This is a genomic window from Modicisalibacter sp. (genome assembly GCF_055145905.1).
Genome location: NZ_JBSREH010000037.1, coordinates 1 through 48,130, shown reverse-complemented (window position 1 = coordinate 48,130; position 48,130 = coordinate 1). Strand labels below are relative to the sequence as shown.

Here is a 48,130-nt window from a genome sequence, read left to right as displayed (position 1 = left end):
AGGTGCTTGATGTCGATATGCACGTACCCGGGCTCGTAGTCCTTGAAGGGCTTGTGCCGGGGCTTCCCATCATCACCAGCGTCCTGCCGAGCCAGTTCTGCCAGTGTCGGCACCTCGCGGCGCTGGAGCATGCGATGCAGGCCTGAGCGAGACAGTCGAGGGTTCAGGAACTCACGTGCCACGACGAGCAGGTCATCCAGACCGAGCCGCAGGAATTCGCGAGCGGCGATCAGCACCGCCTCCTGCTCGGACGTGAGGGTGGCCAGCAGGTTGTGACGCGTGTGCGGTCGGTCATGGACATCGTCACGGTACCGCCAGCGCCGGATCGTCGCGGGGGAGACGCCATACTGGCGAGCCAGCTCGCTATCCGTGATGCTGGAGGGCGCCGCCTGGATCTCGGACCGGATCTTCGGTGTTGTCGTGGCCTGCTTATGCAGCTTGATGTCCATGAATCGGCTCCCGAATGAATTGCTGTAGAAGCTCTCTGGCTGCCAGCAGAGGATAACTCCTATAACTCATTTGATCATCCGGGACCCTACAATTAGAAGAAAACGCGGGAAAAAGGTTTTTGAGGTAAAAGCGAATATTGTCCTTAGAAAACAATAAGTTATTTTGATATGTTTTGATAGGTTTCACGGGGCTTTACCACTTCAGAATGAGGTTCACTTCCCGATGCAGAACTCGCCGAAGATCTTGCCCAGCAGGTCGTCGGCGCTGAATTCGCCGGTGATCTCGCCGAGTGCCTGCTGGGCGGCGCGCAGGTCCTCCGCCAGCAGCTCGCCGGCGCCCATGCCCTCGAGCTGGGCGGCGCCGTTGTCGAGCGCTTCCCCGGCCCGCTCGAGGGCATCGAGATGGCGCCGCCGTGCCGAGAAGCGTCCCTCGGTGGTGGCCGAGTAGCCCATCACCGACTTGAGGTGATCCTTCAGGTTATCCACACCCGCACCGGTCTTTGCCGACAGGCGAATGACCGGCGGGGTTGTGGACAAGTCGATCCCGGCGGCCTCGCCGAGGGTGTCGATCTTGTTGCGCACCAGCGTTAGCCGTCCGGGATCGGCCAGCCGCGAGACGAACTCCGGCCAGATGGCCATGGGGTCGGTGGCCTGCGTGGTGGCGGCGTCGACCAGCAGCAGCACGCGGTCGGCCTTCTCGATCTCCTCCCAGGCGCGCTGGACACCGATGCGCTCCACGGCGTCGGGGGTGTCGCGCAGCCCGGCGGTGTCGATCACGTGCAGCGGCATGCCGTCGAGGTGGATGTGCTCGCGCAGCACGTCGCGGGTGGTGCCGGCGATGTCGGTGACGATCGCCGTGTCCTGCTCGGTCAGGGCGTTGAGCAGGCTGGACTTGCCGGCGTTGGGACGCCCGGCGATCACCACGTTCATGCCCTCGCGCAGCAGCGCGCCCTGGCTCGCCGAGCGGCGCACGGTCTCCAGCGCGTCGCGGATGGCGGCGAGCTTGCCGGCGACGTGGCCGTCGGCGAGGAAGTCGATCTCCTCCTCGGGGAAGTCGATGGCCGCCTCGACGTACATGCGCAGCTCGATGAGCGAGTCGACCAGGGCGGCGACCCGCTCGGAGAAGGCGCCCTGCAGCGAGCGCAGGGCGTTCTCGGCGGCGGCGCGGGAGCTGGCGTCGATCAGGTCGGCGATGGCCTCGGCCTGGGCCAGGTCGAGCTTGTCGTTGAGGAAGGCGCGCTCGGAAAACTCGCCGGGACGCGCCAGGCGGGCGCCCAGCGTCACGCAGCGCTCGAGCAGCATGTCCATGAGTACCGGGCCGCCGTGGCCCTGCAGCTCGAGCACGTCCTCGCCGGTGAAGGAGTACGGCCCGGGGAAGAACAGGGCGATGCCTTCGTCGATGACCTGCCCCTCGGCGCCCAGGAAGGTGCCGTAGCGGGCGTGACGCGGGGCCGGGCAGTGGCCGATCACCGCTTCGGCGATCGCCCGGCAGGCCGGCCCCGAGACCCGGATGATCCCGACGCCGCCACGCCCCGGCGGCGTGGCCAGGGCGGCGATGGTATCCGGCGTGTAGAGTGGCGTTTCGGGCATGGTGCTGGCTCTTTGAAGGGTGGAGACCATTGTCGTCATCCGGGGCTGAAACGCCAGACCCCCGCACGGAGGCGGGGGTCTGGCGTGGCGGGTGGCCGGCGACGCGCTACTTGCCCTTGGCGGGGGCGGTGTCGCCGACGATCTTGCGGGTGATCACCCACTGCTGGAGGATCGACAGGCTGTTGTTGACGATCCAGTAGATCACCAGGCCGGCCGGGAACCACATGAAGAAGAAGGTGAAGACGATCGGCAGCATCTTCATGATCTTCGCCTGGGTGGGATCGGGCGGCGCCGGGTTGAGCGACTGCTGGACCCACATGCTCAGCCCCATCAGCAGCGGCAGCACGAAGTACGGGTCCTTCATCGACAGGTCGTTGATCCACAGCATGAACGGCGCGTGGCGCAGTTCCACGGACTCCTTGAGCATCCAGTACAGCGCGATGAACACCGGCATCTGGATGACGATCGGCAGGCAGCCCCCCAGAGGATTGATCTTCTCCTTCTGGTAGAACTTCATCATCTCCTGCGACATCTTCTGGCGATCGTCGCCGAAGCGTTCCTTGATGCGCTGCATCTCGGGACCGAGCTTGCGCATCTTGGCCATCGACTTGTAGGCCTTGGCGGACAGCGGGAACAGCACGGTCTTGACGATGACCGTCAGCAGGACGATCGACCAGCCCCAGTTGCCGAGCACGCTGTGGATCTTCTCCAGCAGCCAGAACAGCGGGTTGGCCAGGAACCACAGCCAGCCGAAATCGACGGTGAGCTCCAGGTTGGGGGCCACGGCGGCCAGGCGTTCCTGGACCTTGGGACCCATGTAGAGCGTGGCGCTCAGGTCGGTCTCGCCGCCGGGGGCCACGCTCTGGGTGGGGCCGGCGAAGGCCACCACGTTGCGATCCCGGGAATCGGTGGTCGCGTAGTAGAGGTTCTGCTGGTTCTGCGCCGGGACCCAGGCGGAGGTGAAGTAGTGCTGGATGATCGCGACCCAGCCGCCCTCGACGTCACGATTGTTGAACTCGCCGTTCTTGATCGCGTCGAAGCCGACCTTCTCGTAATGATTGTCCGGCGAGGAATAGGCCGCGCCCAGGTACGAGCTCATGCCCATGCCGCCGCTGGTCGACGGGTCGGGACTGTTGTCGCGGGCCAGCTGACCGATGAAGCGGGCGGTGACGGGGGTTTCGCCCTGGTTGGCCAGATGGTAGCTGACCTTGACGGCGTAGCTGTCGCGGTCGAAGACCAGGCGCTTGATGACGTCAACACCGTTGACTGTGGCCTTGAGGTCGACGGTCAGCGACTTCTCGCCCTTGGCGAGGGTGTACTGGGTCTTCTCCGGCGTGAAGGCGATGCGTCCCTTGTGCCCCTCGAGCTGGAGCCCGGACTTGGCGACATAGCTGCGGGTACGGCCGTCGGAGAGCAGCACGAAGGGATGCTCGGCGTTGCGGCTCATCTTGTGCTGCGGAAGCGCCGCGTAGACGATGTCGCCGCCCCGCGGGTCGATGCGCACGTCGAGCACGTCGGTCTTCACGTCGATCAGGCTGCGCCGAGTGTCGGTGGCGGCGTTGTCCGCCATCGTCGGGCTGGCGCTGCCCCCTGACTTGCCGGAGGGTGCAGCCAGGCTCTGCTCGTCGGCGGGCTGGCCGCCGCCATCGCCGGCGGCCGGCTGACCGCTGCTGCTGAACGAGGGCGAGGAGGTTTCGGCAGGGGTCTGCCCGTAGTCCTGATTCCACTGGATGACCAGCAGGTAGGCAAGAACCGCGAGCGGAATCACGAGTAACAGTCGTTTTACGTCCATTAGGGATCTGCCCGATGGGAAGTTGGATCACTCTGGCGACTCGGCCAGCACGCTGTTCCGGTCAGGAGGGCGAGGCGACCGCCGCCTGCTTGCGAACCTCCTTTTCCAGGCGTCGCCACAGGCCGTGCAGCTGGCGGTGCAGCGTGGGGTTATCCAGGTCGCTGACGCCGCGACGGGCGAGGACCACGATATCCACGGCGGGCAGGCGATGCTGCCGGAGTCGGATGGATTCGCGCACGAGGCGCTTGAGACGATTGCGATCAACGGCACGACGGACATTCTTCTTGCTCACCACCAGGCCGACACGGGGATGCCCCAGTGCATTGGCTCTGGCGAGAACCAGGATGCCCCTGGCATGAACCTTGTACGTGGCGCGATCGAAGACGTATCGATAGTCCCCGGCAGTCAGCAGGCGCAGTTGCCGGGGAAAGCCCTGACAGGACATTCGCGGCCGATCAAGCGCTCAGACGCTTGCGACCCTTGGCACGACGACGTGCCAGAACCTGACGGCCATTCTTGGTGGCCATGCGAGCACGGAAGCCGTGCGCACGCTTGCGCTTGAGAACGCTGGGTTGAAAGGTGCGTTTCATGACGTTGAATTCCCACGTGGTGGATTGGAAGTGACAGTTGTCCCCCCTCCCCAGACGGGGCAGCGGGACGGATTTGGCTCAAGGCGGGAAATTCTAGTGAATTCGCCAGCCACGTGCAATTTCTGCGCGCGATTATCCACAACGGGTTCTTTCAACGCCCGGCGGTTCGGCCCGCCATGGCCTGTCTCCGGTGAAGTCCACCAGGCGCCATCCGAGCGAAGACCGTCGACGGATCATCGCTTCCGCCGTGACGGCCGGCCTTACTATAATCATTGGGTTTCTTGATTGATGTTGTTATTACTATTGGGGATAGTTTTTGTGGATAAAGCATTTATTGCTTGAAAAATCAGTCAAGTGGGTATTTGACGAATCTGTGCACAGCCGCTTGGGAAGCGGTGAGTCTCGTGTCACGAGCCTGTGGATGAAATAGCGGATTATCCACGACCCCTCGCTTGTACCCGAAAGGTACCCGTTGCATCCACTCGTTCGTACCCGAGTTTTCCACAGCGCGTTCGCCGCTGCCCGGCGTGTGGATAACTCGTCTCGAGAACGCTACAATGCTCGGTCATTCGCAAATCGGGATGGGTCTCACGCGTGTCGGTCGCTCTTTGGCAACAATGTCTGGACTACCTGCAGGACGAGCTGAACTCGCAGCAGTTCAACACCTGGATTCGCCCCTTGCAGGCGGAAGATACGGCGCCCAACGAGCTCACGTTGCTGGCGCCCAATCGCTTCGTGCGCGATTGGGTCAGCGACAAGTACCTGAAGCGCATCAACGAGCTGCTGCGTGAACTGGCGCCGGCCAAGCCACCCAAGGTGGCGCTGGCGGTGGGCAGCCGGCGTGCCGCGCCCAGCCCCCAGCCCCGGGATCTCGGTAACCCGGTCTCGGCCAGCCGCTTCCGCCAGCCTGCGGCGCCGGCGGTGCAGACGCCGCCGCGGGGCGATTACGCCGACGAGCAGGAGATCGAGACGCTGCGCGAGGAGTCCGCGCGGCGCGGCGGTGCGAACGGCGAGCGCCAGGTCCAGGTGGAGGGCAGCCTCAAGCACCAGAGCGGTCTCAATCCCAACTTCACCTTCGACACCTTCGTCGAGGGCAAGTCCAACCAGCTGGCCCGGGCGGCCTCGCGGCAGGTCTCGGAAAACCCCGGCGGCGCCTACAATCCGCTGTTCCTGTACGGCGGGGTGGGGCTCGGCAAGACGCACCTGATGCACGCGGTGGGCAACCAGCTGGCCATGCAGCGTGACAACGCCCGGGTGGTCTACCTGCACTCCGAGCGCTTCGTCGCCGACATGGTCAAGGCGCTGCAGCTCAACGCCATCAATGACTTCAAGCGCTTCTATCGCAGCGTTGACGCCCTGCTGATCGACGACATCCAGTTCTTCGCCGGCAAGGAGCGCTCCCAGGAGGAGTTCTTCCACACCTTTAATGCGCTGCTCGAGGGCGGTCAGCAGATGATCCTCACCTCGGATCGCTACCCCAAGGAGATCAGCGGGGTCGAGGAGCGTCTCAAGTCGCGCTTCGGCTGGGGGCTGACGGTGGCGATCGAGCCGCCGGAGCTGGAGACCCGGGTGGCGATCCTGATGAAGAAGGCCGACCAGGCCAAGGTCGACCTGCCGCACGACGCCGCCTTCTTCATTGCCCAGAAGATCCGCTCCAACGTCCGCGAGCTCGAGGGCGCGCTGAAGAAGGTGATCGCCGACTCGCACTTCATGGGCAAGCCCATCACCCAGGATTTCATTCGCGAGTCGCTCAAGGACCTGCTGGCGCTGCAGGACAAGCAGGTCGGGGTGGACAATATCCAGCGCACCGTGGCCGAGTACTACAAGATCAAGGTGGCGGACCTGCTCTCCAAGCGGCGCTCGCGCTCCGTGGCCCGGCCGCGCCAGGTGGCGATGGCGCTGGCCAAGGAGCTGACCAATCACAGCCTGCCGGAAATCGGCGATGCCTTCGGCGGCCGCGACCACACCACCGTGCTGCACGCCTGCCGCAAGGTGCAGGCCCTGCAGGACGAGAGCGCCGACATCCGCGAGGATTACAAGAACCTGCTGCGCTTGCTGACCAGCTGAGACGACGCACATCCCGCCGCACCGGCGGCACGAACATCGCCTTGATATTCAGGACAAGAGTGGAGCCCTCATGAAATTTTCCATCGCCCGCGAAGCCCTGCTGCGCCCGCTGTCGCTGGTAGCCGGCGTCGTCGAGCGCCGCCAGACGCTGCCGGTGCTTTCCAACGTGCTGATCGAGGTGCAGGACGCCCGGCTGGCCCTGACCGGCACCGACCTCGAGGTGGAGCTGATCGGCCGCGCCGAGCCCACCCAGGTCGACGAGCCGGGCTCGGCGACGGTGCCCGCGCGCAAGCTGATGGATATCTGCAAGTCGCTGCCCGAGCAGTCCGAGATCACCTTTTCGCTGGAGGACGGCCGCGCGATCCTGCGTGCCGGGCGTTCGCGCTTCACGCTCTCCACCCTGCCGGTGGCCGAGTTTCCCAACATCGAGGACGGCCAGGCCAGCCAGGAGCTGACCCTGTCGCGGGGCACGCTCAAGCACCTGATCGACGCCACCGGCTTCGCCATGGCCCAGCAGGACGTGCGCTATTATCTCAACGGCATGCTGCTGGAGTTCGGTCACCACCTGGTGCGCACGGTCGCCACCGACGGCCATCGCCTGGCCATGTGCACCCGCAGCGCCGAGATCGACGTCGAACCGGCCCAGAAGCTGATCGTGCCGCGCAAGGGCGTGCTCGAACTGTCGCGGTTGCTCGATGGCAGCGACGAGCCGGTCAACCTGACGCTGGGCGCCAACCATGTGCGCGCCCACACCGGCGAGTTCACCTTCACCTCCAAGCTGGTGGACGGCAAGTTCCCCGACTACGAGCGGGTGATCCCGCGCGGCGGCGACAAGACCTTCATCGCCGACCGCGCCGAGCTGCGTCAGGTGCTGTCGCGGACCTCGATCCTCTCCAACGAGAAGTATCGTGGCGTGCGGCTCAACCTCGAGGAGGGCAACCTCCGCGTGCTGGCCAACAATCCCGAGCAGGAGGAAGCCGAGGAGAACGTGGCCATCGACTACGACGGCAATGCCATGGAAATCGGCTTCAACGTCGGTTATCTGATCGACGTGCTCAACGCGCTGGATAACGAGCGCATGCAGATGACCCTGTCCGATCCCAACAGCAGCGCCATCATGGAAGAGCCCGGCGGCGGCGACGCCCTCTACGTCGTCATGCCCATGCGCCTGTAATCCGCCCACCGCGACGGAGCGCCTCCGGGCGCTCCTGGAATCCTCGATGCCTCTCGATCGCCTCTCGTTTCAGGGCCTGCGCAATCTGGCGTCGCTGGAGATGCGACCCTCGGCCACCGTCAACCTGATCAGCGGCGACAACGGCAGCGGCAAGACCAGCCTGCTCGAGGGTATTCACATCCTCGGCATGGGCCGTTCGTTTCGCACTCAGCAGCTCAAGCACGCCATCCATCACGACCATGACAGCGTCACCCTGCACGGGCGGCTGGCGGGCGATCCGCCCGTGCCCCTGGGGGTGCGGCGTCACCGCCAGCAGGCGGAACTGGAGATGCGCATGGCCGGTGAGCGGGTGGGACGGGTCGCCCAGCTCGTCGAAGCGCTGCCCCTGCAGCTGATCAACCCCGATGCCTTCCGTCTTCTGGAAGGTTCGCCGGCGGCGCGTCGCGAGTTTCTCGACTGGGGCGTGTTTCACGTGAAACATGACTTTCTCGAGGCCTGGCGGCGCATGCGCCGGGCACTGAAACATCGGAACGCCCTGCTCAGGCATGATAGAATGGACGCCCAGTCGCTGGCCGTCTGGGAACGGGAGCTGGTGCACTGGAGCGAGCGGCTGGATGCGCTGCGCAGTGCCTACATGGCGGACTTCCTGCCGGTCTTCGAGGCCACGCTGGCCGAGCTGCTGCCCCTGCCGGGCCTGTTGCTGCGCTACCACCGCGGCTGGGATCGCCAGCGCGATCTCGCCGAGCTGCTCGCGCAGGGCCGGACGACGGATCGGCAGATGGGCTTCACCCAGCAGGGACCGCAGCGCGCCGACCTGCGCATCCGGGTCGACCGCCGCCCGGCGGTCGAAGTGCTCTCCCGAGGGCAGCAGAAGCTCGTGGTCAGCGCGCTGAAGCTGGCTCAGGGGCGGCTGCTCGAGCAGTGCACGGGACGGACCTGCGTCTACCTGATCGACGACCTGCCGGCCGAGCTGGACGCCGCCCATCGCCGCCTCTTCTGCCACTGGCTGGCACGCATGCAGTGCCAGGTCTTCATCACCAGCGTCGATCCCGATGCGCTGGTGGAGGCGTGGCAACCGGGCACGGCCATGGCGATGTTTCACGTGAAACAGGGCCGACTGACAGCACACGGAACATGACTTCACGACGGAGTAGTCAATGAGCGAACAGGCTTACGACTCATCGAGCATCAAGGTCCTCAAGGGGCTGGATGCCGTGCGCAAGCGGCCCGGCATGTACATCGGCGACACCGATGACGGCACCGGCCTGCATCATATGGTGTTCGAGTTGGTGGACAACTCCATCGACGAAGCGCTGGCGGGCTACTGCAGCGAGATCCGCGTGATCATCCATCCCGATGAGTCGGTCACGGTCAGCGACAACGGCCGCGGGATTCCCACCGACATCCACAGCGAGGAGGGGGTTTCCGCCGCGGAAGTCATCATGACCGTGCTGCATGCCGGCGGCAAGTTCGACGACAACTCCTACAAGGTCTCCGGTGGGCTCCACGGGGTCGGGGTATCGGTGGTCAACGCCCTGTCCGAGGAGCTCAAGCTGACCATCTGGCGTGCCGGCAAGGTGCACGAGCAGCTCTACCATCACGGCGTGCCGGATGCGCCACTGGCGGTGGTGGGCGAGACACAGCAGAGCGGCTCGCGGGTGCACTTCCGGCCGTCCGGCGAGACCTTCGCCAACATCGAGTTTCACTACGACATCCTCGCCCGGCGCCTGCGCGAGCTGTCGTTCCTGAATTCCGGCGTGGCGATCCGCCTGACCGACGAGCGCAGCGGCAAGGAGGAGCTGTTCCACTACGAGGGCGGCCTGCGGGCCTTCGTCGACCACCTGAACACCAACAAGAGCACGCTCAACCCGGTGTTCCACTTCGAGGCCCAGCGGCCCGACGGCATCGTCGTCGAGGTGGCGATGCAGTGGAACGACACCTTCGCCGAGAACATCTTCTGCTACACCAACAACATCCCCCAGCGCGACGGCGGCACCCACCTGGCCGGCTTCCGCGCGGCCCTGACCCGGACCCTCAACCACTACATCGAGGCGGAAGGGCTGAGCAAGAAGGCCAAGGTCAGCACCTCTGGCGATGACGCCCGCGAGGGGCTGACGGCGATCATCTCGGTCAAGGTGCCGGATCCCAAGTTCTCCTCGCAGACCAAGGACAAGCTGGTTTCCTCCGAGGTGAAGACGGCGGTGGAGCAGGAGCTGGGCCGCGAGTTTTCCGACTACCTGGTCGAGCGTCCCAACGAGGCCAAGTCGATCGTCAACAAGATGATCGACGCCGCCCGTGCCCGCGAGGCGGCGCGCAAGGCCCGCGAGATGACGCGCCGCAAGGGAGCGCTGGACATCGCCGGGCTGCCCGGCAAGCTGGCCGACTGCCAGGAGAAGGACCCGAGCCTGTCCGAGCTGTATCTCGTGGAGGGCGACTCGGCGGGCGGCAGCGCCAAGCAGGGCCGCGATCGCCGGACCCAGGCGATCCTGCCGCTCAAGGGCAAGATCCTCAACGTCGAGAAGGCGCGCTTCGACAAGATGCTCTCCTCGGCGGAGGTCGGCACCCTGATCACCGCCCTGGGCTGCGGCATCGGGCGCGAGGAGTTCAACCCGGACAAGCTGCGCTACCACTCGATCATCATCATGACCGACGCCGACGTCGACGGCTCGCACATCCGCACGCTGTTGCTGACGTTCTTCTTCCGGCAGATGCCCGAGCTGATCGAGCGTGGCCACGTGTTCATCGCCCAGCCGCCGCTGTACAAGATCAAGCGCGGCAAGCAGGAGATGTACCTCAAGGACGAGCAGGCGCTGCTCGACTACCTGACCACCACCGCGCTGGACGGGGCCAGTCTGCACGTCAATGCCGACGCCCCGGGCATCAGCGGCGAACGCCTCGAGGCGCTGGTCACCCAGTACCGCGACGTGATGAAGCGCATCGATCGCCTGTCCCGGGTGTATCCCAGCGAGGTGCTGCGCAAGATCGTCCACGCCGCGACGCTCGACGGCGAGGACAGCCTGCGCGATCGCGTCACCATGGAGAACTGGATCGCCTTCCTGCAGGCGGAGATGGATGCCCTGGTTGACTACGAAGGTGGCCCGCGCTACGTCTTCCAGCTGCACGAGGACAGCGAGCGGGGCCTGCTGCTGCCCGGCGTGGCGCTGACCGCGCACGGCGTCACCACCGAGTATCTGTGGGGAGCCGACTTCTTCCGCAGTGCCGACTACCGCCGGATGGCGGCGCTGGGCGAGACCCTCAACGGCCTGCTGGGCGAGGGCGCCCATGTGGCCCGCGGCGAGCGCCGCCGCACCGTGACCACCTTCTACGAGGCCCTCGAGTGGCTGATGGGCGAGGCGCAGCGCGGCTTCTCGATCCAGCGCTACAAGGGGCTGGGCGAGATGAACCCCGAGCAGCTGTGGGAAACCACCATGGACCCCGAGACCCGGCGCATGCTGCGCGTTTCCATCGAGGACGCGGTGGCCGCGGACATGATGTTCAACACCCTGATGGGGGATGAGGTGGAGCCGCGTCGCGACTTCATCGAGAAGAACGCGCTGGTCGCCAACCTCGACGTCTGACCCCGAGAGTCCACCGCCCGTCGGCATGTTTCACGTGAAACATGCCGTCCGGAAAACGCCCCGGTCGAAAGCTTCGGCCGGGGCGTTTTCGTAAGTACGGTTGGCGATGTCGTCAGGCGAGGCGGCGGCTGGGCTCGAGTCGGATCGCCACCGCCTTGGAGGTCGGCGTGTCGGAGCCGATGCCGACGCTTTCCAGCGGCACCAGCGGGTTGGTCTCGGGGTAGTAGGCCGCACAGCAGCCGGCCGGGATGGCGTAGCTGACCAGGCGGAAGGCGTCCGCCCGGCGTTCGCGATCTCCATGCGATTCGCCGACCAGATCCACCCAGTCGCCATCACGCAGCCCCAGGCGCTCGAGGTCCTCGGCGTTGATGAACAGCACCCGGCGCTGGCCGTGAACGCCCCGATAGCGATCGTCGTAACCGTAGACCGTGGTGTTGTACTGGTCGTGACTGCGCAGGGTCTGCAGCGTCAGCCAGCCCGCATCGCGACGCTCATGAAGCCGCTGGTGCATCACCGCGTCGGGCAGCTCGGCGTTCGAGAAGACCGCCTTGCCCGAGGGCGTGACGAAGCGCCGCTGCCGGGCCGGGTTGTCGAGGGCGAACCCCCGATGCCGACGCAGACGAGCGTTGAACGCCTCGAAGCCGGGAATCACCGCTTCGATTTCCGCGCGGATACGATCGTAGTCGTCGACCCAGCCCCGCCAGTCGAGGGCTTGGCCGGTCGCCTCACGCAGGGTATGCGTGAGGGCGAGGGTCGCTTCGGCGATGCCGGCGACGATCGCCGGCTCCGAGCGCAGCGCCGCCGAGGCCGGCTCCATGCGCCCCCGGCTGGCGTGCACCATCGACATGGAATCCTCGACGCTGACCGCCTGCACGTCGCCGTCTGGACCCTGACGATCGAACTCGCTGCGTCCCAGGCAGGGCAGGATCAGTGCCTCCTCGCCGATCATCAGGTGGCTGCGATTGAGCTTGGTGCTGATCTGCACGTTGAGCCGGGTCCGGCCCAGTGCCGCCTCGGTGCGCGGAGTGTCCGGCGTTGCGCGGGCGAAGTTGCCACCCAGAGCGATGAATACGTTCGCCTTGCCCCTTTCCAGGGCGCCGATCGCCGACACCGTGTTGTGCCCCGGGCGGCGCGGCAGGGTCAGGCCGTAGCGGGCCTCGAGGGCGTCGATCAGCCAGCCCGGGGCCTTCTCGTCGATGCCCACGGTGCGGTTGCCCTGGACGTTGGAATGGCCGCGAACCGGGCACAGTCCGGCGCCTTCGCGGCCCACGTGGCCGCCCAGCAGCAGCAGATTGACGATCTCGCGCACGGTGTCGACCGAATGCACGTGCTGGGTGATGCCCATCGCCCAGGTGGCGATGACGCGCCGGGATTGCGCATAGACCGACGCGGCGCGGGTGAGGTCGTCGCGGCTCAGGCCGGACTGGGCCTCGATGCGCGACCAGTCGGTGGCTTTCACCCGGGCTCGCCAGGCGTCCAGGCCCTCGGTCAGGCTGTCGAGGAAGGCATGGTCGGGCGTGTAATCGCCGTCGTCGATCATCGCGAACAGCGCCTTGGCGATGCCGCGCACCGCGGCCATGTCACCGCCCAGCTTGGGCTGGAAATAGTGCGAGCTGATCCGGTGGCTGCCGCCGAACAGCATTTCGCGCTTGTTCTGCGGATCGGCGAAGCGCTCCAGCCCCCGCTCGCGCAGCGGGTTGAAGGTGACGATCGCCGCGCCGCGTTCGGCGGCGCGGCGCAGGTCGCCGAGCATGCGGGGGTGGTTGGTACCGGGGTTCTGGCCGAAGACGAAGATGGCGTCGGCGTGTTCGAAGTCCGCCAGCGACACCGTGCCCTTGCCGACGCCGAGGCCGGCCGTCATGCCCAGCCCGCTGGCCTCGTGGCACATGTTGGAGCAGTCCGGCAGGTTGTTGGTGCCGTAGACCCGGGCGAACAGCTGGTAGAGGTAGGCCGCCTCGTTGCTGGCCCGACCGGAGGTGTAGAACAGCGCGCGGTCGGGATCGATGGCGGCTAACTGTTCGGCGATCAGGGCGAAGGCGTCATCCCAGTCGATGGGCTGATAACGGTCGCTGCCCGCATCGTAGCGCATCGGTTCGGTGAGCCGGCCCTGGTCCTCGAGGCGGAAGTCGTCCCAATCTCGCAGCTCGCTGACCGTGTGCTGCGCGAAGAAGCGCCGGGTGACTCGTTTGGCGGTGGTCTCCCAGGCCACGGCCTTGACGCCGTTCTCGCAGAACTCGAAGGAGGATTCGTGATTGGGGTCGCCCCAGGCGCAGCCCGGGCAGTCGAATCCTTCGGGCTGATTGGTGGCCAACAGGGAGCGGCTGCCCTTGAGCGGCGACTGGTTGTGCAACAGGTGGCGGCCGACGCTCTTCAGCGCGCCCCAGCCGCCGGCGGGGCCGGGATAGGAAGCGATGCGCGGATGGCGGGTCTTTCGCGGGTCGGCCTGGGGAAGGGTGTCGTCGGTCGGCAGGGACGAGTCGCTCATGGGCAAGCTCCGGCAGTCGGTTCAGCCTTTCAGCTTACGGCGATCCCGCGTCGGCGACCAATTGTTCTGACGGATGAGACGATAGACGCCGCCGATCATGCCGTCTCGGCGTCGGCCTGCCACAGCGACAGGGCAGCCTGAAGACGCCGGCTGGGCGCACGGCTGGCGTGCCACAGCAGGCCGATGCGATCCCCGTCGCCGGGCAGGCGGCGGGCGATCAATGGCGCCGGGCTGGTGGCGCGTTCGGCGAAGTGCGCCGGCAGCACGCTGGCACCGACGCCGGCCTGCAGCATGGCTTCCAGGGTGGCGATCGAATTGGCCTCGACGACCGGGGCCACCGCGATGCCGTGTTCGGCCAGCCGTGTCTCGAGCCGCTTGCGATGCTCCATCTCCGGCGTCAGCAGGCACAGCGGCCACTGGCCGAGCGCCTGCCAGTGGGGGGCCTCGGGCAGGGTGAAATGGGCCTGAGAGGCAATCAGGGCGGGCTGCTCGCGGTAGAGTTCGTGGTGCGCGTAGCCGGCCATGGCCGGGGCGTCGGTGTAGCCCAGCACCAGATCCAGCGAGCCGTCCTCGAGCCCCTGGGCGAGGGCCGGCGTGGCCAGTTCGCGAACGTGAAGGCGCAGCCGGGGAAAGGCGCGGCGCAGCGCCGGCAGCCGTGCGTCGAGGGCATACAGTGCCGTGGGGATCACGCCCAGGCTCAGGCAGCCGCTAGGCGCGGTGTCGGGGCCGACGTCGGCACGCAGGGCATCGAATTCGTCGAGGATGCGGTGGGCATGGGCGAGCACCCGCTGGCCCTCGGGTGTCAGTCCCTCGAAGCGGCGGCTGCGTCGAATCAGCGGCGTGCCCAGCTCCTCCTCGAGCTGCTGCAGGCGGGCCGAGAGCGTCGGCTGCGTGACGTGACAGGCCTCGGCGGCGCGGCCGAAATGTCGCTCCCGGGCGAGGGCGACCAGGAAGGTCAGCTGACGATGGTCCATGCGTGCTCCGGATCAGCTCGCCCGGGTGGTGCGGCCGGTCAGCAGGGCCTCGACGAAGGCCGCGAGATCATCGTGCACGGACACGTCGGCGAGCGCCTCGGCATGGTGCTCGAGAGTCCGTCGGCCCTTGCCGGTGCGTACCAGCGCCACGCGACATCCCGCGGCACGGCCGGCCTCGATGTCGCGCAGGCTGTCGCCGACCATCCAGGCGCCCTTCAGCGAGCGCAGGCCGAGCGAGTGGCGAATGTCTTCCAGCAGGCCGGGGCGGGGCTTGCGGCAGTCGCAGCCGTCGTCCGGGCCATGCGGGCAGACGGCGATGTGGGCGAGCCTGGCGCCGCGCTCGGCGAGGCGCTGCTGCAGCCGGCAGTGCATGGCCTCCAGCGTGGCCCGGTCGAAGTAGCCGCGGGCGAGCCCCGACTGGTTGGTGGCCATGGCGACCTGAAAGCCGGCGTGGCAGAGCCGGACGATGGCGTCGACGGCCTGCGGATAGGGCCGGAATTCGTCGGCCGACTTGATGTAGGCGTCGGAGTCGTGGTTGATGACGCCGTCGCGATCGAGGATGACGAGCTTGTCGGTCATGGGGCGCACCTGACGCAAAAGGCCAGTGTAGGCGGGTGTTTCACGTGAAACAACGGGCGACGGGTCTCGAGAGGCGGGATGATGTTTCACGTGAAACATCGCGGAACCCGCGCCAACGAAAAACGCCGGTGCATCGGCACCGGCGTTTCGGGTGGCAGATGAGCCGCAGGCTTACTGCGGCAGCTCGGCGATATCGGCGACTTCGAGGAACAGCCCCTGCAGGTCGGCCAGCAGCGCCAGGCGATTGCGGCGCACCGCCTGATCGTCGGCCATGACCATAACCTCGTCGAAGAAGGTGTCCACCGGCTCGCGCAGCGCCGCCAATGCATCGAGAGCCTCGCTGTAGCGGGCCTCGGCGATCAGCGGCGCGACCTCGCGGCGACGGGCGGCCAGGGCGTCGGCCAGGGCGCGCTCGGCATCGGATTCGAGCAGGGTGGCATCGACCTCTTCGGCGACATCGTCGGCCTGCTTGGCGAGGATGTTGGACACGCGCTTGTTGGCGGCGGCCAGGGCGGCGGCTTCCTCGCGGTGGCTGAAGGCGCTGACGGCATGGATGCGGCGGGCGAAATCCAGCGGCCGGGTGACCGGGCGCGAGCGCACGGCGAGGTAGACCTCGACGGGGATGCCTTCGTCCTGGGTCCAGGCCCGGAAGCGGTCGAGCATGTACTCGAGCACCGTGTCGACCAGTCCCTCGGCCTTGGGCAGGTGGCGGTGCTGGGCGGCGGCCTCCTCGAGCAGCTCGCGCAGATCCAGGTCGAGCTCGGCCTTGATCAGGATATTGAGCACGCCGATCGCGGCCCGGCGCAGGGCGAACGGGTCCTTGGCCCCGGTGGGGCGCGCCCCGATGCCGAAGATGCCGGTCAGGGTATCGAGGCGGTCGGCCAGGGCCAGGGCCAGTCCGGTTTTGGTGGCCGGCACGGCGTCGCTGGCGAAGCGCGGCAGGTACTGCTCGTGCAGCGCCTGGGCGACCTCCTCGGGCTCGCCGTCGTGGCGCGCATAGTAGCAGCCCATGATGCCCTGCAGCTCGGGGAACTCGAGGACCATCTCGCTGACCAGGTCGCACTTGGCCAGCTGGGCGGCGCGGCCGGCGTGCTCGGCGTCGCCGGCGATGCGTTCGGCGATGAAGCGGGCCGTCGCCTCGCTGCGGTCAGCCTTGTCGGCCAGCGTGCCCAGCTGCTGCTGGAAGACCACGCTGCCCAGCCCCTCGCGGCGCGAGACCAGGCTGTGGCGAAGGTCGGTCTCGTAGAAGAAGGCGGCGTCGGCCAGGCGTGGGCGAATCACCTTCTCGTTGCCTTCGATGACCTGCTGCGGGTCACGGCTGTCGATGTTCGAAATGGTGATGAACAGCGGCTTGAGCTTGCCGTCGGCGTCCAGCAGGTGGAAGTACTTCTGGTTGGCCTTCATCGACGAGATCAGGCATTCCGCCGGCACCTCGAGGAAGCGGTCGTCGAAGCTGCCGGTCAGTGCCACCGGCCATTCCACCAGGCCGCTGACCTCGTCGAGCAGCGCCGGGTCGATGACCGCGGTGGCGTCCTGGACCTCGGCCTCGGCCAGCACCTGCTCGCGGATGCGCTCGCGGCGGACCCGGCGGTCGGCCAGCACATAGGCGTCCTCGAGGGTCGGAAGGTAGTCGTCGGCGTGTTCCAGGACGATTGGCTCCGGCGCATGAAAGCGATGGCCACGCGTCTCGCGGCCGGCCTCGAGCCCCAGCACCTCGGCCGCGACCACGTCGCTGCCGTAGAGCGTGACCAGCCAGTGCACGGGCCGCGAGAACTCGATGCGCGAGGCGCCCCAGCGCATGTTCTTGGGTACCGGCAGGCCGGCGACGGCACGCTCGAGGATCGCCGGCAGCAGGGCGCTGACCGCCTCGCCCGGCTGCTCGTAACGATGGCCCAGCCAGGTGCCCTTGTCGGTTTCCAGGTGGATCAGCTCATCCACCGTGACGCCGCAGGAGCGCGCGAAGCCCTCGGCGGCCCTGGTCGGCTGGCCGTCCTTGAAGGCCGCGGCCAGCGCCGGGCCGCGACGCTCGATCTCACGGTCGGGCTGCTTGTCGGCCAGCTCGCGAATCTGCACGGCCAGGCGACGCGGCGTGGCGTAGGCCCGGACGTCGCCGAAGGAAACTTCCGCCTCGCGCAGCCCGGCGACGAGGCCGTCGGCCAGGCCGTCGGCCAGGGCATCGATGGCACCCGGCGGCAGTTCCTCGACGCCCAGTTCGACCAGTAGGGTATTGGAAGCCATGCTCAAGCGTCTCCCTGTTCGGCTAGCAGTTCGCGGCGAAGGGCCTCCGGCGCCATGGGGAAGCCGGCAGCCTTGCGTGATTCGTAATAGGCGTGGGCGACGTCACGGGCCATGGTGCGCACGCGCAGGATGTAGCGCTGGCGCTCGGTGACCGAGATGGCGTGACGGGCGTCCAGCAGGTTGAAGGTGTGCGAGGCCTTGAGAACCATCTCGTAGGCCGGCAGCGGCAGGTTGGCCGCGATCAGCTTGCTGCACTCGCTCTCGAGGTGGTCGAAGCTGGCGAACAGCGCCGGCACGTCGGCATGCTCGAAGTTGTAGGTCGACTGTTCCTTCTCGTTCTGCAGGTAGACGTCGCCGTAGGTGACCCGGGTGCCGTCGGGGGCGAGCGTCCACACCAGGTCGTAGACGCTGTCGACGTCCTGCAGGTACATGGCGATGCGTTCCAGGCCGTAGGTCAGTTCGCCGGTGACCGGGTAGCATTCGATGCCGCCGGCCTGCTGGAAGTAGGTGAACTGGGTCACCTCCATGCCGTTGAGCCAGACTTCCCAGCCCAGTCCCCAGGCGCCGAGGGTGGGGGACTCCCAGTTATCCTCGACGAAGCGGATGTCGTGGACCAGCGGGTCGAGGCCCAGGCGCTCGAGCGAGCCGAGATACAGCGCCTGCAGGTCGGCCGGGGAGGGCTTCATCACCACCTGGAACTGGTAGTAGTGCTGCAGGCGGTTGGGGTTCTCGCCGTAGCGGCCGTCGGTGGGGCGGCGCGAGGGCTGCACGTAGGCGGCGTTCCAGGTCTCGGGGCCGATCGAGCGCAGGAAGGTGGCCGGATGGAAGGTGCCGGCCCCGACTTCCATGTCCAGCGGCTGCATGATCACGCAGCCCTGTTCGGCCCAGTACTGCTGCAGGGCCAGGATCAGGCCCTGAAAGGTTGTCACGTCTGGCGTCGACTGTGTCATTTGAGGGTCACCGTTGGCCCATGAATTCACGAACCGCCAAGTATACAATTAGCGGTTAATCGGTTATAGGCACCGTGCCGAATTGCCAGAGCCATCCCCGTGGTTCATGGCGAGGGGCGCCGGGGGCAGACCGAAGAGGAGGTTCGACGCCATGGATGGCGTCGGTAGCGCCCAAGGACGGGTTCATAGCGCCTCCTCGCAGGTCTGCCGACGGATCAGCCCTGAGGGACAAGGATACCGCTTTCCGCGATAGCCCTGACCGAGCTGGACGGTTCGCGCGGGACGCTCATGCCACAGAGGATTGCTGAAATGATCGTAGTGACGGGCGGCGCCGGCTTCATCGGCGCCAATCTGGTGAAGGCGCTCAACGCGCGCGGCCACGACGACGTGCTGGTGGTCGACGACCTGACGGACGGCACCCAGTTCGTCAATCTGGCCGACTGCACCCTGGGGGACTACCTCGACAAGGACGATTTCCTGGCGCGGGTGAAGGCCGAGCTGCGCGGCGAGCCCGCCAGCCTGCCGCCGATCGAGGCGATCTTTCACGAGGGCGCCTGCTCGGACACCACCGAGTGGGACGGCAAGTTCATGCTCGACAACAACTTCGAGTATTCCAAGGTGCTGCTGAACTACTGCCAGCACAAGCGCATCCCTTTCCTGTATGCGTCGTCGGCGGCCACCTACGGCGGCAGCGAAGTGTTCGTCGAGGCGCCGGAGCACGAGAAGCCGCTCAACGTCTACGGTTACTCCAAGCTGCTCTTCGACCAGTACGTGCGGGCCCGCTGGGACGACTTCACCAGCCAGGTGGTGGGTTTCCGCTACTTCAACGTCTACGGCCCCCGCGAGCAGCACAAGGGCAAGATGGCCAGCGTGGCCTTCCATCATCACACTCAGGTACAGGCGGGCGAGAATCCGAAGCTGTTCGGGGCCTGGGACGGCTACGAGGCCGGCATGCAGAGCCGTGACTTCGTCTACGTGGGCGATGTGGTCGACGTCAATCTGTGGTTCCTCGAGCATCCCGAGGTCTCCGGCGTCTTCAACCTGGGGACCGGCCGTGCCGAGCCCTTCAAGGCGATCGCCGAGACGGTGATCGACTACTACGGCAAGGGCGAAATCGAGTACATCGACTTCCCCGAGGGGCTCAAGGGCCGCTACCAGAGCTACACGCGCGCCGACATCACGCGCTTGCGCGAGGCCGGCTACACGGCCGAGTTCAGGACCGTGCGCGAAGGCGTTCGGGCCTATCTGGACCAGCTGAATGGCTGATCCCCGCGTGCCGCCACGCCTGCTGGTCGTCGGCCCGTCCTGGGTCGGCGACATGGTCATGGCGCAGAGCCTGTTCATCACGCTCAAGCAGCGTCACCCCGGCGCCCGGCTCGGCGTGCTGGCGCCGGGCTGGTCGCTGCCGATTCTCGAGCGCATGCCCGAGGTCGACGAGGCGATCGCCCTCGACGTCGGGCACGGCGAGTTCGGCTGGGCGACACGCCGTGACGTTGCCCGCTCGCTGAAGGGGCGCTTCGACCGGGCGATCGTCCTGCCGCGCTCGTGGAAGTCGGCGCTGGTGCCGTTTCTGGCGCGGATCCCCGCGCGTGTCGGCTTCACCGGAGAACAGCGCGTGGTGCTGCTCACCGAGCGTCGCAAGCTCGACAAGCGTGTGCTCGACCAGACCGTCAAGCGCTTCGTTTCGCTGGGGCGCGAGGCCAGCGAGGCGGGAGAGGGTGACTTCCCGATCCCCGCCCCCCGCCTGCGGGTCGACCCCGACAACCAGCAGCGGCTGTGCGAGACACTGGCACTGGGCGAGGGTCGGCCGACGATCGGCCTGATGCCGGGCGCCGAGTATGGGCCCGCCAAGCAGTGGCCGCTCGCGTATTTCCGCGAACTTGCCGAGTCGCTGACTGCGGCGGGCTATGCCGTGTGGGTGCTGGGCGGCCCCAAGGACGCCGAGGACGGCGATGCCATCGCTCAGGGGCTCGATCACGTCGTCAACCTCTGTGGTCGCACCCGGCTGGTCGACGCCGTGGATCTGCTGGCCGCCTGCGAGCAGGTGGTGACCAACGACTCCGGCCTAATGCATGTCGCCGCCGCCGTCGGCACGCGGATCCAGGCGATCTACGGCTCGTCATCGCCCGATTACACGCCGCCGCTCACCGGCAACGCCGAGATCCACTACCTGGCGCTGGACTGCTCGCCCTGTTTTCAGCGGACCTGCCCGCTGGGCCATACCAACTGCCTGCATCATATTCGCCCGGCGCGGGTGCTGCGGGCCATCGATCCCCTGGCCCGGCCGGCAGGGGGCGCTTAATCCCCGCTTGTCCACAGGCGTTCCTGCAGGGCTCGCTCCGCGCGCAGGCGCTCGTTGAGCGGCTCGACGCCGTGGCGCTCGACCAGGGTGCGAGCCGGGGACAGCAGCGAGGCACCCAGGCCGGCCCGATGGGTCGGTACCGTGAAGCCCATCGCCTCGAGCAGGGTGGGCAGCACGTCGACCATCGAGGCTTCGCGGCGAATCGTACCCGGGCGGATGCCGTCGCCGAACAGCATCAGGGTGTTTTCCCGGGGGCCGGCGATCAGCGACTGCCAGGCGGAGTTCTTCATCGACAGGTGATCGCTGGCCACCACCACCAGGGTGTTGTCGAGCAGCCCCTCGCGGCGCAGCCGCTCGACGAAGCGTCGCGCCAGCCAGCCCGTGCATTTCACCGAGTAGAGGATGTCCTCGCCGTCGAAGGTGCCCTGACGTTCGCGGCAGGCGCGGGCAGGGTGGCCGTAGGGAGGATGGGCGGAGAGCGTGATGCTGAACAGGCCGAAGGGCTGCGGTTGCGCCTTCAGGTCACGGACCCGCTCGATGACCAGGTCGAGCAGCGAGTCGTCGTAGAGCCCCCAGCTGTTGAGGTAGTCGGGGTCGGCCAACTGGCGGCGCAGCGTGTCACGGCCGAGCACGGTATCGAAGCCGTGCTCGCGATAGTACAACCCCTTGCCGGCGAACTGGTTGCTCGCGCCGCCCATGAAGGTCAGGTGGTATCCCTGGTCGTCGAGCAGGTCGCCCAGGCAGTCGACGCCCGGCACGACATGCTCCAGTGGCTCGAACTGGCTGTCATGCATCAGTCCGGCCGGCATCAGCGGTGTACCGCACTGGCTGGCGATCATCCCCGCCATCGTCCAGCCGGTGTTGTCGAGCTGGCGGATACCGTGGAAGACCAGACCCGACTCACCGAGGGCGCGCAGGTCGGCGTAGGCGTCGCCGAAGCGTGCGCGGTCCGCATAGGTGGCTTCGGTGCTTTCCAGGTAGAGATAGATCAGGTCGGGCGGGTCGGCGGGGCTCGCGGCGATACGCGGCGGCGTGTAGCGCCGTTCCAGCCAGGCGCCGTCGTCGGCGACGATCGAGGCCCCCTGGAGGGTGAGGCCGAACAGCAAGGGATTGAAAGCCAGCAGGAAGAGCACCAGCGGCCGCTCCAGCAGGCGCCAGCGGTGATCCGCGCGGACCAGCCAGGTAACGGCTCCCAGCATCGCCAGCCCGGCCAGCGTGTAGATCACGGCGGCGATGATGCGCTCACCGCTGCCGTTCTCCCCGATGCCGGCCTGGAGGTGAAAGACCACCGCACCGACATCGACCTTGCCGAAGGTATCGGCCAGATACAGGTAGATCCACCACAATGCCAGCGGCAGCAATGACCAGGGCCAGGCTTTCGCGGCCCGGCGGGCGTGGGGCGGGTCCCCCCAGCGGAACAGCCAGGCCAGCCCCAGCCAGAGCAGGAGAGCCGCCAGCGTCCATGCATGGTGCAGGGCCAGGGCCGTGGTCGCCGTGTAACCGATGCACAGCCCCAGATAGCCCAGCGCCCACCAGCGGCGGGCCGGCAATCGAATCGACATCGCGAGAATCCTTTCAGGCAATGTCGTCAGGTTAGCAAGCGCGTCGCCCGGCTGTCATAACCGGCGCGGCAGGGTCACGGCGCATCGCCGCTGGAGGGCGCCTTCTCGTTCTCGTGGAGCTCGTTGAGCTTGGCGTACTTCATGTAGGTGCGAAAGGCGGTGGTCAGCGTCACCAGCATGCCGTCGCTGCCCTGGAGGATGCCGCCCTTGAGCAGGAACTTGCGCAGGGCGGCGATGCCGGCATGCAGTGCCGGGCGGACGGCCGAAGGCGCGACGCCGCGTTCCTTCATCGCCCAGGCGTCGCGACTCGAGAGCGCGTCGATGCGCCGGATCCAGTGGGACAGGTCGGTGTAGGTGAAGTGATGCAGATGGGCCCGGGTCGTCTCGACGCGGGGCGCCCGGACCGACGAGTGCGCCTTCTTGGGCAGGTAGCCGGCGGTGGTGCGGTTGTACAGCCGGGTCACGGCGTCCGGGTAGAAGCCGGCGGCGCGGATCCAGTGTTTCCCCACGTAGTTCTTGCGGCGGAAGGCATAGGCCGTGTTCGGGTCGTCGAGCGCCAGGCGCTCGATCAGGGCGACGGCGTCGTCATCCAGACGCTCGTCGGCATCCAGCGCCAGGATCCAGTCGTGGCGCGCGAACGGCACCCCGTGGGCCTTCTGCGGCCCGTCGCCCAGATAGGCCTGGGCGATCACCGTGGCGCCTTCCGCCTCGGCCAGGGCGACCGTGTTATCCTCGCTGAGCGAGTCGACGACGATCAGCTCGTCGCACACCCGCTTGAGCGAGCGCAGGCAGTCGACGATGTTGTCGGCCTCGTTGAGCGTGATGACGATACCGGTGATGGGTTGCATGACGACGTCTCGGGAATCGTGGGCGGTCGCTGACCGTGGACCGAATGCGGAAACGCGCCGGGCGGCGGGCCGGCCGGCGCGTTCCGATGATAGCAACTGACACGCGCTGGGTAACGTCTTGAAGATCCTGCATGTGAATCTGGCCAAGGGCTTTCGTGGCGGGGAGCGACAGACGCTGCTGCTGATCGAGGCGCTGGCGGCCCGCGACGACCTCGAGCAGATCCTGGTGTGTCGGCGGGACTCGCCGCTGCGTGACAGGCTGGCCGATGCGAGCGGCGTGAGCGTCGTCACGGCGGAACATCAGCTGGCGGGGCATGGCGCCGTCGGCCGGGTGGACGTGGTGCATGCTCATGAAGCCAAGGCTGTCCACTGGGCCTGGCTGCACTGGTGCCTGCGCCGGGTGCCCTATGTCATCACGCGACGGGTGGACACGCCGGTGGGCGACAGGCCCCTCAACCGCTGGAGCTATCGGCACGCCGCCAGTCGGGTCGCGATCTCCCGGGTCATCCAGGCGCAGCTGGTCGCCCGTGGCTGGGGGCCGGTCGAGCGGATCCCCAGCGCCCATTCCGATCCGGTGCCGGATCCGGCCAGGACGCGGGCCTTCCGCGAGTCATTCGCCGGCCGCCGGAAAGCCGGCCTCTTCCTCGTCGGCCACGCCGGGGCGCTGGTCGACCGCCACAAGGGACAGCGTGTGCTGCTGGAAGCGGCTCGCCGGCTCGAGACACGCTGTCCCGACATGGCCTTCGTGTTCCTGGGCGCCGGGGCGGACGGCGAGGCGCTGCAGGCGGAATCCCGCGATCAGGACAACGTGTTCTGGCTGGGCTTCAAGGACAACGTCGTCGACTACATCGCCGGTTTCGACGTGTTCGCCTTCCCCTCGCGCAACGAGGGGCTGGGATCGGTGCTGCTGGACGTGATGGCCTGCGAGGTGCCTGTCGTCGCCTCCCGCGTCGGCGGAATCCCCGATCTGGTCACGGACGGGGAAACCGGCCTGCTGGTCGAGGCGGCTGACGCCGAGGCCCTGGCGCAGGCCCTGGCGCGACTCCATGATGACAACGCCCTGAGGCGCGAGCTCGCGGCCGGGGGGCGACGCCGCGCGGAGGCCTTCAGCCCGCGTCAGATGGCGGCCGCTTATCTTTTCCGGTATGAGAGGGTGGCCCGATCCTGAGAGTGCCTGTTCACTTGGATGATGCTTTGACGATTTTCCACCCCTCTGATAAATCAGGTAAAGCACTGGCTCTGTTATTAAAGCATTGGGGTATTCTATGAGACTAGGTGCAGGTTTAATTATAGAGGCGTGATATCATGTTTGAGAAATGAGCTTTAACAGTTTCTACCGAAATGGATGATATAGGGGCGCTGTCGGTTGGGGGAGTGAGTATTTTTGAGTCGGCGTGTTGAAAAATCCATTCTGGCTTAAGTTTGTCGTAAATTCCTATATAAGGTTTTGATAGGCATTGGGCAATATGTGATGGGCCGCAGTCATTCGCAATGACAAGTTGTGAGAAATTCACAACTTTGCTGAGGTCAGGAAGGGATAGGTTGTGGTGAAGATTTATGTAATTAGCTTTTTGTTTTTTAAGAGTGCTTAATTCTTCCGTTTCACTTGGCCCAAGGATAATGTCAAAGATAATGTCGGATCCATGGTTTTCCCGTATGGCATTTATAAGCTCTAAGTAGTTCTTCAATCCCCATTTCTTGAAGTTTCCGGCTCCACCTCCTGGCATTATAGCGATGCGTGTACTCGAAGGAGTATAGCTTATAGGATACTTGGAGTGTTTTGCCAGTTCATGAAAAGGAGCTGAAAGATGTTGGGGTAATTCAGTTGAGTTTTTGTCTAGTTTGTTTTTGCTAACAAGGCGAAGATAGTGGGAAGCACGATATTCACTATCGTTAAAAGGTATCTCAAAGTCCCATGATGGACTAAATATTCCTTGTTTTCGCTTGAATCCAATTGCTTCTGAAGGCCTCTTTATGAATTTTACAATGGACTGGCTTTCTGAAGATGGTTGGAAAGAGACTAGCAAATGACAATTTTTTGGAAAAACTCTCAAGTCGCTGAGTATGTTTTTGGAAAAACTGAAGCTTTCGACCCATGGGCATTGCTCATAAAACCAAGATAGCTCGTATCTGCTGAATAAATTTATAGGGTTATTGTTGTAGGTTTTTTTTAGGTAGTAGAGTGCGGGTAAGGTTGTGATTTGAGAGCCAAAGAAAGGGCGGCTTCGGATAAAAATTCCAATCACATTTTTCATAAAATCGCTCATAAGTTATGTTTCTTGCAGCTTTCGCAGTTACTTTGAATCGCTTAAAAATAGGGGGGGGGATGATAGTCTACTAATAGACCGATCCGGGGTCGAGTTCATTGTCTACGATAAGTCGACCGGCTGCTCGGGATGCGGACGATCTGATCTTACCCATCGGGCCGCGAACTGTTTGCCATGGATTGCCTCGACCTTGAGGCTGTGTAAGAAGCTCTCTGATCTTGCCGACGAGGCCGACGAGCGGTACCGCGAGTGGCTCGGCCTGTCGGTCTGCCGATTTATTTAGTCTGCTACCTTTAATTTTTCTTAAGGCTGTCTTAAGATTTAGCGATCTGTCACGTCCTGACGTTGAGGGATCGCTATGCTTGAGATGTGCCGGACGCCGCAAGGAGATCGTGGCGAGCTGACCCTGCACGATGGCCTGCTCGTCGGCCGGGGAACGGAAAGGGAGTGTTATCGCCACCCGGACAGGACGGATCTGTGCATCAAGGTGACGCATCGCAGGCAGAACCTGAAGCACCAGAATGCCAAGGACTTTGCGTACTTCCGCACCCTGGCCAGGCGCCGGGTCGACTGGTCGCACCTGCCGCGCTGTCACGGCTGGGTCACCACGGACCGCGGGCCGGGGCTGGTCTTCGACCTGCTTCAGGATGACTGGCAGCGGCCGCTGCCCAGCGTGGAGGCCCTGCTGGCGCATCGGCAGGTCTCGCTGGACGAGCTGCGACCGGCCTTCCGGGAACTGCATGACTACCTGCTTCGCAACCGCATCTTCAGCAGCGATCTGCACATCAGCAACATCCTCGCGGAGGCCGACGGGGAGGGGCTGCACCTCTATGTCGTGGATGGCATCGGCGACCGGGACTTCATCAAGCTGGCGTCGCACGTCTCCTTCCTGGGGCGCCGCAAGGTGAATCGCCAGTGGCGGCGCTTCGAGCGCCGGACCCGCACCGCCCTCGCCGCCTGATGGCCGGGCCGGCCTCACGCTGGCGAGGCGGCGCGATACCCCCTGGCGACGGCGGCCATGTCGTCGGCCGCGGTCGTCGAAAACTTTCCGATCGACCGTTCCAGCCGCTTCAGATTGCGTTCTTGCCAGCCGCCGGGACGGCGCAGTCGGCAGCGGTCGAGGTCGATCAGCCAGATGCGCTCGTCGGGGGTAATCAGCAGGTTGCGGGCGTTGAGATCGACATGGTCGAGCCCGGCGTCATGGAAGCGACGGATGGTAGCGCCGACGCGCTCGAGCAGCGCCGGGTCGGCATCGGCCAGGCAGTCGGCCAGGGCACGGGCGCCGGGAAGCTTTACCGTCAGCAAGGCGGCGCGGTAGCTGATGCGGTGACGGTGGGTCCAGGCCGCTACCGGTCGGGGGACCGGCAAGCCGCGTTCGTGTAGCGTCGCGGTCAGGCGCAGTTCGCGGAAGGCACGGGAGCGCTCGGCCCCGTTCCACAGGTAGTGGTCCTCGCTGAAGCGCGCGGCCTGACCGCCACGACGGTACGGTCGCAGCACCCAGGTCTCATCGGTCACGCCCACCGCCGTGGCATCGATGAACAGGCTGGCGCCGCGGCCCGGCGCCTGGCCGACAATGGCGTCGCGCGCCTTCCAGAAGGCGCTGCTGAACCAGGCCGGGCTGATTTGTGGCGGCCGCTCGGCGTCCCATAGAATGCCGGCATCATGTAAGATGAAATCTTTTCCCATCTGAAACGTTGCCAACCGCATGAAGCATCCTCTGCCTGCCCGACCCGCGCATATCGCGATACTGCGACTCTCCGCGCTGGGCGATGTCTGCAACCTGGTGCCCACCGTGCGTGCCCTGCAGCGCCAGTGGCCCGATGTCCGGATCACCTGGATCATCGGCAAGGGGGAGCACAGTCTACTGACCGGCCTTTCCGGGGTCGAGTTCGTCGTCTACGACAAGTCGACCGGGCTGGCCGGGATGCGGGCGATCTGGCGCCAGCTCGCCGATACCCGCTTCGACGTGCTGTTGCACATGCAGCAGGCGCTGCGCGCCAGCGTGCTGTCGCTGGGGCTCAAGGCCGATGTCCGGGTGGGGTACGACAAGGCACGGGCCAAGGATGCCCAGCACTGGTTCACGCATCGTCAGATCGCGCCGCGCGACCGGGCCCATGTGCTGGAGTCGTTCATGGACTTCGCGCGGCTGCTCGGCGTCGAGGATACGCGCCCCCGCTGGGACCTGCCGATTCCCGAGGAGGCGCGGAGCGAGGCGCGGCGCATCACCGGCGAAGTCGACTATGCGTTGATCAGCCCCTGCGCCAACCCGCGGCTGCGCAATTTCCGCAACTGGTCGGCCGAGGGCTACGCCGGCGTGATCGAGCACCTGTGGTCACGGTATGGCCTCAAGAGCGTGCTGACCGGCGGCGGCAGCGCCCAGGAGCGCGAGATGGGCGAGCGCATCCGCGCCCTGGTCGACGCCGAGGCCGTGATCGACGCCATCGGCGGCAGCTCGCTGAAGGGCCTGCTGGCGCTGATCGACCACGCTCGGCTGGTGATCGCGCCGGACTCGGGGCCGGTACACATGGCCAATGCCCTGGGCCGGCCCACCGTCGGCCTCTACGCCACCACCAACCCGGACCGCGCGGCGCCCTACTGCTGGCGGGACGCCGTGGTCAACCGCTATCCGGATGCCGTGCGCAGCTTCCTGCACAAGTCGCCGGAGGCGGTCCCCTGGGGGCAGCGGGTGCGCCACCCCGATGCCATGGCCCTGATCCGTACCGAGGACGTGACGGCACGCATCGATGCGCTGCTGACGTCCGCCGACCCTGCTGCCGGAGTTGCCCGATGAAGCTCGATCTGACCGCCCTGGAACAGGCCCGCCTGCTGGTGGTGGGCGACGTGATGCTCGACCGCTACTGGCATGGCGGCACCTCGCGCATCTCGCCGGAAGCGCCGGTGCCGGTGGTGCGGGTCGGCGAGGCCGAGGATCGCCCCGGCGGCGCGGCCAACGTGGCCCTCAACATCGCCTCGCTGGGGGGGCATGCGGCGCTGGCCGGCCTGGTCGGCGACGATGACAACGCCCGCCTGTTGACGCGCTGCCTCGACACATGCGATGTGAAGGCTCACTTCCAGCACAGCGCCGAGATTCCCACCATTACCAAGCTGCGGGTGATGAGTCGCAACCAGCAGCTGATCCGCCTGGACTTCGAGGAGTCCCTGGGCGAGGTCGACACCACGGAGCTGCTGGCCCGCGTCGAGGCCGCGCTGGCGGACACCGACCTGGTCATCCTCTCCGACTACGGCAAGGGCACGCTCGGCCGCGTCGAGGCGCTGATCGCCATGGTCCGCGCCGCCGGCAAGCGCGTGCTGGTCGATCCCAAGGGCAGTGATTTTCGCAAGTATCGCGGTGCCAGCGTGATCACCCCCAACCTCGGCGAGTTCGAGGCGATCGTGGGTCCCTGCCGGGACGAGGCCGAACTGGCCGAGAAGGGCGAGCGGCTGCGCGCCGAGCTCGACCTCGAGGCGCTGCTGATCACCCGCAGCGAGAAGGGCATGACCCTGATCCGCGCCGATCACGCGCCGCTCCACCTGCCGACCCGGGCGCGCGGGGTCTTCGATGTCACCGGCGCCGGCGACACCGTGATCGGCGTGCTGGGCCTGGCGCTGGCCGCCGGCCACGCCTTCCCCGAGGCGATGACGCTGGCCAACCTGGCCGCCGGGCTGGTGGTGGCCAAGCCGGGCACCGCGACGCTGTCGATCGCCGAACTCTACACCGCCCTGCACGGCGACAAGCTCGCCGAGTTCGGGGCCATCCAGCCCGCGGCGCTGCGCGAGGCAGTGCGCGCCGCCCAGGCCCGCGGCGAGCGGGTGGTCATGACCAACGGCTGCTTCGATATCCTGCATGCCGGGCATGTCGCCTATCTCGAGCAGGCCCGTGCGCTCGGCGACCGGCTGATCGTGGCGGTCAACGACGACGCCTCCGTGGCACGCCTCAAGGGGCCGCGCCGGCCGATCAACCCGCTCGAGCGGCGCATGCAGGTGCTGGCCGGGCTGCAGGCGGTCGACTGGGTGGTGCCCTTCGGCGAGGACACCCCGGCCGCGCTGATCGGCGAGGTGCTGCCCGATGTGCTGGTCAAGGGCGGCGACTATCGCCCCGACGAGATCGCCGGGGGCGAGGCGGTCATCGCCAACGGCGGCGAGGTGCGTGTGCTGGGCTTCGAGGACGGCGTCTCGACCACCGCCATGATCGGCACCATCCTCGATCGCGAGCGCTGAGCCGTGCGCCGTGCCGACTGGGTCCGCGCCGCCTACGACGGCGCCCTGTATCTGGCCTCGCCCCTGATCTGGCGGCGGGTCTGGCGTGAGTCGGTGCCCACTCGCCCGCGGGGCGAGCGGCTCGGCCTGATCCCGGCGCGCCCGGCCGGGCCGCGGCTGTGGGTGCATGCCGCCTCGGTGGGCGAGGTGGTCACCGCCGCCCCCCTGATCCGGGGGCTGTTGAAGCGCCACCCCGAGGCCGAACTGGTCGTCACCACCATGACGGCGACCGGGGCGGCGCGTGTCGAATCGCTGTTCGGCAACGAAGTGAGTCATCACTTTCTGCCGCTGGACTTCCCCGGCGCCACGCGGCGCTTCATCGCGCGGCTGGCGCCGACCCTGGCGATCATCGCCGAGACCGAGCTGTGGCCTAACCTGATCGGGGCCTGCGCCCGGCACGGGGTGCCGGTGCTGATCGCCAACGGCCGGCTCAGCGACGGCGCCTTTCGCACCTATCGGCGCTTCGCCACGCTGAGTCGCGACATGCTGCGTCACGTCGACTGGATCGGCGCCAAGGCAGCGGCCGATGCCGAGCGCTTCCGGGCGCTGGGCTGTCCCGAGGCGCGCGTCGAGGTGACCGGCGCCCTCAAGTTCGACCTGCAGGTCGATGCGCGCCTGCACGAGGAAAGTGAGCGCTTGCGAACCGCCTGGGGCAGACGCCTCGTATGGGTGGCGGGCTCGACGCACCCCGGGGAAGAAGAGGCCGTGCTGGCGGCGCATGCCCGCGTCTGCCGGCGCTATCCCGAGGCGCTGCTGGTGCTGGTGCCCCGCCACCCCCAGCGCTTCGAGGCGGTGGCCGAGCTGTGCCGGGCGCGGGGCGAGCGGGTGGCGCGTCGCTCATGCGGTGAGGTGCCCGACGCCGAGACCCGCGTGCTGCTCGGCGACACCATGGGCGAGCTGATGCACTTCTACGCCGCCGCCGACGCGGCCTTCGTCGGCGGTTCGCTGGTGCCGGTGGGCGGGCACAACCTGCTCGAGCCGGCGGCGGTGGGCACGCCGGTGATCAGTGGCCCCCATCTGGACAATCTGCGCGAGATCGCCGCGACGCTGGCCGAGGCTCGGGCACGGCGCGAGGTCACCGATGCCGAGGCACTGGCCGGGGCGTTGCTTGCGCTGTTCGACGATGAGACGGCACGCCGCCGTCTGGGCGAGGCCGGCCGGGCGGTGGTGGATGCCAACCGTGGCGCCCTGGCGAAGACACTGGATGAAGTGAGTGCTCGCTTCGATCAGGCGCTGGCGGGGCGCGGCCCCGCCGGGGATGAAGGCGAGACTCAGCGCGTGTAGCGCTCCACCCCCTGCGCGGTACCCAGCAGCAGCACATCCGCGGCACGCCGCGCGAACAGCCCGTTGGTGACCACGCCGACCAGGTTGTTGAGTTCGGCTTCGGTCCGTGCGGGATCCTCGAACAGGGCGTCGTAGCAGTCGAGGATCTGGTTGCCGTTGTCGGTGACCACGCCGTCGCGATAGACCGGCGTCATGCCCAGCTTGACCAGTTCCCGGGCCACGCAGGAGCGGGCCATCGGAATCACCTCGATGGGCAGCGGGAAGCCGCCCAGCACCTCGACCCGCTTGGAGGCATCGGCGATGCACACGAAGCGCTCGGCGCAGGCGGCAACGATCTTCTCGCGGGTCAGCGCCGCGCCGCCGCCCTTGATCATCTCCAGGCGTGCGTTGATCTCGTCGGCGCCGTCGACGTAGACGGGCAGCGGCCCGGCATGATTGAGCTCGAAGACCTCGATGCCGTGGCCGCGCAGGCGCTCGGCGGTGGCCTCGGAACTGGCCACCGCGCCGCGGAATTCGTGCTTGAGGCGGGCCAGCGCGTCGATGAAGCGGTTGGCGGTGGAGCCGGTGCCGACACCGATCACCGTGTCGGCGGCGAGCAGCGGGCGGATCTCGTCGATGGCGGCGTCGGCGACGGCCTGCTTGAGTTCGTCCTGGGTCATGATGGCGCTCGTTGGTGGATGGCGGCGCCATTATAGGCGAGCCGTCGGCGGCTGTGGATGGCACGGCCGGCGCTGCCAACTGGACGAGTTCCCCTTTAGTCTGCTACCAATAGATGTTCACCATTCCGGGTGCAAGGCCCACGCGACGCGCGATTCTCAGGAAACCAGGATGCTCGAAGACACCGTCAAGAAGATACTCCAGGCCCGCGTTTACGAGGCGGCCCGCGAAACCCCCCTCTCTCCCGCTCCCTTCCTGTCCCGCCGTCTCGACAACCAGATTCTGATCAAGCGCGAGGATCTGCAGCCGGTCTTCTCCTTCAAGGTGCGCGGCGCCTACAACAAGATGGCCCTGCTCAGTGACGCGCAGAAGGCCAAGGGCGTGATCGCCGCCTCCGCCGGCAACCACGCCCAGGGGCTGGCACTGGCGGCCAAGCAGCTGGGCGTGAAGGCGGTGATCGTGATGCCGCGCATCACCCCGGAGATCAAGGTCCAGGCGGTGCGCGCCCGCGGCGCCAAGGTGGTGCTCAAGGGGGACGCCTTCAGCGAGGCGCAGGAACATGCCCAGACGCTGATCGCCGAGCACGGTTACACCTACATCCCGCCCTTCGATGACATCGACGTGATCGCCGGCCAGGGCACGGTGGGCATGGAGATCCTGCGCCAGAACGCCGGGCGCCTGGATGCGATCTTCGTGCCGGTGGGTGGCGGCGGCCTGATCGCCGGCATCGCCGCCTACGTCAAGTACCTGCGCCCCGAGGTCAAGGTGATCGGCGTCGAGTCCGAGGACAGCGCCTGCCTCAAGGCCGCCCTGGAGGCCGGCGAGCGGGTGGTGCTCGATCAGGTCGGGGTGTTCGCCGAAGGGGTCGCGGTCGCCCAGATCGGCGAGGCGCCCTTCGCCATCCTGCGCGGGCTGGTCGATGAGGTGATCACCGTCAATACCGACGAGATGTGCGCCGCGGTCAAGGACATCTTCGAGGACACCCGCGCCGTGTCCGAGACTTCCGGGGCGCTGTCGCTGGCCGGGCTCAAGAAGTACATCCAGCAGACCGGCGCCTCCGGCGAGACGCTGGTCTGCATCAACTCCGGGGCCAATACCAACTTCGATCGCCTGCAGCACATCGCCGAGCGCACCGAACTCGGCGAGCAGCGCGAGGCGATCCTGGCGGTGACGATTCCCGAGCGGCCGGGCAGCTTCAAGAAGTTCTGCCGCATCATCGGCAAGCGCATGGTCACCGAGTTCAACTACCGCTACGCCGATCTCGAGCACGCCCATATCTTCGTCGGCGTACAGGTCAAGCCGGGCGGCGACGACCGGGCCGAGGTGATCCGCAAGCTGCGCGATGCCGGCTACCCGGTCGAGGACCTCACCGACAACGAGCTGGCCAAGCTGCATATTCGCCATCTCGGCGGCGGACGCCCCAAGGAGCACTTCGAGGAGGAGGTCTACCGTTTCGAGTTTCCCGAGCGTCCCGGCGCGCTGATGAACTTCCTCACCCACCTGCCGGCCGACTGGAACATCTCGCTGTTCCATTATCGCAACCACGGTGCCGCCTACGGGCGCGTGCTGGTGGGCATGCAGGTGCCCAACGGCGATCGGGCACACGTCGAGGAGTATTTCGAGCGCATCGGCTATCGCTTCTGGAAGGAAACCGACAACGTGGCCTACCGGCTATTCATGGAATAGCGCCCAAAGGCGGGGCCATTTCCCCGGTGTGTGTGCTTGCTTACGTCAAAAGCCCCGCCTTTTGCGGGGTTTCCCGATTTCCTGGAATGAGAAGGGCTTGTCATCCTTATGGCTCAGCCCTATAGTCGTGCGCATCATTCAACAATAAGCTGTTAACACGACAACCTGGGGAGCGGTCATGAAGCGCAAGCCTGACCTGGTCATGGCACTGGTACTCATTTTCGGTTTCGGGGTGGTGGCCACGGGCTATGCACAGACGCTGATCGGCACCTGACCGATACGGTCCCCCGTGACCCGACACAGCCGTCGTGGCAGCGCCACGGCGGCTGTGTCGTTTCAGGCAAGCCGTCCGGCGGTGTCGGCCCCTTCAGGACTCGGGGCGCACCACGCGGCGGTCGCTGACGATGGCGTCGAGGGGGATGTCCCAGCCGGCCACGGGCAGCGCGTCGACGCGCTGACAGTCGTGGGCCACGCCGATCAGGCGCGGGCGTGGGCGACGCTGACGGGTGAAGGCGAAGCTGCGGTCATAGAAGCCGCCGCCCATGCCCAGGCGGTTGCCCTGATCGTCGAAGCCGACCAGCGGCATCAGCACCAGATCCAGCGCCCAGGGCGGCACCTGACGTGCGTGATGCGCCCCGTGCCGGGTATCGGGCTCGCGGATACCGAAGCGATTGCTCACCATCGGCGTGGCCGCGTGGTAGTGAACGAACCACAGGCGATTCTCGGCCAGCGGTCGCAGCACCGGCAGATAGACCCGGGCGCCCCGGCGGCGCAGCCAGGCGATCAGCGGGGTGGCATCGATCTCGGCATCGTTGGGCAGGTAGAGGGCGACGCGCCGGGCCCGCTGCATCTCCGGCAGGCGGCGCAGGCGGCGGCACAGGGCTTCGGAAGCCAGGCGCTGCTGGCGCGGACTCAAGGCGCGGCGGCGCTGACGCAGGGTACGTCGTAGGGCGCGGCGCTGGGCGTCACGGGTCACGGGCTCGGTCACGGGATTCCATCAGCGGCGGGTATTCGTGAGGTTCCCCGGAGTGCCGCTGTCGTTCTGGCCCTTGAACCCATAGGTTCAAGGTGGGTGGCCGCAGACAGACCGTCAGGCTTTCCGTCGCACGGACATGCACACGGGCCTGTCTAGCATTTGGCCCCCTGGGTACTGCGCATAGGCTCGAGGGACTTCAACGACTGGCGTACACACCAGGGAACCTCTTCATCCTATCAGAGCCACGCCGCCGGCCAAAGGGCTGTTTTTGCAGCAAGTGTCACGGAAAGTATCACGGCGAGGGGGCGGCATCGCCCAGGGCGCGGGCCAGGCGCTGGTCGAGGCGTTCCAGCTGCGCCTCGCGGGCCTGATTCTCGTCCCGTGCCTGGAGCAGCTCATGGCTGATGTTGAGAGCCGCCATCAGCGCGACCTTCTCGGTGGCCATCGTCGGGCTGTGAGACTGAACGCCCTGCAGGGCGCGGTCGAGATAGCGGGCCGCGCGCTGCAGGGCGGCCTCTTCATCGGGAGAGCAGGCAATCACGAAGCTGCGCCCCAGCAGGGTGATCTCGACGGTCGACCGGTTGTCGTCGCTCATGCCAGTCTCCTGGAGGGGCCAAGCCCTGGCCCGTGCGATAAGATGAAACGGTTCGAGCACTATAGAGAGGCGCCGATAGCGGGTCAACGCGCCGGAGACGGCGTGCCGCGCCGCCTCTCGCCAATCACGGGAGACCGGCATGTCCATCATCAACGAGCAACTCGACTTTTCCACCGTGGCCGATGTGTTCCTGGCCCACGGCAGCCTGCAGTCCCCGGCCTTCCTGGATGGGCGCCTGAGTGCCGCGCTGGCACTTCACGACCTGTCCGCCGATGCCTGGCTCGAGGAGGTATGCCAGGCAATGGGCGTCGAGCAGCCCCGTGACCGCGACGACGCGGCGGTGCTGCTGGGCTGGCGGCGCCAGGCGCTCGATGCGCTGTCCGCGGCGTCGCTCAACTACGAGCCCCTGCTGCCGGACGAGCTGTTCTCGCTGGCCGAGCGGGCCCGGGGGCTGCGCGAATGGACGCTGGGCTTTCTCGAGGTGGTCGGCGAGGTCGGCGGCGACACCCGCGATGCCTGGTCGGCCAACCTGCGCGAGGCGATCGAGGACCTGGAAACCCTGGCCAATCTCGACGAGCTGGAGATCGATGACTCGCCCGAAAACGAGAACGACCTGTTCACGCTGGCCGAGCATGCGCGCATGGCGGCGATGCTGCTGTATACCGAGCAGCACCCCGGCAAGCCCCAGGTCGAGCAGCCCGACCAGACCGACGACACGACAACGCCGAACTGAGTGTGGCCCGGCCGTCGCGCCGGGCCCTGCGCAACGTTCCTCCATTCCGCCCAGGAGCGATCATGGCCCCCGAATCCCTCGCCCGCCCGAGCGCCATCGGGCCCGATGAATACCGCGTCCGCCGCGAGACGCTGATGCGCGGGCTGCCCACCGCGAGCGCCGTGCTGATGCCGGCGGCCTCGCTGGTCACGCGCAGCAACGACAGCGAGTATCCCTTCCGCCAGAACAGCGACTTCCACTACCTGACCGGCTTCCCCGAGCCGGATGCCCTGCTGGTACTGCTGCCCGGCCGCGCCGAGGGCGAGAGCGTGCTGTTCTGCCTCGACAAGGATCCGACGCAGGAGGCCTGGACCGGCATCCGCATCGGCGCCGAGGCCGCCACGCAGCGCTTCGGCGTCGATCAGGCGTTCGCCAATGCCGAGCGCGAGGAGCGCCTCGAGGCCCTGCTCGACGGACGCGAAACCCTCTACCTGCCCCTCGACGACCCGGAGGCCGTGGCCCTGGCCGAGGACGTGCGCCGCGCCCTCAAGGCCCGCGCGCGGCGTGGCGCCGTGGCGCCGCGGGCGCTGGAAGACATCTCGGTTCGGCTCCACGAGCAGCGGCTGATCAAGAGCGATGCCGAGCTGGCCCTGATGCACCATGCCGCACGCATTTCCGCCCGGGCCCACGTCCGCGCCATGCAGGCGGCGCGCCCCGGCCGCCACGAGTACCAGCTGCAGGCCGAGCTCGAGCACGAGTTCCTGTGGCAGGGCGCCGCCGGGCCGGCCTACGGCACCATCGTCGGCGGCGGTGCCAACGCCTGTGTGCTGCACTATGTCGAGAACGCCGCGCCGCTGGCCGCGGACACGCTGGTACTGATCGACGCGGGGGCCGAGTTCGAGGGCTACGCCGGCGACATCACTCGCACCTTCCCGGTCTCGGGGCGCTTCAGCGACGCCCAGCGCGCCGTCTACGAGGTGGTGCTGGCCGCTCAGGAGCGCGCCGTGGCCGCGGTGCGCCCGGGGGCGACGCTGGTCGAGATTCACCAGGGCGTGGTGCGCGATCTGACCCGCGGGCTGATCGAGCTGGGGCTGCTGACGGGTGATCTCGAGGCCCGCATCGAGGACGGCAGCTATCGCCGCTTCTATCTGCACTCCACCTCGCACTGGCTGGGGCTGGATGTGCATGACGTCGGCGACTACCGCGTTGACGGTGAGCCCCGCCCACTGGCGCCGGGCATGGTGCTGACCGTGGAGCCGGGCCTCTACATTCCCGCGGACGATGACATCCCCGAGGCCCTGCGCGGCATCGGCATCCGCATCGAGGACGATGTGGCGGTGACGGCGTCGGGGCACGAGGTGCTGACGGCCGACGTGCCCAAGCGGGTGGCGGAGATCGAGGCCCTGATGGTCAATAATTGACCAGCACAACTGAGATGGATTCGCTAAGTACGTAATGATCGTAATTTCGTATCAATGATTACACCGGGAGGTGGGATGGCCAGTGAGTCGGTGGATATCGCCATTGTCGGCGGCGGCCTGGTCGGCGCCAGCCTGGGCTGCGCGCTGGCGCCGCTGATCCGGCGGGCGGGGCTGCGCGTCGCGGTGATCGAGGCGGCGCCGCTCGGCGAGTCGCGCACGGCGGACTACCAGCCGAGTTTCGATGCGCGGGCGAGCGCCATCGCCCAGGGATCGCGCCGCCACTTCGCGGCGCTCGATCTGTGGCCGGCCCTGTCGCGCGAGGCCACCGCCATCGACACCATCCACGTCAGCGAACGCGGGCGGCTGGGCGCCGTGCGCCTGAGCGCGGCCGAGATGGGCGTCGAGGCGCTGGGCTACGTGCTGCCCAATGCCTGGCTGGGGAGGGTGCTGCACGAGCGTCTGGGCGAACTGCCGCTGCACTGGCACTGCCCGGCGACGGTCGAGTCGCTGGCCCCGCGCGACGGCGGGCACCGCTTGACGTTGTCGGACGGCCACACCCTGGAGGCCGGGCTGACGGTGCTGGCCGACGGCGGGCGCTCCGGGCTCAAGGAACGGCTGGGGATCAACAGCGACGCTACCCCCTACGAGCAGAGCGCGCTGATTGCCACGCTGGAGGTCAGTCGGCCCCATCGCGGCATCGCCTACGAGCGCTTCACCCCGGACGGCCCGCTGGCGCTGCTGCCCATGCCGGGCCGGCGCATGGAGCTGGTGTGGACCCACGAGCAGGGCGCCGAGCGGGCCACGCTGGCGCTGTCCGATGGCGACTTCCTGGCACGCTTGCAGAAGGCCTTCGGCGAGCGCGCCGGGCGCTTCACCCGGGTCGGCCGGCGGCATGTGTATCCGCTGTCGCTGGTCACCGCCCGCGAACCGGTGCGCCCAGGGCTGGCGGTGCTCGGCAATGCGGCCCATGCCCTGCATCCGGTGGCCGGCCAGGGCTTCAATCTGGCCCTGCGCGGCGTGATGGATCTGGTCGGCGCCCTCGAGCAGGGGCTGGCCGACGGCCTCGCGCCCGGCGACATGGCGGTGATGCAGGATTTCGAGGCGCGCCGCGCCGCGGACCGGCACAACGTGATCCGCTTCAGCGACGGGCTGATCCGGCTGTTCGGCATCGACCACCCATTGCTGTCGCACGCCCGGGCCGCCGGGCTGGTCGGGCTCAACCTGGTCGGCCCGCTGCGGCGCACGCTGGCGCGCCGGGCGATGGGCGTCGAGCGCTAGCGATGCCGGGCAACCACACAAGGATCGAGCGGAAATGACACAGACGGAAATGAACGACGCGGACGTGATCATCGTTGGTGGCGGCCTGGTTGGCGCCACCCTGGCGGCGCTGCTGGGCGAGGCGGGGATGACGGTAGACATGCTCGATGCCCGGCCGGCGGCGCTGGACGCCGAGGCGGCCGGGCGGGGCGAGGCCGCGGCACGAGTCAGTGCGATCACCCCGGTCAGCGAGCGCTTGCTGACCCATCTGGGCGTCTGGCGCTGGGCTGCCGAGCGCCGGGTGACCCCGTACCGGGGCATGCAGGTCTGGGACGGTGAGGGTAGCGGCGAGATCCGTTTTCACGCCGATGAGGCGGGAGTGTCGGTACTGGGGCATATCGTCGAGAACGAGGTGCTGCTGGCCGCGCTCGAGCGGCGCCTGGCCGAGCTGCCGAGTGTTCGCTGTCACTACGGGGTCCGGCTGAGTGCCCTGCAGACGCCCGCTCGCGGGCGGCGGCTGGTGCTCGAGGACGGGCGGCGTCTGTGGGCGCCGCTGGTGGTGGCCGCCGACGGCGCCCGCTCCCAGCTGCGCGAGCTGGCCGGCATTGCCATGACCAGCCGGGATACCGGGCAGGCGGCGCTGGTCACTACCGTGCGTACCGCCCGCCCGCATGGCGGCGTCGCCCGGCAGGTGTTCCTGGCCACCGGGCCGCTGGCCTTCCTGCCGCTGACGCTGGACGACACGCCCCATTACTGTTCGATCGTCTGGTCGACCACCCCGGCGGAGGCCGAGCGACTGGCGGCCTTGCCGCCGACCGAGCTGGGCGACGCGCTGCGCCAGGCCTTCGGCGCCTCGCTGGGCTCGGTGGAGGTGGTCGGCGAGGTGCATCGTTTTCCGCTGGTGCAGCGCCATGCCGAGCATTACGTGGAGCCGGGACTGGCGCTGGTCGGCGATGCCGCGCACAGCATCCACCCGTTGGCCGGTCAGGGGGTGAACCTGGGCTTCATGGATGCGGCCGTGCTGGCCGAGGAACTCATCGAGGCCCGCCGCCGGGGCGTCGCGCCGGGCGACGTGCGCATCCTCGCCCGCTATGCGCGACGCCGTCGTGGCGACAATGCCGCGATGCTGGCGCTGATGGACGCCTTCCGCTGGCTGTTCGGCGCCGGCCACCCGGCGTTGCGGCTGGCGCGCAACCTGGGACTGTCGGGCGTCGACCGCCTGACGCCGCTCAAGCGGCTGATGATGCGCCAGGCGGTGGGCGAGCGGGGGCGCCTGCCCCGGACCTGCCGTTAGGGGCGTTGCGGGTCGCCGGCGGTCGCCGTGGCGTCCGCCGGTGGGCGGGGAATGACCGCCGCATCACCGAGCACGTTGAGTGCCTTGAGCAGGTTGAGCGCCTCGCCGAGCTGGTAGTCCTGCAGTGGGGCGCGGTCGCCGGATGCGGCCTTCCCGGCGCCGCCGTTGGGGTTGGCGAGGCGCCCGGCCAGGTCGGACTCGCTGATGGCAAGGCCGCTGTCCTTGGCGATTTCGAGATGGCCGCGCCGCACCTCGATGTCCGGGGTGATGCCCTGAGCCTGGATCGAGCGGCCGCTGGGCGTGTAGTAGAGCGCCGTGGTCAGCTTCAGGCCGTCGCCGTTGCCCAGCGGCATGACCTGCTGTACCGAGCCCTTGCCGAAGCTCTGGGTGCCCATGATGACCGCACGGTGTCGATCCTGCAGGGCACCGGCGAGGATCTCGGCGGCGGAGGCGCTACCGCCGTTGATCAGCACCACCATCGGCACGCCGTCGGCGCGGGTGCCCGGCTTGGCCGAGAAGCGCAGGTTGCTGTCCGGCAGACGCCCCTCGGTGTAGACGATCAGCCCGTGATCGAGGAAAGCGTCGGCCACGTCCACGGCGCTGTCGAGCACCCCGCCGGGGTTGTTGCGCAGATCCAGTATCAGCCCCTTGAGCGCGCCCTTGGCGGTCAGGTCGTCAAGCGCCGCATCGACCTGATCGGCGGTACGGCTCTGGAACTGGCTGATGCGCAGGTAGCCGTAGCCTGGCTCCAGCCACTCGTGCTTGACGCTGTCGGTCTGGATGATCTGGCGCTTGAGAGTCAGGGTGCGGGGCGTGCTCTCGCCCTGGCGCAGGATGGTCAGGGTGATCGTCGTGCCGGCCTCGCCGCGCATGAGGTTGACCGCCTCCTGCAACGACAGGCGATCGGTGGGCGTGTCGTCGATGCGCAGGATGGTGTCCTGCGGCTGGAGGCCGGCGCGGGCCGCGGGTGTGTCGTCGATCGGTGCGATCACCGTCAACTGGCCATCCTGCATGCCTACCTCGATGCCGACGCCGCCGAACTGGCCTTCGGTGGTTTCGCGCAGCGCCTCGAAGTCCTGCTTGTCGAGATAGGCGGAATGCGGATCGAGCTGGCCGAGCATGCCGCGCATGGCGTTGCGCAGCAGCGTGGCGTCGTCGACCTTCTCGACATAGGCGCGCTTGATGCGCTCGAAGACCTCGGCGAAGGTCTGGATGTCGGCCACCGGCAGGGCGTCATCGCCGCCGGCAGCGGCTTGCGGTGCGGCGTGGGCGGGGAGGGGCAGGCTGGTGACGCCGAGGAACAGGGCCGGCAGCAGCCAGCGGAAACGGGAAGCGCGCATGCGGACTCCGGGACGCGACGAACGAGCCCACAGCATAGCGTCAGCGGCGGGGCCGCGGCCAGCCCGCGCGCGGCCGGCCGGTGGCGGGGGACCGCTCGAGGCTGATCCGGCGACAGGCCGACGAGGGGGCGCTGTGAACCCCTCCCTGGGCGCTACCTCGGCCATCCCTGGCCGAGGACCCCCTCTCTGACCTGTCCCCGGCGCCTCTCGCGAGATGGCGGCAGGGCCCGAGCCGTCAGCGTCGACGGATCCAGTGTTTCGGGTCGATGGGCTCGCCGCCCCGGCGCACCTCGAAGTACAGCGCAGACTGCGAACGCCCGCCGGTGTTGCCGACGCGGGCCACCATCTGATCGTCGGCGACGCGGGCGCCGACCGGCACGGCGATGGTCTGCAGGTGCGCGTAGAGGGTCATCACGTCGTCGCCGTGGTCGATGATCAGCAGGTTGCCGTAGCCGCGCATCCAGTCGGCGAACACCACCCGGCCGGCATGCACGGCCTGCACCTCGGTACCCGCCGGGGCGGCGATCAGCAGGCCGTTGCGGTCGACGCCGTCACCGTCGCCGAAGCTCGCGACCACCCGGCCGCTCACCGGCCAGGGCAGGTCGCCGCGTGTGCGCTCGATGGCGGTGGATGGCGGGGACTGCTTGAGACGCTTGAGCCGTTCGCGAATCTCGGCGAGACGCTTCTCCGCCGCATCCCGGGCCTCGGCCAGTCGGCGGCGCCGGCTCTGGTCGTCCTCGACCCGGGCGTCGAGCCTGGCGACCAATCGCTCGCGTTCGGCCTGGCGCTGGTCGAGGGTGCGTCGCTGCACCTCCAGCGCCTGTTGCGTGGCCGTCAGTCGCTGGCGGCGCTGCGCGAGACGCTCGCCGGACTCGGCAAGCTGGTCGTCCAGCGCAGCGATGGCGTCGAGGCGTCGGGTGCGTGCCCGGCTCAGATGGTTGAGGTAGGTCTGCAGGCGGTCCAGCCGGGCCGGGTCGTCCTGGTTGAGCAGCAGCTTGAGCTGCGGCGCCTCGCCCAGCCGGTAGAGTGCGCGCAACTGACTGGCCAGCGCCTCGCGCTGGGCCCGGCGCCGGCCCCGGAGCTGGCGACGCTGAGCCTCGAGGTCGTGGATCTCGTCATCGAGCTGCGCCCGGGTCCGGCGCAGCGAGTCCAGGCGCTGGTGGACCGCGGTGAGCGCCGACTCGACCTGCTCGAGCTGGCGGGTGGCCGCGTCGCGGGCCTGACGGGAATCGGCCAGGCGGGCGTCGAGCGCCTGCAACGCCTGGCCGAGGCGATCGACCCGGGCCCGGGTCGCCGCCTGCTCGTCGTCCTGGGCGACGGCCAGTGCCGCCCAGCCCGCCAGCAGGACGGCCGCCACGCCGCGCAGGTGCCGGCGATGCGGTGCGCCGAGGCTCACGCGGCGATCAGGGGTAGCGGACCAGCACGTTGCCGGTCATCTCCCCCGGCACCGCCTCGCCCATCATCGTCAGCAGGGTCGGGGCGATGTCGCACAGCCGGCCGTCCTCGGCGAGCCGGGCCGGGCGCGGCGTGACGTAGATCAGCGGCACCTCGAAGGTGGTGTGGGCGGTCTGCGGCGCGCCGGTCTCGGGGTGGACCATCTGCTCGGCGTTGCCGTGGTCGGCGGTGATCAGGCACTCGCCGCCGACGCGCTCGAGCGCCTCGACCACGCGCCCGACGCAGGCATCGACCGTCTCGATGGCCTTCACGGCCGCCGCGAAGTCGCCGGTGTGACCGACCATGTCGCCGTTGGCGTAGTTGCAGACGATCAGGTCGTAGGTGCCGGATTCGATCGCCGCCACCAGCTTGTCGGTGACCTCGACGGCGCTCATCTCCGGCTTCTCGTCATAGGTCTTGACGTCCTGCGGCGAGGGGATCAGCTCACGGGTCTCGCCCGCGTACTCGGCCTCGCGGCCGCCGGAGAAGAAGAAGGTCACGTGGGCGTACTTCTCGGTCTCGGCGATGCGCAGCTGGGTCATGCCGCGCTCGGCGACCACCTCGCCCAGGGTGTTGACCAGATCCGCCGGGGGAAAGGCGCAGCTCGCCGGGATGTCGGCGGCGTATTCGGTGAGCATCACCAGGCCGTCGCCGGCGAGCCGGGGGCGTGCCTGACGGGTGAAGCCGGTGAAGTCGTCCTCGGCGAAGGCGCGGGTCAGCTCGCGGGCCCGGTCGGCGCGGAAGTTCATGAAGATCGCCGCGTCGCCGTCGGCCATGGCGATCGCCTCGCCCGCGGGACGTACGCTGGTGGCGGTGACGAACTCGTCGCTCTCGTCGCGGGCGTAGGCGGCATCGAGCCCCACCTCGGCGGACTCGGCGACATGCTCGCCGACGCCCTCGGTGACCAGCCGGTAGGCCTGCTCGACGCGGTCCCAGCGGTTGTCGCGGTCCATGGCGTAGTAGCGGCCGATCAGCGAGGCGACGAAGCCGTTCTCGGCGCCGACCAGCTCGGCGAGCCGGGCGTCGGCGCGCTCGAGGGAGGCCCGGGCGCTCCGGGGCGGGGTGTCGCGGCCGTCGAGGAAGGCGTGGAGGTAGATGCGCTCGGCGCCGCGACGGGCGGCCAGTTCGGCCATGGCCAGGATGTGGTCCTCGTGGCTGTGCACGCCGCCGGGCGAGAGCAGGCCGAGCAGGTGCACCGCCTTGCCGGCCGCGACCGCGGCGTCGATCGGCGTGGTCAGCGCGGCAATCTTGCCCAGCTCGTCGTCGGCGATGGCCTTGGTGATGCGGGTGAAGTCCTGGTAGACGACACGGCCGGCGCCGAGGTTCATGTGCCCGACCTCGGAGTTGCCCATCTGGCCGTCGGGCAGCCCCACGAAGCGGCCGTCGGTATGCACCAGCGCATGCGGGTAGCGCTGCTTCAGGCCGTCCATGACCGGAGTGTCGGCGGCCAGGATGGCGTTGTTCTCGGGCGACTCGTTGTGGCCGTAGCCATCGAGGATGATCAGCGCGACCGGGCGCGGCCGGGTAACCGTGGCATCTGACATGAAGGGGCCTCGTCGTTGGTGATGGCGACTCCCGGCGCGGCGTCGGCGCGCCGGGTTCTCGCGACTCACGTCTCCGGATGGCATCATACCGCAGCGCGGCAGGGGCCGTCACAGTCGCGGCCCGGTCACGGACGCCGCAGGGCGGCTTGTGTATACTGGGCGCCCGCCCGTTCCTCGGGCGGTGCGGTGCACCGATTTCCAACCCCGATTTCCCAGCAGAGTTATCCGGACCATGATCGATCAGTTGTTCGAATTCGTGCAGAATCATCCGCTGCTGGTGGGCGCCTTCGTCGTGGTGCTCATCGCCTGGCTGGCCTACGAATTCATGACCGGCAATCACGGTGTCAGCACCAGTGAGGCCACCTCGCTCGTCAATCGCGATGACGGCATCATCGTCGATATCCGCGAGGCCAAGGAGTTCAAGGCCGGGCATATCGCCGGGGCCCGCAACATCCCCCAGAACCGGCTCGACGATCGCCTGGCCGAGCTCGACAAGTTCAAGGACAAGCCGGTCGTCGTGGTCTGCCGCCACGGCCAGTCGGCCGGCGCCGTGGTCGCCAAGCTGAGCAAGGCCGGGTTCACCCGGGCCACCAAGCTCAAGGGCGGCATGGCACAGTGGCAGGCCGACAACCTGCCGGTGGTCAAGAAATGAACGACGGCCTCCCGGTCGTCGCCAATGCAGCTTGAGGAACCTACACGATGGCAGAAGACAACAATCAGGCCGCTCAGGGCCAGGAGCAGGAGCTGCAGTTCTCCCTGCAGCGGATCTACGTCAAGGACATCTCCTTCGAGTCGCCCAACGCCCCGGCGGTGTTCCAGCAGCCGTTCAAGCCGAAGGTCGGCCTGGACCTGAACACCACCCACGAGGCAGTCGGCGAGAACCTCTACGAGGTCGTGGTCAAGGTCACCGCCCAGGTGTCCCACGCCGATAGCGGCAGCACCTCCTTCCTGGTCGAGGTCGAGCAGGCCGGTCTGTTCCGCATCGCCGGCCTCGAGGGCGACCAGCTCGATCACACGCTGGGCGCGTTCTGCCCCAACGTGCTGTTCCCCTACGCCCGCGAGTGCATCGACAGCCTGGTCAATCGCGGCAGCTTCCCGCCGCTGATGCTGGCGCCGGTCAACTTCGAGGCGATGTACGCCCAGAAGAAGCAGCGCGAGGCCCAGGGCAGCGAAACCACCCAGTAAGTGCCTCGTTCGCGGGGGCGCCCGGTCCCCGCGATGCCTTCCCTTCACCCGTCCCGGTGACGCCGCTCACCGAGCGCCAGCCGATGGAGAGCCCGTGTCGTGACGACCGGCCCGCGAATTCATGTCGATGCCACGCTGCACCCCGGCGACGCCCTGACCCTGCCCGACAACGCAGCTCGTCACGTGGCGGCGGTGCTGCGGCTGCGCGAGGGGGCGCGGCTGACGCTGTTCGACGGCCGGGGGCGCGAGGCCGCGGCCGAGCTCGTCGAGGTCGGCCGCAAGCGGGTCGTGGCGCGGATCGACACGGTCGCGCCGGGCGCCGGCGAGTCGCCGCTGGCCGTGCGCCTCGGCCAGGCGATCTCCAAGGGGGATCGCATGGACTACGCCATCCAGAAGGCCGTCGAACTGGGCGTGGCGGCGATCACCCCGCTCTACACCGATCACGGCGACGTGCGCCTCAAGGGCGAGCGCGAGGCGAAGAAGCTGGCCCACTGGCGCGGCGTGGCGGCGAGCGCCTGCGAGCAGTGCGGGCGTGCCACCGTGCCGCCGGTGCACACGCCGGCGACGCTCGCCGCCTGGCTCGGCGAGCGCGACGAGACGCTGCGCCTGGTGCTGCACCCGGCCACGCCGACCGCCTGGCAGACGCGCGGCGGTGTCGATACGGCGGCGCTGCTGATCGGCCCCGAGGGCGGGCTCGCCGACGCCGAGGTGGCCGCCGCCGGCGACGCCGGGTTCACGCCGCTGACCCTGGGCCCGCGCGTGCTGCGCACCGAGACCGCGCCGGTGGTGGCGCTGACGCTGTTGCAGCATTACTTCGGCGATCTCTGAGTCCTTTGCCCGCGGGCGCTGCCCGGTCGCATAATGGCCCTTGTCATCCTTCCCCTTGTTGCAGGTACTTCGTCATGTCCCGACGCGCCCCTTCGCGCCCGCCTTCCGCCGCTGCCGACACCCCGCGACATGCCGACGCCCGAGCGCCACAGCCGGCGATCGGCGAGGTGGCCTGGTTGCGTGTGGTCAGCGTCAACGACAGCGGCGCCTTTCTCGACTGGGGGCGCCCCAAGGACCTGCTGCTGCCCTTCGGCGAGCAGGTCGGCCGGCCCGAGGCGGGGCGCCACGTGCTGGTCAAGATCAACGTCGACGAGCGCAGCCGCCCGGTGGCCTCGATGCGCCTCAATCGCTTCATCGCCGACACCAGCGACGAGCTGGCGCCGGGGGATGCGGTGACGCTGGTCGTCGCCGACCGCACACCGCTGGGCGTCAAGGCGGTGGTCGAGCATCGCGTCTGGGGGCTGCTCTACCAGGATGACCTGCCCCGCACCCTGCGGCGTGGCGAGCGGCTCGACGGCTATGTGCGCCGGGTCCGCGATGACGGGCGGCTCGACCTGTCATTGGCGCCGCTGGGCGGGGCGCGGCGCGATCAGGCCCGCGAGCGGGTGCTGGCCGCGCTGGCCGAGAGTGACGGATTCCTGGCGCTCACCGACAAGAGCCCGGCGGCGGTGGTCAAGGCCCGGCTCGGGGTCAGCAAGAGCGCCTTCAAGGAGGCGATCGGCGGGCTCTACAAGCAGCGTCGCATCCGCCTCGAGGCCGACGGTATCCACCGTGTCGACGACGATGGAACCTCGACCGACGCTTCCCGGTGACGCGCCGTCGGGGGGCGGCCGGGCGCCTTGGAGTCCGCCGCCGGCCTGCGGCATACTGCAAGCCATCATTCCCCGCCGGATACCCGGCGCCGACGAGTAGACCGATGAGCCAACGCCCCCTCAAGATCGGCGTGGTGATGGACCCCATCGCCGCGATCGCCTACAAGAAGGACACCACCCTGGCCATGCTCTGGGCCGCCCAGGACCGGGGGGCCTCGCTGTACTATCTGGAACAGGAGGACCTCTACCTGCGCGACGGCCGCGCCATGGGCCGACTGCGCGAGCTGGAGGTGTATCGCGACCCCGAGCGCTGGTACGCCCTGGACGAGCCCGAGGCCACGCCGCTGGCCGAGCTCGACGTGATCCTGATGCGCAAGGATCCGCCGGTCGACGGCCACTTCCTCAATGCCGTGTACCTGCTGGGCTTCGCCGAGCGGGAAGGCGTGCTGGTGGTCAACCCCACCCGGGCGCTGCTCGAGTGCAACGAGAAGCTCTTCGCCCAGCAGTTCCCGCAGTGCATCCCGCCCAGCGTGGTCTCCTGCGACGCCAGGGTGCTGCGCGCCTTCCACGCCGAGCACGGCGACGTGATCTTCAAGCCACTGGACGGCATGGGCGGCTCGGGAATCTTCCACGTGCGCCCCGAGGGGCGCAACCTGGGTTCCATCCTCGAGATGCTCACCGAGCGCGGCCGGCGCCAGATCATGGCCCAGCGCTACATCCCGGAGATCAAGGACGGCGACACCCGCATCCTGCTGGTCGATGGCGAGCCGATTCCCTACGGGCTGGCGCGGGTGCCGCTGGCCGGCGAGACCCGCGGCAACCTGGCCGCCGGCGGTCGCGGGGTGAGTCGCGAGCTCACCGAGCGCGATCACTGGCTGATCGGGCAGGTGCAGCCGGTGATCCGCGAGAAGCGGCTGATGTTCGTGGGGCTCGACGTGATCGGCGACTACATCACCGAGATCAACGTCACCAGCCCGACCTGCGTGCGCGAGATCGACGACCAGCGCGGCACCGACATCGCCGGCGAGCTGATGGACGCCATCGAGCGGCGGCTCGCCGAGCGCCGTCACTGAGCCGGGAACGCGGCCATGACGGCGCCGGTGAGCGACCCGCACGACTACGCCCCGGTCAGCCGCCGCTATCGGCAGTGGCTGGCCGGCGCGTCGGCGCTGGCGCTGCATGCGCTGGTGCTGGCGGGGGTCGCCGGGCTGACGTGGTCGCCGCCGCCCCCCGAGCCACCGCCGGCGATCGACGTGGTGCTGACGCGCCAGCCGGCCGTCGAGCCCCAGGCGGCCCGGGCCATCGCCGAGGCCGCGCAGACGGCCTCGGGGCCGGAATCGACCGGTCACGACACGCCCGCCGCGCCGTCTCCGCCGCCTGCGCCGGAATCGGCGTCGTCCCCG

General features: G+C 67.9%; 41 protein-coding genes, 1 other RNA gene and 1 pseudogene. 22 read left to right on the top strand and 21 right to left on the bottom strand.

Annotated elements, in window-relative coordinates; all coding sequences use genetic code 11:
• The 5 genes from ACTCB7_RS11625 to rpmH form a co-directional block, all read right to left on the bottom strand.
• Positions 1 to 449, bottom strand: a 449-nt coding sequence (locus ACTCB7_RS11625) for a transposase family protein (RefSeq protein WP_463006797.1), incomplete at its 3' end; no start/stop codon positions are given.
• A 213-nt stretch (positions 450 to 662) separates the two neighbouring features.
• The gene (mnmE, locus tag ACTCB7_RS11620; protein ID WP_163650177.1) at positions 663 to 2,039 is read right to left on the bottom strand and encodes a tRNA uridine-5-carboxymethylaminomethyl(34) synthesis GTPase MnmE; all 1,377 of its coding nucleotides are present in this window, start codon (positions 2,037 to 2,039) and stop codon (positions 663 to 665) included.
• Positions 2,040 to 2,145: 106 nt separating this feature from the next.
• Entirely contained in the window at positions 2,146 to 3,831 is a 1,686-nt protein-coding gene (gene yidC / locus ACTCB7_RS11615; RefSeq protein ID WP_463006796.1) for a membrane protein insertase YidC, read from the bottom strand.
• A gap of 61 nt (positions 3,832 to 3,892) precedes the next feature.
• Positions 3,893 to 4,276, bottom strand: coding sequence for a ribonuclease P protein component (gene rnpA, locus ACTCB7_RS11610; protein WP_163650179.1), 384 nt, complete (start codon positions 4,274 to 4,276; stop codon positions 3,893 to 3,895).
• Between the two features lie 10 nt (positions 4,277 to 4,286).
• Positions 4,287 to 4,421 (bottom strand): 50S ribosomal protein L34, encoded by a 135-nt coding sequence (gene rpmH, locus ACTCB7_RS11605; RefSeq protein WP_163650180.1) that lies wholly within the window; start codon positions 4,419 to 4,421, stop codon positions 4,287 to 4,289.
• 594 nt (positions 4,422 to 5,015) lie between these two features.
• On the opposite strand from rpmH, the gene dnaA reads away from it, so the two are divergent.
• From dnaA to gyrB, 4 genes are all read left to right on the top strand, one after another.
• Complete coding sequence (gene dnaA / locus ACTCB7_RS11600; RefSeq protein WP_463006795.1) at positions 5,016 to 6,488, top strand: chromosomal replication initiator protein DnaA; 1,473 nt, start codon at positions 5,016 to 5,018, stop codon at positions 6,486 to 6,488.
• Between the two features lie 70 nt (positions 6,489 to 6,558).
• The gene (gene dnaN, locus ACTCB7_RS11595) at positions 6,559 to 7,662 is read left to right on the top strand and encodes a DNA polymerase III subunit beta (RefSeq protein WP_463006794.1); all 1,104 of its coding nucleotides are present in this window, start codon (positions 6,559 to 6,561) and stop codon (positions 7,660 to 7,662) included.
• A 46-nt stretch (positions 7,663 to 7,708) separates the two neighbouring features.
• A complete protein-coding gene (gene recF, locus ACTCB7_RS11590; protein WP_163650183.1) occupies positions 7,709 to 8,800 on the top strand; it encodes a DNA replication/repair protein RecF in 1,092 nt (363 codons plus the stop codon).
• A 19-nt stretch (positions 8,801 to 8,819) separates the two neighbouring features.
• On the top strand, positions 8,820 to 11,240 hold the full coding sequence (gene gyrB, locus ACTCB7_RS11585) for a DNA topoisomerase (ATP-hydrolyzing) subunit B (RefSeq protein WP_463006793.1): 2,421 nt from the start codon (positions 8,820 to 8,822) through the stop codon (positions 11,238 to 11,240).
• A 112-nt stretch (positions 11,241 to 11,352) separates the two neighbouring features.
• Here gyrB and ACTCB7_RS11580 read toward each other — a convergent pair whose 3' ends face one another.
• The 5 genes from ACTCB7_RS11580 to glyQ form a co-directional block, all read right to left on the bottom strand.
• The gene (locus ACTCB7_RS11580; protein WP_463006792.1) at positions 11,353 to 13,725 is read right to left on the bottom strand and encodes an FdhF/YdeP family oxidoreductase; all 2,373 of its coding nucleotides are present in this window, start codon (positions 13,723 to 13,725) and stop codon (positions 11,353 to 11,355) included.
• 95 nt (positions 13,726 to 13,820) lie between these two features.
• The gene (locus ACTCB7_RS11575; RefSeq protein WP_463006791.1) at positions 13,821 to 14,699 is read right to left on the bottom strand and encodes a LysR family transcriptional regulator; all 879 of its coding nucleotides are present in this window, start codon (positions 14,697 to 14,699) and stop codon (positions 13,821 to 13,823) included.
• A gap of 12 nt (positions 14,700 to 14,711) precedes the next feature.
• A complete protein-coding gene (gmhB, locus tag ACTCB7_RS11570; RefSeq protein WP_463006790.1) occupies positions 14,712 to 15,278 on the bottom strand; it encodes a D-glycero-beta-D-manno-heptose 1,7-bisphosphate 7-phosphatase in 567 nt (188 codons plus the stop codon).
• A gap of 171 nt (positions 15,279 to 15,449) precedes the next feature.
• Positions 15,450 to 17,516 (bottom strand): glycine--tRNA ligase subunit beta, encoded by a 2,067-nt coding sequence (glyS, locus tag ACTCB7_RS11565; RefSeq protein WP_463006789.1) that lies wholly within the window; start codon positions 17,514 to 17,516, stop codon positions 15,450 to 15,452.
• 2 nt (positions 17,517 to 17,518) lie between these two features.
• A complete protein-coding gene (gene glyQ / locus ACTCB7_RS11560; RefSeq protein ID WP_163650189.1) occupies positions 17,519 to 18,466 on the bottom strand; it encodes a glycine--tRNA ligase subunit alpha in 948 nt (315 codons plus the stop codon).
• A gap of 309 nt (positions 18,467 to 18,775) precedes the next feature.
• Here glyQ and rfaD point away from each other — a divergent pair, with 309 nt between their 5' ends.
• Together rfaD and waaF are read left to right on the top strand one after the other, a co-directional pair.
• Positions 18,776 to 19,732 carry an ADP-glyceromanno-heptose 6-epimerase gene (rfaD, locus tag ACTCB7_RS11555; protein WP_463006788.1) on the top strand — a complete coding sequence of 319 codons (957 nt, stop codon included), beginning with the start codon at positions 18,776 to 18,778 and terminating at the stop codon, positions 19,730 to 19,732.
• The gene (gene waaF, locus ACTCB7_RS11550; RefSeq protein ID WP_224418503.1) at positions 19,725 to 20,768 is read left to right on the top strand and encodes a lipopolysaccharide heptosyltransferase II; all 1,044 of its coding nucleotides are present in this window, start codon (positions 19,725 to 19,727) and stop codon (positions 20,766 to 20,768) included. The genes rfaD and waaF overlap by 8 nt, the downstream gene beginning before the upstream one ends.
• Here waaF and ACTCB7_RS11545 read toward each other — a convergent pair.
• Positions 20,765 to 22,330 (bottom strand): sulfatase-like hydrolase/transferase, encoded by a 1,566-nt coding sequence (locus ACTCB7_RS11545; protein WP_224418504.1) that lies wholly within the window; start codon positions 22,328 to 22,330, stop codon positions 20,765 to 20,767. The genes waaF and ACTCB7_RS11545 overlap by 4 nt on opposite strands.
• A 74-nt stretch (positions 22,331 to 22,404) precedes the next feature.
• The gene (locus ACTCB7_RS11540) at positions 22,405 to 23,178 is read right to left on the bottom strand and encodes a glycosyltransferase family 2 protein (RefSeq protein ID WP_224418505.1); all 774 of its coding nucleotides are present in this window, start codon (positions 23,176 to 23,178) and stop codon (positions 22,405 to 22,407) included.
• 118 nt (positions 23,179 to 23,296) lie between these two features.
• Here ACTCB7_RS11540 and ACTCB7_RS11535 point away from each other — a divergent pair, with 118 nt between their 5' ends.
• Entirely contained in the window at positions 23,297 to 24,346 is a 1,050-nt protein-coding gene (locus tag ACTCB7_RS11535) for a glycosyltransferase (protein ID WP_463006787.1), read from the top strand.
• A 115-nt stretch (positions 24,347 to 24,461) separates the two neighbouring features.
• Here ACTCB7_RS11535 and ACTCB7_RS11530 read toward each other — a convergent pair whose 3' ends face one another.
• Complete coding sequence (locus tag ACTCB7_RS11530) at positions 24,462 to 25,445, bottom strand: glycosyltransferase family 9 protein (RefSeq protein ID WP_224416167.1); 984 nt, start codon at positions 25,443 to 25,445, stop codon at positions 24,462 to 24,464.
• Positions 25,446 to 25,803: 358 nt separating this feature from the next.
• On the opposite strand from ACTCB7_RS11530, the gene ACTCB7_RS11525 reads away from it, so the two are divergent.
• Positions 25,804 to 26,406 carry a YrbL family protein gene (locus ACTCB7_RS11525; protein ID WP_463006786.1) on the top strand — a complete coding sequence of 201 codons (603 nt, stop codon included), beginning with the start codon at positions 25,804 to 25,806 and terminating at the stop codon, positions 26,404 to 26,406.
• 14 nt (positions 26,407 to 26,420) lie between these two features.
• Here ACTCB7_RS11525 and ACTCB7_RS11520 read toward each other — a convergent pair whose 3' ends face one another.
• The gene (locus tag ACTCB7_RS11520) at positions 26,421 to 27,152 is read right to left on the bottom strand and encodes a 3-deoxy-D-manno-octulosonic acid kinase (protein WP_463006785.1); all 732 of its coding nucleotides are present in this window, start codon (positions 27,150 to 27,152) and stop codon (positions 26,421 to 26,423) included.
• Between ACTCB7_RS11520 and ACTCB7_RS11515 the strand changes: the two genes are divergently transcribed.
• Genes ACTCB7_RS11515 through waaA form a run of 3 tightly spaced genes read left to right on the top strand, consistent with a single transcriptional unit; the run spans position 27,151 to position 30,986 of the window.
• Positions 27,151 to 28,236, top strand: a complete 1,086-nt coding sequence (locus ACTCB7_RS11515) for a glycosyltransferase family 9 protein (protein WP_463006784.1) — start codon at positions 27,151 to 27,153, stop codon at positions 28,234 to 28,236. The genes ACTCB7_RS11520 and ACTCB7_RS11515 overlap by 2 nt on opposite strands.
• Positions 28,233 to 29,663, top strand: a complete 1,431-nt coding sequence (hldE, locus tag ACTCB7_RS11510; protein WP_463006783.1) for a bifunctional D-glycero-beta-D-manno-heptose-7-phosphate kinase/D-glycero-beta-D-manno-heptose 1-phosphate adenylyltransferase HldE — start codon at positions 28,233 to 28,235, stop codon at positions 29,661 to 29,663. The genes ACTCB7_RS11515 and hldE overlap by 4 nt, the downstream gene beginning before the upstream one ends.
• A gap of 3 nt (positions 29,664 to 29,666) precedes the next feature.
• Positions 29,667 to 30,986 (top strand): lipid IV(A) 3-deoxy-D-manno-octulosonic acid transferase, encoded by a 1,320-nt coding sequence (gene waaA, locus ACTCB7_RS11505; RefSeq protein WP_463006782.1) that lies wholly within the window; start codon positions 29,667 to 29,669, stop codon positions 30,984 to 30,986.
• Here waaA and rpiA read toward each other — a convergent pair.
• On the bottom strand, positions 30,974 to 31,645 hold the full coding sequence (rpiA, locus tag ACTCB7_RS11500) for a ribose-5-phosphate isomerase RpiA (RefSeq protein ID WP_163650203.1): 672 nt from the start codon (positions 31,643 to 31,645) through the stop codon (positions 30,974 to 30,976). The genes waaA and rpiA overlap by 13 nt on opposite strands.
• Between rpiA and ilvA the strand changes: the two genes are divergently transcribed.
• Positions 31,527 to 33,329 (top strand): threonine ammonia-lyase, biosynthetic, encoded by a 1,803-nt coding sequence (gene ilvA / locus ACTCB7_RS11495; RefSeq protein ID WP_463006781.1) that lies wholly within the window; start codon positions 31,527 to 31,529, stop codon positions 33,327 to 33,329. The genes rpiA and ilvA overlap by 119 nt on opposite strands.
• 367 nt (positions 33,330 to 33,696) lie before the next feature.
• On the opposite strand, the gene ACTCB7_RS11490 is transcribed toward ilvA, so the two are convergent.
• The 3 genes from ACTCB7_RS11490 to ACTCB7_RS11480 form a co-directional block, all read right to left on the bottom strand.
• On the bottom strand, positions 33,697 to 34,317 hold the full coding sequence (locus ACTCB7_RS11490; RefSeq protein ID WP_463006780.1) for a 5-formyltetrahydrofolate cyclo-ligase: 621 nt from the start codon (positions 34,315 to 34,317) through the stop codon (positions 33,697 to 33,699).
• A gap of 28 nt (positions 34,318 to 34,345) precedes the next feature.
• Positions 34,346 to 34,530, bottom strand: a non-coding RNA gene (gene ssrS / locus ACTCB7_RS11485) — 6S RNA.
• Between the two features lie 67 nt (positions 34,531 to 34,597).
• Positions 34,598 to 34,900 carry a cell division protein ZapA gene (locus ACTCB7_RS11480; protein WP_463006779.1) on the bottom strand — a complete coding sequence of 101 codons (303 nt, stop codon included), beginning with the start codon at positions 34,898 to 34,900 and terminating at the stop codon, positions 34,598 to 34,600.
• A 139-nt stretch (positions 34,901 to 35,039) separates the two neighbouring features.
• Between ACTCB7_RS11480 and ACTCB7_RS11475 the strand changes: the two genes are divergently transcribed.
• The 4 genes from ACTCB7_RS11475 to ACTCB7_RS11460 all read left to right on the top strand — a co-directional run bounded on the left by ACTCB7_RS11475 (position 35,040) and on the right by ACTCB7_RS11460 (position 39,584).
• Positions 35,040 to 35,633, top strand: a complete 594-nt coding sequence (locus ACTCB7_RS11475; RefSeq protein ID WP_463006778.1) for a UPF0149 family protein — start codon at positions 35,040 to 35,042, stop codon at positions 35,631 to 35,633.
• Between the two features lie 62 nt (positions 35,634 to 35,695).
• A complete protein-coding gene (gene pepP / locus ACTCB7_RS11470; RefSeq protein ID WP_463006777.1) occupies positions 35,696 to 37,033 on the top strand; it encodes a Xaa-Pro aminopeptidase in 1,338 nt (445 codons plus the stop codon).
• 75 nt (positions 37,034 to 37,108) lie between these two features.
• Positions 37,109 to 38,311 (top strand): 2-octaprenyl-6-methoxyphenyl hydroxylase, encoded by a 1,203-nt coding sequence (gene ubiH / locus ACTCB7_RS11465; RefSeq protein WP_463006776.1) that lies wholly within the window; start codon positions 37,109 to 37,111, stop codon positions 38,309 to 38,311.
• 34 nt (positions 38,312 to 38,345) lie between these two features.
• Complete coding sequence (locus tag ACTCB7_RS11460; protein WP_463006775.1) at positions 38,346 to 39,584, top strand: UbiH/UbiF/VisC/COQ6 family ubiquinone biosynthesis hydroxylase; 1,239 nt, start codon at positions 38,346 to 38,348, stop codon at positions 39,582 to 39,584.
• Here ACTCB7_RS11460 and ACTCB7_RS11455 read toward each other — a convergent pair.
• The 3 genes from ACTCB7_RS11455 to gpmI form a co-directional block, all read right to left on the bottom strand.
• Complete coding sequence (locus ACTCB7_RS11455) at positions 39,581 to 40,924, bottom strand: S41 family peptidase (RefSeq protein ID WP_463006774.1); 1,344 nt, start codon at positions 40,922 to 40,924, stop codon at positions 39,581 to 39,583. The genes ACTCB7_RS11460 and ACTCB7_RS11455 overlap by 4 nt on opposite strands.
• Before the next feature lie 235 nt (positions 40,925 to 41,159).
• A complete protein-coding gene (locus ACTCB7_RS11450) occupies positions 41,160 to 42,320 on the bottom strand; it encodes a murein hydrolase activator EnvC family protein (RefSeq protein WP_463006773.1) in 1,161 nt (386 codons plus the stop codon).
• Positions 42,321 to 42,327: 7 nt separating this feature from the next.
• The gene (gene gpmI / locus ACTCB7_RS11445) at positions 42,328 to 43,902 is read right to left on the bottom strand and encodes a 2,3-bisphosphoglycerate-independent phosphoglycerate mutase (RefSeq protein ID WP_463006772.1); all 1,575 of its coding nucleotides are present in this window, start codon (positions 43,900 to 43,902) and stop codon (positions 42,328 to 42,330) included.
• Between the two features lie 232 nt (positions 43,903 to 44,134).
• On the opposite strand from gpmI, the gene ACTCB7_RS11440 reads away from it, so the two are divergent.
• From ACTCB7_RS11440 to ACTCB7_RS11415, 6 genes and pseudogenes are all read left to right on the top strand, one after another.
• The gene (locus ACTCB7_RS11440; RefSeq protein WP_224416182.1) at positions 44,135 to 44,554 is read left to right on the top strand and encodes a rhodanese-like domain-containing protein; all 420 of its coding nucleotides are present in this window, start codon (positions 44,135 to 44,137) and stop codon (positions 44,552 to 44,554) included.
• Positions 44,555 to 44,601: 47 nt separating this feature from the next.
• On the top strand, positions 44,602 to 45,087 hold the full coding sequence (gene secB / locus ACTCB7_RS11435) for a protein-export chaperone SecB (RefSeq protein WP_463006771.1): 486 nt from the start codon (positions 44,602 to 44,604) through the stop codon (positions 45,085 to 45,087).
• A gap of 99 nt (positions 45,088 to 45,186) precedes the next feature.
• Positions 45,187 to 45,915, top strand: a complete 729-nt coding sequence (locus tag ACTCB7_RS11430; protein ID WP_463006770.1) for a 16S rRNA (uracil(1498)-N(3))-methyltransferase — start codon at positions 45,187 to 45,189, stop codon at positions 45,913 to 45,915.
• Positions 45,916 to 45,989: 74 nt separating this feature from the next.
• Positions 45,990 to 46,727: a CvfB family protein gene (locus ACTCB7_RS11425; RefSeq protein ID WP_463006769.1), complete on the top strand. Its 738-nt coding sequence runs from the start codon at positions 45,990 to 45,992 to the stop codon at positions 46,725 to 46,727.
• A 104-nt stretch (positions 46,728 to 46,831) separates the two neighbouring features.
• Complete coding sequence (gshB, locus tag ACTCB7_RS11420; protein ID WP_224416186.1) at positions 46,832 to 47,800, top strand: glutathione synthase; 969 nt, start codon at positions 46,832 to 46,834, stop codon at positions 47,798 to 47,800.
• Positions 47,801 to 47,815: 15 nt separating this feature from the next.
• A pseudogene (locus ACTCB7_RS11415) lies at positions 47,816 to 48,130 on the top strand (hypothetical protein); the annotation flags it as partial.

Excerpts from the sequence above, each read along its gene's own strand:
- glyQ (WP_163650189.1), bottom strand. The coding sequence starts at position 18,466 with ATGACACAGTCGACGCCAGACGTGACAACCTTTCAGGGCCTGATCCTG.
- gpmI (WP_463006772.1), bottom strand. The coding sequence starts at position 43,902 with ATGTCAGATGCCACGGTTACCCGGCCGCGCCCGGTCGCGCTGATCATC.
- pepP (WP_463006777.1), top strand. The coding sequence starts at position 35,696 with ATGGCCCCCGAATCCCTCGCCCGCCCGAGCGCCATCGGGCCCGATGAA.
- rpiA (WP_163650203.1), bottom strand. The coding sequence starts at position 31,645 with ATGACCCAGGACGAACTCAAGCAGGCCGTCGCCGACGCCGCCATCGAC.
- ilvA (WP_463006781.1), top strand. The coding sequence starts at position 31,527 with ATGAAGCGGTTGGCGGTGGAGCCGGTGCCGACACCGATCACCGTGTCG.
- ACTCB7_RS11480 (WP_463006779.1), bottom strand. The coding sequence starts at position 34,900 with ATGAGCGACGACAACCGGTCGACCGTCGAGATCACCCTGCTGGGGCGC.
- hldE (WP_463006783.1), top strand. The coding sequence starts at position 28,233 with ATGAAGCTCGATCTGACCGCCCTGGAACAGGCCCGCCTGCTGGTGGTG.
- dnaN (WP_463006794.1), top strand. The coding sequence starts at position 6,559 with ATGAAATTTTCCATCGCCCGCGAAGCCCTGCTGCGCCCGCTGTCGCTG.
- ACTCB7_RS11575 (WP_463006791.1), bottom strand. The coding sequence starts at position 14,699 with ATGGACCATCGTCAGCTGACCTTCCTGGTCGCCCTCGCCCGGGAGCGA.
- ACTCB7_RS11580 (WP_463006792.1), bottom strand. The coding sequence starts at position 13,725 with ATGAGCGACTCGTCCCTGCCGACCGACGACACCCTTCCCCAGGCCGAC.
- ubiH (WP_463006776.1), top strand. The coding sequence starts at position 37,109 with ATGGCCAGTGAGTCGGTGGATATCGCCATTGTCGGCGGCGGCCTGGTC.
- ACTCB7_RS11545 (WP_224418504.1), bottom strand. The coding sequence starts at position 22,330 with ATGTCGATTCGATTGCCGGCCCGCCGCTGGTGGGCGCTGGGCTATCTG.
- ACTCB7_RS11525 (WP_463006786.1), top strand. The coding sequence starts at position 25,804 with ATGCTTGAGATGTGCCGGACGCCGCAAGGAGATCGTGGCGAGCTGACC.
- gmhB (WP_463006790.1), bottom strand. The coding sequence starts at position 15,278 with ATGACCGACAAGCTCGTCATCCTCGATCGCGACGGCGTCATCAACCAC.
- gyrB (WP_463006793.1), top strand. The coding sequence starts at position 8,820 with ATGAGCGAACAGGCTTACGACTCATCGAGCATCAAGGTCCTCAAGGGG.
- mnmE (WP_163650177.1), bottom strand. The coding sequence starts at position 2,039 with ATGCCCGAAACGCCACTCTACACGCCGGATACCATCGCCGCCCTGGCC.
- rnpA (WP_163650179.1), bottom strand. The coding sequence starts at position 4,276 with ATGTCCTGTCAGGGCTTTCCCCGGCAACTGCGCCTGCTGACTGCCGGG.
- ACTCB7_RS11530 (WP_224416167.1), bottom strand. The coding sequence starts at position 25,445 with ATGAGCGATTTTATGAAAAATGTGATTGGAATTTTTATCCGAAGCCGC.
- ACTCB7_RS11425 (WP_463006769.1), top strand. The coding sequence starts at position 45,990 with ATGTCCCGACGCGCCCCTTCGCGCCCGCCTTCCGCCGCTGCCGACACC.
- ACTCB7_RS11440 (WP_224416182.1), top strand. The coding sequence starts at position 44,135 with ATGATCGATCAGTTGTTCGAATTCGTGCAGAATCATCCGCTGCTGGTG.
- yidC (WP_463006796.1), bottom strand. The coding sequence starts at position 3,831 with ATGGACGTAAAACGACTGTTACTCGTGATTCCGCTCGCGGTTCTTGCC.
- waaF (WP_224418503.1), top strand. The coding sequence starts at position 19,725 with ATGGCTGATCCCCGCGTGCCGCCACGCCTGCTGGTCGTCGGCCCGTCC.
- ACTCB7_RS11515 (WP_463006784.1), top strand. The coding sequence starts at position 27,151 with ATGAAGCATCCTCTGCCTGCCCGACCCGCGCATATCGCGATACTGCGA.
- ACTCB7_RS11455 (WP_463006774.1), bottom strand. The coding sequence starts at position 40,924 with ATGCGCGCTTCCCGTTTCCGCTGGCTGCTGCCGGCCCTGTTCCTCGGC.
- ACTCB7_RS11475 (WP_463006778.1), top strand. The coding sequence starts at position 35,040 with ATGTCCATCATCAACGAGCAACTCGACTTTTCCACCGTGGCCGATGTG.
- rpmH (WP_163650180.1), bottom strand. The coding sequence starts at position 4,421 with ATGAAACGCACCTTTCAACCCAGCGTTCTCAAGCGCAAGCGTGCGCAC.
- secB (WP_463006771.1), top strand. The coding sequence starts at position 44,602 with ATGGCAGAAGACAACAATCAGGCCGCTCAGGGCCAGGAGCAGGAGCTG.
- ACTCB7_RS11460 (WP_463006775.1), top strand. The coding sequence starts at position 38,346 with ATGACACAGACGGAAATGAACGACGCGGACGTGATCATCGTTGGTGGC.
- gshB (WP_224416186.1), top strand. The coding sequence starts at position 46,832 with ATGAGCCAACGCCCCCTCAAGATCGGCGTGGTGATGGACCCCATCGCC.
- ACTCB7_RS11540 (WP_224418505.1), bottom strand. The coding sequence starts at position 23,178 with ATGCAACCCATCACCGGTATCGTCATCACGCTCAACGAGGCCGACAAC.
- ACTCB7_RS11520 (WP_463006785.1), bottom strand. The coding sequence starts at position 27,152 with ATGCGGTTGGCAACGTTTCAGATGGGAAAAGATTTCATCTTACATGAT.
- rfaD (WP_463006788.1), top strand. The coding sequence starts at position 18,776 with ATGATCGTAGTGACGGGCGGCGCCGGCTTCATCGGCGCCAATCTGGTG.
- glyS (WP_463006789.1), bottom strand. The coding sequence starts at position 17,516 with ATGGCTTCCAATACCCTACTGGTCGAACTGGGCGTCGAGGAACTGCCG.
- recF (WP_163650183.1), top strand. The coding sequence starts at position 7,709 with ATGCCTCTCGATCGCCTCTCGTTTCAGGGCCTGCGCAATCTGGCGTCG.